44 protein-coding genes and 1 pseudogene (1 of these 45 running past the window's edge) are annotated in these 57,671 nt (G+C 53.0%); 24 read left to right on the top strand and 21 right to left on the bottom strand.

Features of this window, described 5'->3' with window-relative positions:
* On the bottom strand, window positions 1-993 hold the 5' portion of the coding sequence (locus tag KQX66_RS21295; protein WP_216794817.1) for an oxidoreductase. It extends 108 nt beyond the left edge of the window; 993 of the gene's 1,101 nt are visible here — the first part of the coding sequence; the start codon lies at window positions 991-993; its stop codon lies beyond the left edge, outside the window.
* Window positions 994-1,155: 162 nt separating this feature from the next.
* On the opposite strand from KQX66_RS21295, the gene KQX66_RS21290 reads away from it, so the two are divergent.
* Window positions 1,156-2,025 carry a LysR family transcriptional regulator gene (locus KQX66_RS21290; RefSeq protein WP_216794816.1) on the top strand — a complete coding sequence of 290 codons (870 nt, stop codon included), beginning with the start codon at window positions 1,156-1,158 and terminating at the stop codon, window positions 2,023-2,025.
* Between the two features lie 341 nt (window positions 2,026-2,366).
* Here the strand turns inward: KQX66_RS21290 and KQX66_RS21285 are convergent, their stop codons facing one another.
* The gene (locus tag KQX66_RS21285; protein ID WP_216794815.1) at window positions 2,367-2,951 is read right to left on the bottom strand and encodes an NAD(P)H oxidoreductase; all 585 of its coding nucleotides are present in this window, start codon (window positions 2,949-2,951) and stop codon (window positions 2,367-2,369) included.
* A gap of 171 nt (window positions 2,952-3,122) precedes the next feature.
* Here KQX66_RS21285 and KQX66_RS21280 point away from each other — a divergent pair, with 171 nt between their 5' ends.
* Both KQX66_RS21280 and KQX66_RS21275 read left to right on the top strand, forming a co-directional pair.
* A complete protein-coding gene (locus KQX66_RS21280) occupies window positions 3,123-3,494 on the top strand; it encodes a winged helix-turn-helix transcriptional regulator (RefSeq protein ID WP_216794814.1) in 372 nt (123 codons plus the stop codon).
* 50 nt (window positions 3,495-3,544) lie between these two features.
* Window positions 3,545-4,588: an ankyrin repeat domain-containing protein gene (locus KQX66_RS21275; RefSeq protein ID WP_216794813.1), complete on the top strand. Its 1,044-nt coding sequence runs from the start codon at window positions 3,545-3,547 to the stop codon at window positions 4,586-4,588.
* Window positions 4,589-4,655: 67 nt separating this feature from the next.
* Here the strand turns inward: KQX66_RS21275 and KQX66_RS21270 are convergent, their stop codons facing one another.
* The 3 genes from KQX66_RS21270 to KQX66_RS21260 form a co-directional block, all read right to left on the bottom strand.
* A complete protein-coding gene (locus KQX66_RS21270; protein ID WP_216794812.1) occupies window positions 4,656-5,729 on the bottom strand; it encodes a hypothetical protein in 1,074 nt (357 codons plus the stop codon).
* Window positions 5,730-5,997: 268 nt separating this feature from the next.
* Entirely contained in the window at window positions 5,998-6,816 is an 819-nt protein-coding gene (locus tag KQX66_RS21265; protein WP_216794811.1) for a CPBP family intramembrane glutamic endopeptidase, read from the bottom strand.
* Window positions 6,817-6,834: 18 nt separating this feature from the next.
* Window positions 6,835-8,724: a serine hydrolase domain-containing protein gene (locus tag KQX66_RS21260; RefSeq protein WP_284439829.1), complete on the bottom strand. Its 1,890-nt coding sequence runs from the start codon at window positions 8,722-8,724 to the stop codon at window positions 6,835-6,837.
* Between the two features lie 151 nt (window positions 8,725-8,875).
* On the opposite strand from KQX66_RS21260, the gene KQX66_RS21255 reads away from it, so the two are divergent.
* Window positions 8,876-10,729 carry a helix-turn-helix transcriptional regulator gene (locus KQX66_RS21255; RefSeq protein ID WP_253957329.1) on the top strand — a complete coding sequence of 618 codons (1,854 nt, stop codon included), beginning with the start codon at window positions 8,876-8,878 and terminating at the stop codon, window positions 10,727-10,729.
* Here KQX66_RS21255 and KQX66_RS21250 read toward each other — a convergent pair.
* Both KQX66_RS21250 and KQX66_RS21245 read right to left on the bottom strand, forming a co-directional pair.
* Entirely contained in the window at window positions 10,726-11,961 is a 1,236-nt protein-coding gene (locus KQX66_RS21250; RefSeq protein WP_216794809.1) for an MFS transporter, read from the bottom strand. The two genes, KQX66_RS21255 and KQX66_RS21250, sit on opposite strands and share 4 nt — an antisense overlap.
* Before the next feature lie 26 nt (window positions 11,962-11,987).
* A complete protein-coding gene (locus tag KQX66_RS21245; RefSeq protein ID WP_216794808.1) occupies window positions 11,988-12,443 on the bottom strand; it encodes a CBS domain-containing protein in 456 nt (151 codons plus the stop codon).
* A gap of 198 nt (window positions 12,444-12,641) precedes the next feature.
* Between KQX66_RS21245 and KQX66_RS21240 the strand changes: the two genes are divergently transcribed.
* Entirely contained in the window at window positions 12,642-13,106 is a 465-nt protein-coding gene (locus KQX66_RS21240; RefSeq protein ID WP_216794807.1) for a MarR family winged helix-turn-helix transcriptional regulator, read from the top strand.
* Between the two features lie 72 nt (window positions 13,107-13,178).
* Here KQX66_RS21240 and KQX66_RS21235 read toward each other — a convergent pair whose 3' ends face one another.
* Together KQX66_RS21235 and KQX66_RS21230 are read right to left on the bottom strand one after the other, a co-directional pair.
* Entirely contained in the window at window positions 13,179-14,141 is a 963-nt protein-coding gene (locus tag KQX66_RS21235; protein WP_216794806.1) for a DMT family transporter, read from the bottom strand.
* 6 nt (window positions 14,142-14,147) lie between these two features.
* A complete protein-coding gene (locus KQX66_RS21230) occupies window positions 14,148-14,813 on the bottom strand; it encodes a GntR family transcriptional regulator (protein WP_216794805.1) in 666 nt (221 codons plus the stop codon).
* 204 nt (window positions 14,814-15,017) lie between these two features.
* Between KQX66_RS21230 and KQX66_RS21225 the strand changes: the two genes are divergently transcribed.
* From KQX66_RS21225 to KQX66_RS21215, 3 genes are all read left to right on the top strand, one after another.
* Window positions 15,018-16,823 carry an assimilatory sulfite reductase (NADPH) flavoprotein subunit gene (locus KQX66_RS21225; protein ID WP_216794904.1) on the top strand — a complete coding sequence of 602 codons (1,806 nt, stop codon included), beginning with the start codon at window positions 15,018-15,020 and terminating at the stop codon, window positions 16,821-16,823.
* A 35-nt stretch (window positions 16,824-16,858) separates the two neighbouring features.
* Window positions 16,859-18,580, top strand: coding sequence for an assimilatory sulfite reductase (NADPH) hemoprotein subunit (gene cysI, locus KQX66_RS21220; RefSeq protein WP_216794804.1), 1,722 nt, complete (start codon window positions 16,859-16,861; stop codon window positions 18,578-18,580).
* A gap of 289 nt (window positions 18,581-18,869) precedes the next feature.
* Entirely contained in the window at window positions 18,870-19,895 is a 1,026-nt protein-coding gene (locus KQX66_RS21215) for an LLM class flavin-dependent oxidoreductase (protein WP_216794803.1), read from the top strand.
* 40 nt (window positions 19,896-19,935) lie between these two features.
* On the opposite strand, the gene KQX66_RS21210 is transcribed toward KQX66_RS21215, so the two are convergent.
* Complete coding sequence (locus KQX66_RS21210) at window positions 19,936-21,153, bottom strand: MDR family MFS transporter (RefSeq protein ID WP_216794802.1); 1,218 nt, start codon at window positions 21,151-21,153, stop codon at window positions 19,936-19,938.
* Window positions 21,154-21,275: 122 nt separating this feature from the next.
* Between KQX66_RS21210 and KQX66_RS21205 the strand changes: the two genes are divergently transcribed.
* Window positions 21,276-23,111, top strand: a complete 1,836-nt coding sequence (locus KQX66_RS21205; RefSeq protein ID WP_216794801.1) for an SgrR family transcriptional regulator — start codon at window positions 21,276-21,278, stop codon at window positions 23,109-23,111.
* Between the two features lie 65 nt (window positions 23,112-23,176).
* On the opposite strand, the gene KQX66_RS21200 is transcribed toward KQX66_RS21205, so the two are convergent.
* The 3 genes from KQX66_RS21200 to KQX66_RS21190 are packed head-to-tail and all read right to left on the bottom strand — an operon-like array spanning window position 23,177 to window position 28,076.
* Window positions 23,177-24,136, bottom strand: a complete 960-nt coding sequence (locus KQX66_RS21200; protein ID WP_216794800.1) for a YobF C-terminal domain-containing protein — start codon at window positions 24,134-24,136, stop codon at window positions 23,177-23,179.
* 35 nt (window positions 24,137-24,171) lie between these two features.
* On the bottom strand, window positions 24,172-24,984 hold the full coding sequence (locus KQX66_RS21195) for a MerR family transcriptional regulator (protein WP_216794799.1): 813 nt from the start codon (window positions 24,982-24,984) through the stop codon (window positions 24,172-24,174).
* A 35-nt stretch (window positions 24,985-25,019) separates the two neighbouring features.
* Entirely contained in the window at window positions 25,020-28,076 is a 3,057-nt protein-coding gene (locus KQX66_RS21190; protein ID WP_253957328.1) for a hybrid sensor histidine kinase/response regulator, read from the bottom strand.
* A 215-nt stretch (window positions 28,077-28,291) separates the two neighbouring features.
* Between KQX66_RS21190 and KQX66_RS21185 the strand changes: the two genes are divergently transcribed.
* Window positions 28,292-29,254: an NADP-dependent oxidoreductase gene (locus KQX66_RS21185; protein WP_216794798.1), complete on the top strand. Its 963-nt coding sequence runs from the start codon at window positions 28,292-28,294 to the stop codon at window positions 29,252-29,254.
* 71 nt (window positions 29,255-29,325) lie between these two features.
* Here KQX66_RS21185 and KQX66_RS21180 read toward each other — a convergent pair whose 3' ends face one another.
* Window positions 29,326-31,530 carry a serine hydrolase domain-containing protein gene (locus tag KQX66_RS21180; RefSeq protein WP_216794797.1) on the bottom strand — a complete coding sequence of 735 codons (2,205 nt, stop codon included), beginning with the start codon at window positions 31,528-31,530 and terminating at the stop codon, window positions 29,326-29,328.
* A gap of 302 nt (window positions 31,531-31,832) precedes the next feature.
* Between KQX66_RS21180 and KQX66_RS21175 the strand changes: the two genes are divergently transcribed.
* Complete coding sequence (locus KQX66_RS21175) at window positions 31,833-33,626, top strand: helix-turn-helix transcriptional regulator (protein ID WP_216794796.1); 1,794 nt, start codon at window positions 31,833-31,835, stop codon at window positions 33,624-33,626.
* A gap of 386 nt (window positions 33,627-34,012) precedes the next feature.
* On the opposite strand, the gene KQX66_RS21170 is transcribed toward KQX66_RS21175, so the two are convergent.
* Entirely contained in the window at window positions 34,013-35,656 is a 1,644-nt protein-coding gene (locus KQX66_RS21170) for a glycoside hydrolase family 19 protein (RefSeq protein WP_216794795.1), read from the bottom strand.
* A 352-nt stretch (window positions 35,657-36,008) separates the two neighbouring features.
* On the opposite strand from KQX66_RS21170, the gene KQX66_RS21165 reads away from it, so the two are divergent.
* From KQX66_RS21165 to KQX66_RS21150, 4 genes are all read left to right on the top strand, one after another.
* Window positions 36,009-36,440, top strand: coding sequence for a YciI family protein (locus KQX66_RS21165; RefSeq protein ID WP_216794794.1), 432 nt, complete (start codon window positions 36,009-36,011; stop codon window positions 36,438-36,440).
* Window positions 36,437-37,711 carry an RNA polymerase sigma factor gene (locus tag KQX66_RS21160; RefSeq protein ID WP_216794793.1) on the top strand — a complete coding sequence of 425 codons (1,275 nt, stop codon included), beginning with the start codon at window positions 36,437-36,439 and terminating at the stop codon, window positions 37,709-37,711. Before KQX66_RS21165 ends, KQX66_RS21160 begins: the two co-directional genes overlap by 4 nt.
* A gap of 138 nt (window positions 37,712-37,849) precedes the next feature.
* Window positions 37,850-38,251, top strand: a complete 402-nt coding sequence (locus tag KQX66_RS21155; RefSeq protein WP_216794792.1) for a VOC family protein — start codon at window positions 37,850-37,852, stop codon at window positions 38,249-38,251.
* Between the two features lie 14 nt (window positions 38,252-38,265).
* Window positions 38,266-38,607 (top strand): DUF1801 domain-containing protein, encoded by a 342-nt coding sequence (locus KQX66_RS21150; protein WP_216794791.1) that lies wholly within the window; start codon window positions 38,266-38,268, stop codon window positions 38,605-38,607.
* Between the two features lie 301 nt (window positions 38,608-38,908).
* On the opposite strand, the gene KQX66_RS21145 is transcribed toward KQX66_RS21150, so the two are convergent.
* Window positions 38,909-39,673 carry a phytanoyl-CoA dioxygenase family protein gene (locus KQX66_RS21145; RefSeq protein WP_216794790.1) on the bottom strand — a complete coding sequence of 255 codons (765 nt, stop codon included), beginning with the start codon at window positions 39,671-39,673 and terminating at the stop codon, window positions 38,909-38,911.
* 133 nt (window positions 39,674-39,806) lie between these two features.
* Here KQX66_RS21145 and KQX66_RS21140 point away from each other — a divergent pair, with 133 nt between their 5' ends.
* Window positions 39,807-40,700 (top strand): AraC family transcriptional regulator, encoded by an 894-nt coding sequence (locus KQX66_RS21140; RefSeq protein ID WP_216794789.1) that lies wholly within the window; start codon window positions 39,807-39,809, stop codon window positions 40,698-40,700.
* Window positions 40,701-40,730: 30 nt separating this feature from the next.
* Here KQX66_RS21140 and KQX66_RS21135 read toward each other — a convergent pair whose 3' ends face one another.
* The gene (locus KQX66_RS21135; protein ID WP_216794788.1) at window positions 40,731-41,480 is read right to left on the bottom strand and encodes an SDR family oxidoreductase; all 750 of its coding nucleotides are present in this window, start codon (window positions 41,478-41,480) and stop codon (window positions 40,731-40,733) included.
* 216 nt (window positions 41,481-41,696) lie between these two features.
* Between KQX66_RS21135 and KQX66_RS21130 the strand changes: the two genes are divergently transcribed.
* The 5 genes from KQX66_RS21130 to KQX66_RS21110 all read left to right on the top strand — a co-directional run bounded on the left by KQX66_RS21130 (window position 41,697) and on the right by KQX66_RS21110 (window position 47,632).
* The gene (locus KQX66_RS21130; protein WP_216794902.1) at window positions 41,697-42,533 is read left to right on the top strand and encodes a helix-turn-helix transcriptional regulator; all 837 of its coding nucleotides are present in this window, start codon (window positions 41,697-41,699) and stop codon (window positions 42,531-42,533) included.
* Between the two features lie 401 nt (window positions 42,534-42,934).
* On the top strand, window positions 42,935-43,876 hold the full coding sequence (locus KQX66_RS21125) for a phosphotransferase family protein (RefSeq protein ID WP_216794787.1): 942 nt from the start codon (window positions 42,935-42,937) through the stop codon (window positions 43,874-43,876).
* A 206-nt stretch (window positions 43,877-44,082) separates the two neighbouring features.
* Window positions 44,083-45,210, top strand: a complete 1,128-nt coding sequence (locus KQX66_RS21120; protein ID WP_216794786.1) for an acyl-CoA dehydrogenase family protein — start codon at window positions 44,083-44,085, stop codon at window positions 45,208-45,210.
* 95 nt (window positions 45,211-45,305) lie between these two features.
* Complete coding sequence (locus KQX66_RS21115; protein ID WP_216794785.1) at window positions 45,306-46,484, top strand: acetyl-CoA C-acetyltransferase; 1,179 nt, start codon at window positions 45,306-45,308, stop codon at window positions 46,482-46,484.
* Window positions 46,485-46,501: 17 nt separating this feature from the next.
* Window positions 46,502-47,632 carry an acyl-CoA dehydrogenase family protein gene (locus tag KQX66_RS21110; protein WP_216794784.1) on the top strand — a complete coding sequence of 377 codons (1,131 nt, stop codon included), beginning with the start codon at window positions 46,502-46,504 and terminating at the stop codon, window positions 47,630-47,632.
* 32 nt (window positions 47,633-47,664) lie between these two features.
* On the opposite strand, the pseudogene KQX66_RS21105 reads toward KQX66_RS21110, so the two are convergent.
* A pseudogene (locus KQX66_RS21105) lies at window positions 47,665-48,225 on the bottom strand (glutathione peroxidase).
* A 243-nt stretch (window positions 48,226-48,468) separates the two neighbouring features.
* Between KQX66_RS21105 and icmF the strand changes: the two are divergent.
* From icmF to KQX66_RS21090, 3 genes are all read left to right on the top strand, one after another.
* Window positions 48,469-51,711, top strand: coding sequence for a fused isobutyryl-CoA mutase/GTPase IcmF (gene icmF / locus KQX66_RS21100; RefSeq protein WP_216794901.1), 3,243 nt, complete (start codon window positions 48,469-48,471; stop codon window positions 51,709-51,711).
* A 201-nt stretch (window positions 51,712-51,912) separates the two neighbouring features.
* The gene (locus KQX66_RS21095; protein WP_216794783.1) at window positions 51,913-52,773 is read left to right on the top strand and encodes a 3-hydroxybutyryl-CoA dehydrogenase; all 861 of its coding nucleotides are present in this window, start codon (window positions 51,913-51,915) and stop codon (window positions 52,771-52,773) included.
* 74 nt (window positions 52,774-52,847) lie between these two features.
* Window positions 52,848-54,758, top strand: a complete 1,911-nt coding sequence (locus tag KQX66_RS21090; protein ID WP_216794782.1) for a beta-N-acetylhexosaminidase — start codon at window positions 52,848-52,850, stop codon at window positions 54,756-54,758.
* A 79-nt stretch (window positions 54,759-54,837) separates the two neighbouring features.
* On the opposite strand, the gene KQX66_RS37470 is transcribed toward KQX66_RS21090, so the two are convergent.
* The 3 genes from KQX66_RS37470 to KQX66_RS21080 form a co-directional block, all read right to left on the bottom strand.
* Window positions 54,838-55,134, bottom strand: coding sequence for a hypothetical protein (locus tag KQX66_RS37470; RefSeq protein ID WP_253957327.1), 297 nt, complete (start codon window positions 55,132-55,134; stop codon window positions 54,838-54,840).
* Between the two features lie 148 nt (window positions 55,135-55,282).
* Complete coding sequence (locus KQX66_RS21085; protein WP_253957326.1) at window positions 55,283-56,371, bottom strand: hypothetical protein; 1,089 nt, start codon at window positions 56,369-56,371, stop codon at window positions 55,283-55,285.
* Between the two features lie 52 nt (window positions 56,372-56,423).
* On the bottom strand, window positions 56,424-57,515 hold the full coding sequence (locus tag KQX66_RS21080; protein WP_216794781.1) for an alpha/beta fold hydrolase: 1,092 nt from the start codon (window positions 57,513-57,515) through the stop codon (window positions 56,424-56,426).
* Between the last annotated feature and the right edge of the window lie 156 nt (window positions 57,516-57,671).

The following is a 57,671-nucleotide window of genomic DNA, read 5'->3' as shown; positions in this document are numbered from 1 at the left end:
GTCCGGATTAACGAGAGCGCTCGTTCCGATTGCGACTAGATCGGCGTCGCCTTTCCTCAGCAGATCTTCTGCTTGTTTAGGTTCCCCCAGCTTGCCATTGGCGATGACTGGCAGGCCGCTGAATCGTTTGGCCAACTCGGCAAGGGTGGGTCCGCTTTCCGCAAATGCCGGTGCAAATGCTTTATATTCCGTAGTATGGATGTAGCTTGGGGATGCCGTTGCCAATTGTTCGAAAATAACCCTGGCATCCTCCATGCCATTGGCCCATTTGTGGTGAAAATCATTCACTTTCCCTTGCGAGATGCGAACGCCAACCAGATAATCGGGGCCAACGAGAGCACGGATAGCTTCCAATACTTCTACGAGGATGCGGACTCGCCGCTCCATAGAACCGCCGTAAGCATCTGTTCTTAGATTCGTATAGTCCGTGATAAATTGATCGAGAAGGTACCCGTTTGCAGCATGGACTTCAACGCCGTCAAATCCGACTTGTTTCGCACGAATAGCCGCTTGTGCGAAGCTTTCGACTGCACCGTGGATCTCTTTGAGGGTCATCGCCTTCGGGACAACAAATTCTCCGCTCCCACCGTGCTCTTGCAGCATGGCTCCAACAGGCTTCACCGCGGACGGAGCGATTGGCGTAAATGTGTTATTTTGAACAAGTGCCCCTGCATGCATCAACTGAGCGACAATTTTTCCCCCGGCTTGCTGCACTGCATGAACAACCGGTCTCCACGACTCCGCTTGCGCCTCATTGGCGATTCCAGGTTGGTTCTCATAAGCCTGGCTGTTCGTCGCATCGGGATAGATGCCTTCCGTGATGATAAGACCGAACCCGCCTTTCGCAAAACGGGAATAGTAACGGGCCATACGTTCATTCGCTTGTCCGGACGGGTCCGCACTTGTCCGGGTCATCGGCGATAGTACAGCACGATTCGGCAATGTCAAAGAACCTAATTCAAAAGCGGAAAACAGCTTAGGATAGCTGCCCATTTTGAACTCCTCCTTCAAGGTTACCAAGGCAGCACAGATAGTTGCCCAGGATATGGATTGCTTTCTTAAACTGATTGTAATTCACTAATCCCATATAGTAAAATGATTGATATAGATAATATCATCAAAAAAAATGATGGTTTAGAGGAAGAGGTAGTCGCGATGGAGTTAACCGATCTGCGAATGGTGCTGGCCATTATGAAGGAAGGCAGCATCACCGGGGCGGCTAAGAAGCTCGATTACGTGCAGTCAAACGTCACTGCAAGGATTCGTAAGTTGGAGGAGGAGCTTGGCACGCAGCTTTTTCACAGAAGTCTGAAAGGGGTAGTGCCAACCGAGAAAGGGCTCCTGTTCTGCCAATACGCTTCAGACATTTTAAATATGGTCGAGGAAGCGGCCGTGGCCGTCAAAGAGCCTGATCATCCGTGCGGACCGCTTAGGATCGGCGTAGTGGAGACCATCGCTTCGTCTGCTTTTTTTATTCATGCATTGTCCGAGTTTCAGCGTAAATATCCCGAAGTTTCTTTATCCCTGATCAACGGAACGTCGTCGCAAAATTACGAAATGGTGCTGGACCGCCGGCTGGACGGCGCCTTCCTCACAGGCCAGTATGATATTTCTCCACTGCAAGTTGCCTATGAGATTCAGGAAGAGGTTTTCTTGTTAGCGTCAGCTCTTAGAAAGGAAGGTTTCTCCCCTCTGGAAATAGCGAATGCGACCTGGGTCGTATTTCCGAAGGGATGTCCATTGCGGGCGGCTAATGAAGACTGGCTTCAAGACGAGGGGATATTGTCTAAGAACCTGATCGAGGTGAGCACGTTAGATACGATGCTGAATTGCGTGCGAGCTGGGATCGGATACACTTTTCTAACCGAAGCTGTCGTGGATACAGATGATGAACGGCTTCGTATCCATACGGTACCGGAACCATACCGGTTCCTGACAACGCGGTTGGTTTCTCGAAAAGAGCAGTTCCGCAGCAAAGCGTTTGCTGCTTTTGCTGACTGTGTCAGAGCAGCGGGAATGGGTTAGAGTAGCCCGAAATGAAACTATACAGCGCGGCAAACTATGGGATAACTGACGGCAAGTGACGGCGGAAAATTGGACGTGGGAAAGTGCTTTGGATTACAGATAGATCCTTCGAGCTTCCTCGTCGAAGATTCGACTATAGAAGATCGCCAACCACCTGGCCAGTTAACCGGGTAGGGCGATCTTTTGCTTTTCGTATGCTCGATATTGCAAAAATTAAGATAATTATTCAAACAAGCTCTTTAAAAACTTGGCAGCTTGAGGACACGCCCGTGAAACGGACTGTGTCCTTTTGTTTTCGAGCAAACCACAGATTTCGCTGCGCGTGCATGAAAAAACGCAAGTCACACCCCCGCATCGTTGTCATAATAGAGCCCCAGATGGTAAGCTCGCATCAGGAGATTCTCAAAAATTTCCGGCCTCGAATCCAAGGTGTCGTAAAAAATCTCAACCTTGCTATTAGAGATCCCGCAGTAATCGGCGATTCCGATGTTCAGATGTTGAGAGAGCATCTTATCGTATTGTCTCTTCTCAAAGAGTTCTTTCGGAGCCGCTGCCAGACCAAGCCACAGTACTTTTTTATGATGTAATTTATTGGAGCCGTACGCAAAGCCATTGTTCCACACCCGGTCGATATATCCCTTGAGCATTGCAGGCAGATTGAACCACCAGATCGGGAAAATATAGGCGAGAGCATCGTATTTCTTCATTCGTTCCATCTCGGCCTCAACCTCAGGCGAATAGATCTTGCGATCGGACGACCAATCCGGTTCATCTGCTTCCCACAACACGGGATTAAAGCCGCTGCGGTGCAGATCCAGCATCTCCGTTTCGTGGCCCGCCTCAGCAAGTCCCTGCAGAAACCTGTCTGCAACAGAAAAGGTTAAGGAATTCAACCTGGGGTGCGATACAACGGTCAAGATTTTCATCGAGTTCACCTTCCATCTCTCAACTTTTTACTTCGAATGAGGTACGATGAAATTATCTCTTATGCAGGAAAAAAAGGGAAGAACGCACTTTTATGTTCTATAAGCACCAAAAAGTAATATAGGTACCGAAAAGTAACTATACCTAAGAACCGACGAGAGGATGGTTATCCCATGGAAAGGCAGGCAACACGGACGTTTAACATCCCCGCAGAAGCGACATTGGAGGTTTTAGGGGGAAAATGGAAACTGCTGATTTTATGTCATTTAAACTGCGGCCCCGGGCCGAAGAGAACGAGCGAATTAAAAAAGGCCATTCCCGAGATTACGCAAAAAATGTTGACTCAGCAGCTTCGGGAGCTGGAGGAAGACGGCATCATCATTAGAACGGTATATAATGAAGTGCCGCCGAAAGTGGTCTATGAACTGAGCGAATTAGGATTTTCGTTGAAATCCATATTAGACCAGTTGGGCGAGTGGGGCGAGCAATATATCTATCAGCGTGAATGGAAGTTCTCCTGCTCGGAACACTCCCAAAATGCTTAAATTTGCGCGGGAGGTAGGGAAATCGTGAAAAGACATGGAGGCCTAAACAGATGAACAACCTTGCTGATTTAGTAGACGCGATTATCAATGAACCTATGCTAAGTGAAAAAACGTATATCTACTTAATTTTAGGCACGGAGAATTCGTTTACGAGCGGATATTTTCCCATTTTCGAAAACGAAGTTTCCTACGATGGTCACACCACTGTTGCTCTTTTTGATAAATATAGGAACGAAATTGTGGAACTCATGCTGGGAAAAGGCATTCTTTGTATCAAAGTCGACGCTGGCAAATTAGTTGAGCATGGCCTTGTGAACGATACGAATCCTGAGCTTTTTGATACGGATGCCTTTGAGTTAATCATTTACCAGAGGTATGGTTTGGAACCAGAGGAAGAGGAAAGAAAAGAAATCTTACAGCAATCGTTGAAGGCGGAGAAAATTAAGAATACATTGGTATTCGCGTGCTATATGAATGACATGGAGAAAATTAAAGAGCTGGTCACCCACGCGAGCAAATCCGATTTAGACAAAGTTCTTAAATATAGCGGCACTGCATTGCAGTTTTGCAGTAAACACAATAATTTGGAGGCATTTAGACTATTGGCCGAGAAGGGGGCAAACGTGGGAAAACGTTCTCTGACTCAAAGCCCTCTAGAAATTGCTTTTAAACACTCAAGCGATATTGTGAATTATATTCGTCTGGAATTTCCGGATGTTTATCAAAAAGAGGTCAATAAAAAGGGCTTCGGGATTGCTCTTCATTGTAGAGACGAAGCCCTGCTGGAAGATATTTTAAGATTGGGCTGTGAGGTGAACCAGGAAAAGAAGCCATTCCCTCCTCTACATAGCTTTGCGGATTTCAATAACATTGTGGGGATTAAATTCCTGCTCGATCACGGAGCTAATCTTGAATGTAGAAATGATTGTAAACAAACCGCCTTGCATCGAGCGATTAGGAGAGAAAATGTCGCCGCGATTGAAATGCTGTTAGAATATGGCGCGGACATTCATGCTACAGACCGAGACGGGAAGACAGCTGTGGATTTAGCTAGAGCATGTGTAAACAAAGCCATTCTTCATATGATGGGTTAACATGCTGTGAAGGAGCTGCCGTGGCAGGCTCCTTTCGCATTTTTCGCCGATAACCCCGTTAAACTGATTACAGATAGATCCTTCGGGCCTCCTCGTCGAAGAATTCGACTACATTCCCATACTCGGTAATATCTATACGGTTCTGCCTCATAATCTTCTGAATAAAGATGGCATCCGTAAAAATTTTATTGATAATTGTTTCGCACCATGACGGAGTGCTTTTAAAGTAATCCACCAAATTATTGATTTCATCAAACTTAAAATAAAGGATATAACAGACATAATTCTGAAGCAGCGTACGGAAACCATGCTCGCGATAAGGGTTAGAGCGATGGTCAGAGAGAAAGTCTCCCATCATCCGGAATACTGTTGTTTTATTTTCGGCGTAGCTATGGATCAAATCATCAACGTCATTGATCAGCCGTAATACATCTTCCAGTCCTTCTTCCGGAGGCATGGCCAGCTTGGGCGATTTTCCCTCGATTGCCCTTAACAGCTCCAGCGTGAGATGTTTGCAGGCGTTTATTTCATGGGGAGCGATGAATAATGTATCTCGATACTTGTCGAGATGCTCGCTGTAGTAATCGTGGTATACCGTAAAATAATGCTCCATATGGATATTGGTTTTCGTATGAACCAAATCTTGCCCGCGGAATGAAAAGGAGTAGAGGGTCTCCTCGTTCACCGGGTGAGTATAAAGGTAGAAAAAGAAGAAAAAGTCTCGTAATTGCTTTCTCTGTTCATCGTTCAAGCTGGCAGCATCCGACAATTGAGCTAACTGAAAAAAACAATAGTTTTTCATAAAATCATTCATGGCATTGTACGGATTGATTTTGACAATGGACATCGTCTTGTTGATCGTAAACAACAGATAATAGAGGATCAGTTCATCATAGACATCCAGATGTTCAAAAAAAGCCGAGAGCACAGGCTTCCAGTCCGGGTTTGCGATGTAATTCGGATCTTGCGGTTGCAATTCATCCGCCCACTCGATAAACGACTCATTCTTCCGACCGATAAAAAATAATTCCGCGCTATCGTCTTCACAAAGGCCGTATTCAAAGGAGTCCGTTTGAACGGACGGTAAGCCCCTGTTGAATTTTAGATTCAGATATTCGTTATATAGTAATTGAAGCTTCATTAGTCGTGTCCTCGGTTCCTATAGGATTCAACACGTGTTAACGTATGGGCGGGAAGATTTCTCACTCCCCACTTTGGAAATATTCTACATCTAACGGGGCATTCCTCCTCGACCATTGATCGACGAGCGTGTGAGATGAAATCGACCCGATCAGCTGAACCTTAACACAAATTGGAGAGCGGAACTCTATAAGCGCCGAAGAGGCCCGAGCACGTTCGAGTGTCTATTCGATCGTGCTCGGGCCTAAGAAGATATTCCTTAATTGAGATCAGGCAGCTCTGTTCGTGCCTTTCGTCACCGGGGGCCGCATTCTTTGGATCAAGCACATAAAGATGCCTCCCATAAGTAACATCACCGCGATAATCCAAGTATAGTACAGAGCCGAGCTTCCTTTATAATCGGTTAAGAGGAACGAGAAATCAAAGAGAATATTCGTTATTCCATGAGCCACAGCAGCAGGCCATACGGAGCCTGACTTCAGAGTCAGCCATGCGAACATGAACGACATGCCGATGCATGCTAGCGGCATCAAGACAAGTGCCCCTAGCAACGGCGCGCTTTTAAAGGTAGCTCCCGTAAGGGTAACCCCGAGATGCCAGTATCCCCATACGATCCCCAGAATCACAATCCCCTTCACGGAACCGAAAGAAGCGATCATCCGGCTTTGCGCATACCCTCTCCAGCCCAACTCTTCGCCAAGCGCGAACAGGCAAGATTTAGCTACGACCACGAGGATCGTGACGAGGAGATTCAGCGTGAAGCTGTCCGTTACAGCTATAAGCTTGTAATCCCCCCATCTGATGCTGCCCTCGAATAATAGAGCCGAGCCTGCGATGGTAATGACAAACGTTAGGGCGGGGATGGCAGCTGCCATAATCAAATCATAGGGATGGCAAAACCGTAAGCCAAGCATTCCGGACCGCGGCGCCTTGCCCAGCAAGGTGAATACCACGGCAGCCAAGCCTGGCACCCACATCATCAAGAGGATATTTGAGGGGGTGTAAGCCGCCCCGATCACCGCTTGCATAATGAAAGTAATCCCAAGCGTTATCCCCAGATAATAGACAATCGTTCGTTTAAGGGACATCGTTGTATCCTCCTAATCCTAAGAGTAATGTACGGAAAGAAAGTTCCAATAGAACAAGTAAGCCGTATAAAGGAGCGTAAGCAAGGCGATACCAACGTTTACGATCTTCCATCGGTCAAGCTCCTTGGCAATAAAGACTCGAATCAAGAAATAAACAGCTGCGGCCGACGAAATAAGAGGCATTGAAGCCACGATTACCTGATAGAACTGCGAGTATCCGTATAGAATCTCTCCATTCCCATAGATGAATTGGACAATGAAGAATATGCTCTGAAGGAGAGCGATGATTGGAATGACTACAGAGATGCTGTGCGATTGCTTGCGCCATTGCCGTATCGCGTACCTCACGATCCATAGGAGCGGAATAAGCGTGAACAAAATGCCGGGTACCACATAGAGAGCCAACAAGACAGATCCCGACTCAAACGAAGCCGTGCGCGGGATGGAGAAGTTCATCGGCCCTGTCAGCGTCCATCTCCCCTGTTCTTTATGAAAGTACAGCTGTTCCTCCCCGCCGACTTCTTGGAAGAACCTTTCACCTATTTGGGTAAACTCTTTCCTGATCATCTGTTGCCCGTCGTTCTGGAATAAGCCGGTCACCACTAAGGTTTGATCGTCTTTTGCTTCAACCGTATACGGTACGCTGCCCAGCAAGCGAAGTCCCTTGGCCCAGCCATGCTCCGCTGCCAAGTGCAGCTCGTATCGTCCTTCCAGTTCCTTGATCGCACTCCCTGAGCTTTCAAAGGGAGGAAGTGGCTTGCGGGCTACCTTCGAGTCGATCGTTTGGGATATAGCGTGAACGACTTTCCCGTGCATTTCCATTCCGCTATTTCCGGTGTTGGCGGTAATGAAGATACCGATCGAATGGGAAGGAATGAGCACCATTTTCGAATTAAATCCGTCAATTCCTCCATTCGCCCACAAGTAGGGAACTCCATTCACCGTCTCCGACCGAAAAAAACCATACCCAATCCCGTACATGCGTTCATGAGAAGAGAATTGCTTCGCATGCATCATCCGGACCGTCTCCGGTTTAAGCAAGGACTGGCCGTGGAAAGAGCCGTTGGACAAATGTGCGATCATGTAGGGGGCGAAGTCATTCGGCGTCATATTGACGGCTCCTCCTCCGGGAAAATGAATTCCGGAATAAGGAACCACTTGATAACCGTTGTCCGTATAAGCATAGCTCTTGGCCAACTTGGTCCGATCCTGCGGGAGATTCAAGCTCGCGCTGCTCATGCCGAGTGGCTGGAACAAGCGTTCCCGCAGGTAATCATTCAAGGGAAGTCCGGATACTTGTTCGACCACACTTCCCACAAGTCCTGACCCGGCATTGCTGTATAGGAATTTACTTCCCGGGGCAAACACCGGCGGCTGCCTCTCCAAATACGTCCGAACCGTATCCGTCGACCATTGCGGGATCAATCCTTGGCGATTATCTCTTTCATACATGGTTACATCCAGACCTGCCGTATGCGTGAGCAGGTGATGGAGTGTAATCGGTCCATACTTTCCATTAACCTGGTAATCCTTCAGGGCTGCATTGATATCGTCATGCAACGAGAGCTTTCCCTCCTCGACCAGTTGCATAGCAGCCGTAGCGGTGAAGGATTTGGTTAAGGAACCTAGCCGAAACACCGTGCTTGCCGGGTTAACGGGCACTTGTTGTTCCAGATCGGCGAAGCCATACCCTTTGCTATACATGATGCGTTCTCCTTGTGTAATGACAACCGCTGCGCCGGGAATATGAAGCTTGTTCATTTCCTCCTTCATGACAGGATCAATCAATTGTTCCAACACTTCTGCGGAGAACGGCGAAGCCTCGTTCGCATTCGCACGTGGCATGCACAATAGGAATAACAAACAAGAAGCGAGTAGAGCGGCCAACCATTTCCGTGTATCCGACATATTCATCATCTTCACCTTTCGTTTTTAAGCGATGGATATCGCCAGGCTGTAGCGATAAGGCTGAGTATGAGGTCGAACCTGTCATTTTGGGAAGTTGTACATTGTCATTCGTCTTCGTGATATCGCTTCGTGGAGGCGCATGCTATAATGGTTGACAGTTAAATCTGGAGATGAGGTGTTCATCCTGCTGACATTGGCCAACCGATGGGCATGGTTCGATTGGATCATTTTCACGATCCGCTTCTTGTGGTGGATCACGATTGTCATCGGGCTTGTTCGATATCATGACCGTTTGCCGTACCCTGTAATGGCGGTGCTATTCGTTTCGGTTCTTGCGTTTGTTATTCCTTATTGGTTTTTCCGGTATTCCACCAGCGCTTATTTGATTGCTGAGATTGCGCTGAGCGGGAGCCTTTACATTGCTGTAAACTACTATTTTGAAGCGACGCAGTGGCAGTTTGTGATCATCGCCTTTGTCGTGGGATTCCATAGCACGGAACGAACATACCGTTGGACGGGGCCTGCTACGATTCTTCTTGTCCCCTTTCTCGCATGGAATACCGCTCGTCTGGATTTCGATAGTATCGCTTTTCAAGCCATCTTGTACCATCTGGGAATGTATGGGTTCGGCTTCGGCTTTCAATTGTTGGTCCGTACGCATAAGCAGAGCCTGATCATTAAGGAACAGAACCAAATTTTGGAGCAATATGCGAGTCGAGTGGAGCAAATAACGCTGCTTGAGGAGAGAGACAAGATATCCAGAGAGCTGCACGACACGATCGGACACACGATGACATCGCTAATTATGGGCATGGAAACGCTTCGACCTCGCTTGCCCGATACCGAAGTGAATCGACTGGACACCCTGCTTCACATGGCGCGTCGCGGTTTGAATGAAACCAGGGGGATCGTTCACAATTGGGCGCAAACCACCGGGGAATCACTTACGACCTTGGAGTCCTCGTTCCGCGAATTGATCGAGCAATTTCAGCAGGCAACCGGGGTGATCGTCAAGCTGCGCATCTACGGCAAGGAGTATGAATTAAGTCGGTCCCGGAAACTGCCCCTGTATCGTTGCTTGCAGGAAGCGTTGACCAATGCCGTGCGCCACGGCGGTGCTTCACTTATACAAGTGGGATTGTACTTTGAAGAATCCCAAATCCGAATGCAGGTTGAAGATAACGGGAATGGGAACAAGGATATTGAATTCGGATTCGGGTTGCAATCGATGAAAGAGCGGCTTGAAGCCCTTGATGGACATTTATCTCTTCATTGTCTGGATGAAGGAGGCGTAGCGGTTATTTGCTGCCTGCCTCATCAGACGGTTCTGCCACAAGCAGCAAGCATTCGCATACTTCTTGTTGACGATCAGCCGATCATCAGAGAAAGCTTGCAGCTGATCTTACAACAACAGCAGGATATGCAAGTCGTTGGGCTCGCCGGAAACGGGCAGGAAGCGCTCGATATGATTCCAAACGTGAATCCCGATGTGGTGCTGCTGGACGTCCGAATGCCTGTATTGGACGGACCGAGTACGCTTCGAGCAATACGCGAACGATGGCCCGCCTTACGCGTTATTATGGTGACAACCATCGAAGAGGCTTCGCAGGCCACCGACACGCTCAAGAACGGCGCCAACGGTTACTTGTTGAAATCCGTTTCCCCTATCGAGTTAGTGGAGGCGATAAGGGTCGTCCACCAAGGGGAAACGCTGATTACCCAGTCCATCGCAGATGTCCTCTTCAAAGAGATGAAAGTGCAGCAGGAAGAACTGGATGGACTGCGTAAATTGCAAGGGCGCGTTTGCCCTTACGGGTTGACGGAGCGTGAGCGGGGAATTCTGGCATCCCTAGTGAAGGGGCTTCGCATAAAAGCGATTGCGGAAAAAATATTTCTTTCCGAAGGTACCGTTCGTAATTGCACTACGATGATTTATGCCAAGCTGGGCGTGAATAACCGGGAAGACGCGGTGAGGAAAGCGCAGGAGGAAGGACTTGTCGTTTAGTGCCCCGTTCCGGCGTCGTCAACATGCTTCACATGGCTGTGATTGAACGCGATAAACAATACGGACACGAGCACGAACGCCGCACCGACAAGAAAAGGCACATGCGGGTTATACCACTCCGCCAGTTTGCCTGCCAAGTACGGAGCCGCTGCGCCACCGATGAATCGCAGAAAGCTGTAGGCGGCGGAAGCCGTCGAGCGTTCCACCGGCGCGGCGTTCATTACCGCGGTCGTAATGAGCGTGTTGTTGTTCCCAAGCAAAGCGCCGGCGAAAATCACCGCGGCAATGACCACCCACTGCGTGGAGGTCCAGATGCCCATTGCCGCGAGCACCAGCGCAAATAAAACGAGCATGGCGCACATCGACTTTACGGTGCCGAACTTCATCTGAAGCTTGGGCGCCATGAAGACCGATGTCACGGCCAGCAATAAGCCCCAGCCCAAAAACACAAGCCCTAGCCCGTGCTCATCCAAATCCATCACAAATGGCGAGTAGGCGAGCAGCGTAAAAAATCCGAAGTTGTATAAACAGGCGGTCAGTCCGAAGACGACCAAAGAGCGGTGTTTCATCGCGCGGAACGGTTCGAGTAAAGATGTCTGCGCTTTTACGTTCCGCGGGCTGGTCGAAGCTGGCATCGATATCATAAGGCCGACAAAAGCGATCACCATGAGCGAGGCAACGCCGAAAAACGGAGCTCGCCACGACATGGCCCCTAACCAGCCGCCAAGCAGCGGCCCTACCGAAATACCGAGGCCGATCGCCGCTTCATATAAAATGATCGCTCGTGCCGTACCGCCCTTCGACAAAGTGACGATCGCGGTCAGCGCCGTTGCAACAAACAGCGCATTTCCGAGTCCCCAACCGCCCCGAAAGCCGACAAGCGCGCCGATATGGTTGGAAAAGCCTCCTAGTGCCGAGAACAAGGCAATGATGACGATACCGGCAAGCAGCGTCCGTTTCATTCCGAGCCGGGATGATATCGCACCCGTGATAAGCATGGCGACGGCCATCACGGCATTGTAGCTGGTGAACAGAAGAGTCACTTGGCTTTGCGACGCATTCATTTTTTTGGCGATCGCCGGCAGGATCGGATCGACCAATCCGAGTCCCATGAATGCGATGATACACGCGAAAAAAACAGCCCATACGGCACGGGACTGTTGGTGCAGACCGGCTTCCCCTTCTTCCCGGGAAGCAGCCTTGGAAGCTGCGGATTGCGACGCGGATGCCATGTACGGTTTCTCCTTTACCGTGAGATTTATAAAAGCGATTTAAAAGAATGCCTGATGATATCCCCGCGGCTAATCACGCCGACTAACATCCCGTTTCGCTCCACAGGCAATTTTTTGATTTGTTTTTTTTCCAGAACGGCGGCAATATCTTCGACTTCTTCGTCCCATGCGGCTGTAATCACTTTTTTCACCGCAATTTCCATCACATTCAAGTCGAGCAGCTTCCTCGTTCTTTCCTCGAAATCGTCTTCGTCGCCTTGGATCACCGCTACGAAATAGAGCGAATCGACGATCCAATCTTTATGTTTCCCGATGTAACGCATGATATCCCCGTCGCTGATATAAGCGACGATTTTATTCTGCTCGTTCACTACGGGGAGCCCGCTGATCCGATGGTGGATAAATTTTTCGATGACGGTGCGCACCGTATCGATTTCCTTTACTTTGTGTACCTGACTAATCATGATTTCATGAGCTTTCATCTAAAGACACCTCCAGACCGATTTAGCCAAACATCGCATATAGTTGTATGATGAAACTAATTGATTGATTGTATTATACAACTATATACGATGGCACGCAATATATTTTGCCGGCAGTGATGCCTTTAATTTCAAATGAGACCGTGCGTATGTTACCATAATCATAGAAAATAAGGCTGTACCTGAGGTGAACAAAGCATGAAGGAACCTTCGCTGGAAACGATCGAACTTGAGATGGCGATCTTGTTTCGCCGGATGACATCCATTACGAATAAAAAACGATTCGGAAATTTGGACCGCTCCGCTTATCTGCTGCTGCACCAAATCTCGTCCCATGGCTCCGCCGGGGTCAAAACATTGGCGGATGAATTCCATCTGGACATCTCTACCGTCAGCCGGCAGGCGGCGGCTCTTGAGGCTAAAGGCTACGTTTACCGAATCCCTGACCCGTCCGACGGAAGAGCTTATTCCCTGCAAATTACCGAACTTGGGGCCCGGGAGCTGCTCGAATACAAGGAGGCGCGCTTGGCGCGGTTTACGGAGCTGCTGAAGCATTGGTCTGAGGAAGAATGCAGCGCGTTCGGACAGCTGTTACAGAAGTTTAATCGTACATTTTTGGAACCGGAAGGCACTCCTAAACGGGATAATGGCGGGGGAAGTTAGAGAATGAACACAGCCGCTCGCGGCTATTTTCCCGTCTGGAGTGCGGGACCGCCGAGAGCGGCTGGTTAAGATTCAAGCTGCTTTTTGTACGGATTCCTCTTGTTTATTCGCCACGTAACTATGCAAAATCATGCCGAGAACAACGACAATCATCCCGCACCAGGATAAAAGCGAAGGCAGGGGAATCGACAAAAACAGCAGCTCCCCGGCTAAGGCGAACAGGACTTCCATCGACTGCGTAGCTTCAACCGAAGCCAACTTCCGCATATTTCCCCGCACCATATCCGTTGCTTTGAAGAAGAGGACGGTGGCCACGACGCCGGAAAAAAGGGCGACTAGCAACGCTTGAAAGCTCTGCTCCCTGCTCGGCAAGCCTACGGTAGACAAGCCATATAAGGAAAGGACCAGCCAGAAAGGCAGACTTGCCATCGTCATGCCCAATACCCTCTGAAACGTATCCAACCGTCCTTCGCAGAGCTCCATCATTTTCCGGTTGCCCAAAGGATAGGCAAACGACGCGATCAGCACAGGGATGACGCCGAGCAATAGGCTTTCCAAGGAAAGGCTTTTGGCATGCTCGATCTGCATGAGAATTATCCCTAGCAGGATGAGGAGCGACATGATTAGACCTTTAACGGGAATTTTCCCCCGGGCTTGCATGGGTCCCTTGTCAGTTGAGATCGTTTCCCAAAATAACGGCGCAAGCAAAGTGCCCGAGATAATCGTAACTTGCCATGTGCCGGCAATCAGCCAGCCTGGCGAATACGCGGCTGCGAAGCATAAGGGAGCATAGAATAACCCGAATCCTATTGTGCCCCACAATAGCCACGTTCCGGGTTGTTTTCTCATTTCCGCGAAGAGCGGACGCAGGTTTTTCCGAGACAATACGACTCCCAAGAGCAGCGGAACCATGAAGAGATAGCGCAGCGCGGCGCTCCAAATCCAACTCCCGCCGGCCAGCTCCATCGAGGCATTGAGAACAAAGGTAAAAGCAAAAAAGAAGGCCGAACCTATACCGATCATAATGGGCTTCAACGGGGCTCACCTCGGTTCCGTCGATTGGGTTAGCAGCTCGCCGAGACTTAGCCAGTTTTCTTCGACAAGACGGGCAGCCTGTTCACACTCCCCATTGCGGCAGGCGGCCATAATGTGATTGTGCTGCTCCACGGAATTTAACCCTTTCAGGGTATTGAATTGGGAAATCTCCAGTCGTTGAATTTTGGGAATGCTGCGTTCTAATGCCAGCACAATCTCAGGGTTCCCCGCCGCGTCCAGGAACACCTTGTGAAAATGCGTATCCGCCTCGATGGCCTGAATTACGTCGCCTTGTTCAATTGCAAGCTGTAAGGCGTTATTGCTTGCCTCTAGCGCCTGAAGATCCGTTTCCTTCAAAACAGGACATGCGAGTCTTGTAGCCAAAGCATGCAAGACTGCGACTACCGTAAACGCGTGTTTCGCCTCCGTTACATTTAATGGCGCGACGTAAGTGGACGATCCCGGGAGGGATGCGACCAGACCTTCATCTTCGAGCCTTTTAAACGCTTCCCTGACCGGCGTGCGGCTGATGCCGAATTTCCCCGCCAATTCTTTGTCGTTCAACCGTTCACCGGGATGCAGTTCCAAGGTGATAATCCACTTTTTTAACGTTTGATAGACTTCATCTCTAAACGACAGCCGTTGAATGGGTTGAATCTGATCTTTTTTCATAAAACCAATATATCGGATATTGGTTTATCGGGCAATATTTATTTGTGATCTGGTAAGGATCGGCGATTTATCAGCAAAACTAATAAAAGCTATAAAATCCTTTTAATTGATCCGTTTACCCGGCTGTGATAGGTTGGAGATAAGATAAAATTAATTATATAAGAATACTAGGAATTATTTTCATCCTATGCGAGGTGCATATTGTTGATATTACAGGTGATGAACAGCCCTTTTAATCAAGAGCAGGTGGAGCTTCTCAACCGCTTGCTGCCTACGCTGACGGAAGTGCAGAAGATTTGGCTGAGCGGTTATTTGACGGCTCTGCACAAAACCGAAGCTTCGGCGGCTGCCCCGGCCGTGAACCAACCGGTTCTCTCGAAGGAGGTCACGGTGCTGTTCGGGTCCCAGACCGGGAACAGCCAGAAGCTGGCCAAGAAGCTGAGCGAGAAGCTGAAGGAGCAAGGCCTCCAGCCAACGCTTTCCTCCATGAGCGACTTCAAACCGAATACGTTAAAAAAGGTTGAAAACCTGCTCATTCTGGTAAGCACGCACGGGGAAGGCGAGCCGCCGGATAATGCGCTGTCTTTCTATGAGTTTCTGCACAGCAAGCGAGCGCCGCAATTGGAAGGCTTGCGTTTTTCCGTATTGGCTTTGGGGGACACCTCGTATGAATTTTTCTGCCAGACGGGCAAGGACTTCGACAAGCGCCTGGAAGAGCTCGGGGGCAAAAGGCTTACCGCACGCGTTGACTGCGATGTCGATTTCGAGGATTCCGCAGCGGAGTGGATGGAGCGTGTCCTGGCTTCTCTGAACGAGGCTTCGGCGGCCCCATCCTCCGCAAGTGGCAGCAATGTAGCAGTCCGGAGCGAGACGCAGCAGACGGAATATTCGAGGTCGAATCCGTTTCAAGCCGCAGTGCTTGAAAATTTGAATCTGAACGGCCGCGGATCGGACCGGGAAACGCGTCACCTGGAAATTTCGCTGGAAGGGTCCAATCTCCAGTACGAGCCGGGCGACAGCTTGGGCGTATATCCGAAGAATCATCCCGGACTTGTCGACGAACTGATCCAGGCGTTGGATTGGAACCGGGAGGAGCTCGTTCCGGTCGACAAAAACGGCAACGAACGCCCGCTGCTTGAAGCTTTGACCGGCCATTATGAAATTACGGTTCTGACCAAGCCCCTGTTGGAGCAAGCGGCAGCTCTGTTCCCGGACAGCGGTCTGCAGGAGCTGCTTGCGCCGGGACGAGAGCAGGAGCTTCGAGCGTATATCAAAAACCGGGATTTGTTGGATCTGGTGCAGGATTACCAGCTGAAGGGAGTATCGGGCAAGGAGTTTGTATCGATTCTTCGCAAGCTGCCGCCGCGCCTGTATTCCATTTCCAGCAGTCCGAAGGCGTACCCGGACGAGGTGCATCTCACGGTTCGAAAGGTACAATACGAAGCGCACGGACGAGAGCGGTACGGCGTATGCTCGGCCTATATTGCCGACCATCTGGAGCTCGGCGATTCGCTGCCGGTATTTATCCAGCACAACCCGAACTTCAAGCTTCCGCAAAATCCGGATACGCCGGTCATCATGATCGGACCCGGCACTGGCGCTGCTCCGTTCCGGGCCTTCTTGGGCGAACGGGAAGAGAGCGGGGCACAGGGCAAGACGTGGCTGTTTTTTGGCGACCGCCATTTCTCCACGGATTTCCTCTATCAGGTCGAGTGGCAGCGCTGGCTGAAGGATGGCGTGCTGACCCGTATGGATGTCGCGTTCTCCCGCGATACGGACGAGAAGGTCTATGTGCAGCACCGCCTTCTTGAACATGGCAAGGCATTGTATCAATGGCTGGAAGAAGGCGCCGCTATCTACGTGTGCGGAGACGAAAAGCATATGGCGCATGACGTTCATGCCGCTCTCTTAACAATCATCGAGCGGGAGGGCGGACTTAGCTCGGAAGCCGCTGCGGAGTATTTGGCACGATTGCAACAGGACAAACGTTATCAGCGAGATGTCTACTGAGTTCAGGCTCAAAGATAACGAGAGGGGATAGGGACATGAGCGAAAATAATTTACTTTCACCGAACAGTGCGCCTCACAGCGATGTAGAGGAGATCAAGAAGCGAAGCGACTACCTGCGGGGATCTCTTGCGGACACGCTCACGGACAGAATCACGGGCTCCATTCCCGAGGACGATAACCGCCTGATGAAATTCCACGGAAGCTATATGCAGGACGACCGGGATCTTCGCAACGAGCGGAATAAACAGAAGCTGGAGCCGGCCTACCAGTTCATGGTGCGCGTGAGGGCTGCCGGAGGCGTCGTTACGCCGGAGCAATGGCTGATGATGGATCGGATCGCGCAGCAATATGCGAACGGAACGATTCGTCTCACGACCCGTCAGTCGTTCCAGCTTCACGGCGTGATCAAGTGGAACATGAAGCAGGTCATCAAGGAAGTTAACGAAGCGCTGTTAAGCACGCTTGCGGCCTGCGGGGACGTCAATCGTAACGTGATGAGCAATCCGAACCCGTACGTTTCCGAAATCCACGAGCAGGTGTACGAATGGGCCAAGAAGATCAGCCATCATCTTGATCCGCGAACCAGAGCCTATCACGAAATTTGGCTGGATGAAGAGAAGGTCATCGACAGCCGCGACGGCGAAGAGCAAGAACCGATATACGGACCGGTTTACTTGCCGCGCAAGTTCAAGATCGGCATTGCCGTGCCGCCTTCCAACGATGTCGACGTCTTTTCGCAGGATCTGGGCTTGATCGCGATTCATGAGCAAGGACGGCTGCTGGGCTTCAATGTGGCTGTCGGCGGAGGCATGGGGATGACGCACGGCGATCCGCAGACGTATCCGCAACTGGCGCGGGTGATCGGGTTTGTCACGCCGGAGCAAGTCGTCGACGTGGCCGAAAAAACGGTCACGATCCAAAGGGATTACGGAGACCGTTCGGTGCGAAAGCATGCCCGGTTCAAGTACACGATCGACGACCGTGGCTTGGAATGGTTTATCGATGAGCTTCATGAGCGCTTGGGATGGAAGCTGGAGGAAGCGCGCCCTTATCATTTCGACCACAATGGAGATCGTTACGGCTGGGTGAAGGGAAGCAACGGCAAATGGCATTTCACCCTCTTTATTCAGAACGGCCGGGTGAAGGACGAGGACAATTACCCGTTGATGTCGGGCCTACGGGAAATTGCCAAAGTGCACAACGGGGATTTCCGTCTGACGCCGAATCAGAACCTGATCATAGGTAATGTGTCGACCCAGAAGAAGAAAAAAATCGAGGAAATCATCAAGGCATACGGGCTGACCGACGGCATTCAATATTCTGCGCTGCGCAGAAACTCGATGGCCTGTGTTGCCTTGCCGACCTGTGGGTTGGCGATGGCCGAATCGGAGCGCTATTTGCCTACGCTGCTGGACAAGATCGAATCGATCTTGGATGAGGCGGGATTGCGCGAAGAGGAGATTGTCATTCGGATGACCGGCTGTCCGAACGGCTGCGCCCGTCCTGCGCTTGCGGAGCTTTCCTTTATCGGCAAGGCCCCGGGGAGATACAACATGTACTTGGGCGGCGGCTTCTCCGGCAACCGGCTCAATAAAATGTACCGCGAAAATATTGACGAAGCGCAAATTCTTGCGGAGCTTCGGCCCATCTTGAACCGCTATGCGAAGGAACGCGAGGAAGGCGAGCATTTCGGCGACTTCGTGATTCGCACCGGATACGTGAAGGAAGTTCGTTCGGGGCTTGATTTTCACGAGTAAGAGCAAACGGAATATTTTTATATAACAAATCGGATGAGCTGTCCTTGAAGTAGATTTCTACTGAGGGGACAGCTCTTCTTTATGGATCAGCCGTTGCATTGACATATCTGTATTTCTATATATAATGAAATAATAACCCCGCAAGCATGGCTAATTTCTATACGCTGGAGATTTTCCATGTATGCTGCTTTTGCTTTTACATCTAAAAAGATAGAAATCCAGATATATAAATGCATGACGTGAGAAGTCGGATGCAAGGCAAAATAACAAAAAGAATTGAGGAAGCAATATGTCTGCAAACCAAACGAACAAGCGGTTGAGCGATATCCCATTCTCCGTGCTCGATCTGTCTCCTATCGTCGCCGGGGGAACTCCTGCCGAATCTTTTCGCAACACGCTGGACCTTGCCCGGCATGTGGAGAAGTGGGGCTACAACCGCTACTGGCTGGCGGAGCACCATAATATGCCTTTTATCGCCAGCTCCGCTACTTCCGTTGTGATCGCTCATGTGGCGGCCGGAACATCAACGATCCGGGTGGGCTCGGGCGGGATCATGCTTCCCAACCATTCGCCTCTGGTGATCGCAGAGCATTTCGGGACGCTTGAATCCCTGTTCCCGGGACGCATTGATCTGGGTCTCGGGCGCGCGCCCGGCACGGATCAGCGAACCGCATACGCGCTGCGCCGCGACATTCGGAGCGGAGGCGAGGATTTCCCCGACCAATTGGACGAGCTGCGGGCTTATTTCGACCCTTCGTTGGCCTCAGGCCCGAGGCATGTGAGGGCGATCCCGGGAGAGGGCCTAACGATTCCGATCTGGCTGCTCGGCTCCAGCGGCTTCAGCGCTCAATTGGCCGGTCAGCTCGGTCTGCCGTTTGCTTACGCCAGTCACTTTTCGCCCGCCAACACCGTGCCGGCGATGGAATTATATCGTCGTTCGTTCCAGCCTTCGAAAGTGCTGGAGAAGCCGTATGCGATGGTTGGCGTCAACGTCATTGCCGCGGATACGGATGAAGAAGCGGAACGTCTGGGCACGACATTGCAGCAGCAATTCCTCAACCTGATCCGGGGCCATGAAGCGCCGCTGCAGCCGCCTGTGGACAGCATGGACGGCCTATGGAGCGAGCACGAAAAGCAAGCCTTGCAGCAGCAGCTTGGTTCCTCCATTTTCGGCAGTCGGGAAACGGTGAAAGAAAAGCTGCAAGCCTTCCTGGACGCTACCCAAGCGGACGAAATCATGGTCGTCGGCCACGTGTTTGATCATCAGGCGCGCCTGCGTTCTTACGAAATCGTCGCCGATCTTATGAAATCGTAACCCATTGTACAAACCTTAAAGGCTTCGCGAGATGATTTTATCATTCGCGAAGCCGCCGTTGTTCCCAAAGATGCTGTCCTCGATGGAAGAATGGAAAGGCGACAAATGCCAGAAGCATGAGGATCGCGAATAGGATAGGACCTTGCCCGAAGCCTAATACGCTCAATAAAATGCCGCCAATCCAAGCGCTAACACTCTGCCCGATAAATGCCAATCCGCTGGCGCCATAATAGGCCCCTCTCAAATGCTCCGGTGCAATTTCACCGATAAGCACATCTCCAATGACAAAACATAAAATTTCGCCCGTCGTAAAAACGACCATCGACAAGGCCAGCATCAAGATATTGTCAAAAACCCCAAACCCGAACAGACCCAATCCGAATAACAGGCATCCGACTTTCAGCGCCGTTAACGAAGAGAAGCGCTTCATCAGCTTGGCAAGCGGATATTGCAATACCAATACGGAGAGCGTATTGATCACGAAAAGAAACGAATACGCTTCGATCCGGTCATGACCAATAAATTGCGATAAGGTGGTATCCAAGTGGGAATAGGCACCTGCGACAAATACATTACCCAGAAGAAAATAGAGGAATATTTTATCGGTAAAAATAATTCGTGCCATTTGGTTCATCGTGACCGATGCTGATTTCTCATGAAGCTTTTGCTTGAACGTTACCATCAAAAACACCAAGACCATGGCATAAATAAAGAAAATCACAGCACTAGCGAAAAACGGCAATAGTGATGAAGAACTGCCTGCGCCAAGCTTCAAGCCTGCTAATGGCCCTATTGCTCCTCCCAGATTGATGGCAAAATATCTCGCATTAAAGGCGTCGGCACGTTGTTCGGAAGGAGTGACGTCGGCGAGCAGGGCTCTGGCAGTCGGTTCGAAAACACTGCGGCACAGACCGTTGATCGCACTCAATAAGAAGAACGCCCAAGTTTCGGCGGCAAAGGCGAAGCCTACCAATACAAGACTCCAGGCGGCCATCGAAGAAATCATAACCGGATATCTGCCCATACGGTCCGACAATGCTCCTCCGACAAAGCTGCTTAAGGTTCCGGCCAACAAGCTTACGGCTAAAATGGCCCCAACGGTTGCCGGATCGATTCCCTTGAATTTCCCTAAATAAATACCCAGAAATGGAAGTGTCATAAAAAATCCTGTGCGCGACAGGAAGGTTCCGATAATGACTCCCCATGCTACCGGATGAAATCGGGGCAGGTGTAACCGTTTTTTTAAGATCATGTTCATCCTCTTCTTCACCCTCTGCTGTTTCGTTTTCCTAAATTTCAGTATAGCTATCAAAAAAGGGATAAAAAGAGTATGATTTGATTAAATCACTTCACCTTTTTTAGTGAGAAATGAGGTTCCCTATGTTGACGGTCCCGCATTTTTTAGAGCTGCGCCAATATTTTAACAACCACGAAGTCGGTAAGCCCTTCCCGGTTACGGTCGACAAGCTTACCGGGATATGGTACTGTACGCCCCGATACGCTAAACTGATTGTCCGCAAGCTTTGCGAGCTGGGCTGGATTGAGTGGAAAGCCGGGCGGGGCCGCGGTCATACTTCCGTGCTGACCTTACTCACGGATTCGGGCGAAATTCTCCTTCGGGAAGTTAAGCTTAGGATGGAGCAGGGGAATGTAAAGGAAGCGATGGAACTGATGAACCGTTTCGGGGCGGCCGCGGTCAAAGAGCAGTTTATGGATTGGCTGTCGGAAGGAATGGGTTTTTCCACCCAAGCCGTTTCGAATAAGCTGCAGGATACGCTGCGTTTTCCTGTGTACCGTTCGATTTTAACGCTTGACCCCGGACTGATTTATTATGATTTTGATGCTCACATGGTAGGCCAGTTGTTCAATACGTTGGTTGAATATGATCAGGAAAGGCGAACCGTCACACCTTGTATCGCGCACTCCTGGGAAAGCAGCGTCGATGCCAGAGAATGGACGTTCCATTTGAAAAAAAACGTCATGTTCCATCATGGGCGGGAGCTGACTGCTCACGATGTCGTTTTTACACTGGACCGGCTTCGCTTGAACCCTGAACGATTCGAATCGAGCTGGATGTTTCAAGACATCGAGAAGATCGAGGCCATGGACCATAAAACGGTACGCATCCGTTTGAAAGAACCGAATTATTTGTTTCTGCGGTTTCTTTCTACCATTCCCGCTAGTATTGTTCCCGAAGAGATCGTCCGGGCAGGCGAAGCGGAATTTGGGAAAAAACCGGCAGGAACAGGCCCTTTTCGAATGGTTCGTCTCAATGAGGGCATCTGTATTTTGGAGGCATTTCCCGCACATTTTCAAGGCAGACCACACCTGGATCGCGTCGAGGTTCTCATCTTCCCTGAAATGGAAACTGGAAGCTTAAAGGAGCCTGACTGGACCTCGGTTATGATTTCGCACGGGGATGCCTCCAAAGCGCAGCGGGATGCCTTGTTAAAAGGGAACAGCGAGTGGCTTGCTATGGAAACGTTGTTCTGCTGCTGCAGTTTGCTTGTATTTAACCAGCGGAAGAGCGGCCCGCAAAACCATCCGAAATTCCGGCAAGCTCTTCATCATATCATCGATAGAGAACAGATGATTGCCGAGTTGGGGGGCGACCGGGTGTTTCCCGCGCAAGGATTCCGCCCATACCGTCCGGTCTCCGGTAAGATGGTGGAAGAAAGTTCCAGTGCAAGTCGCTCGGAAATTTTGGCTCTATTGAAGGCAAGCGGCTATCAGGGGGAAGCGTTCCGCTTGCTTACGACCGAATATCACGAGGAAGACGCCGTTTGGATTCGGGAGCGCTGCGAATCTTTTGGAGTCCATATGGAAATCGAAATTACTGATCCGTCCGAATTTGCGGTACACCCTTCTTTGCCGCAGCATGACTGTGTATTGTTTGGGAACATCTTTAGCGATGACGAGGTAGGCGAATTGGAGATGTATCTGCAAAAAAATTACTTCATGTCTGCGTTTGACGAGCCAACGACGGAGGCAGTAAAAAAAGCGGCCGTATCTGTTTTTCGCGAATCCGACGAGAACGAACGCCAGCGCAAACTGGCGGACGTGGAAAATCTGATATGGCAGACCTATTCCGTCCTGTACCTTGTCCAAAAGAAAAGCAATACTTCGTTTCATAAATCGGTTCGCGGAGTTACCATTAATGCCTCGGGCTGGCTTGATTTCCATAAGATTTGGTTTCATCCGCATGTTTCGTCTTGAGCAAGAATTAAGCAGGCCGATCCTCCACGCTGCAAGAGAGCGGAGGAATCGGCCTGCTTCTTTAGTTAGGCTTGCGCTCGGCTTCCGCTTTCCAACGCCGCCAGCAGCCGGGAGTACGTCGGCGCGAGCGCCCGCAGCAGGGCGGCCGCTGCCGCGTCGTCGCCGGTGACCAGCGGGTGCTGCATCGAACCGATGATCCGCGCCCGCTCGGCTGCGATCTGCGCCGCTTCGGCGTACCCGACGCGCGCCAGGCAGGTCGCGGCATCCGCGGCGCGGCGCGCGCCGACCCGGACCGCGAAGTAAATCAGGTGGCCGCGCAGCTCCCTGTCGCAGCCGCTCTCGATGAGTGCCGCGAGCCCTTCGGCGGCTTCGCCGTTGCCGAGCGTGTCTGCCGGCGTGCTGTGATCGCCTTCCATCGACAGCCAGCGGATCGCGGCGGGGATCGACGCCCTGATGGCATCCGCCTCGGACACTTCCGCGAGCCGGGTGAAGCCCGTGCGCATCGTGTACGGCTCGCCGTAGCTGAGCGTCTCGGCTCGCCAGGCCGTCATGAAGTCGCTCAGCGGCAGCGAAACGTACGGGTAACCCTGCGGGTCATGCATAAGCACGCGCTCGTCGTTCACCTCAAGGACGACGACGTAATGGTCGGCGCCGATCGGTCCGGCCATTTCCGGTTGATGCCGCAGATGCCCCATCTCCAGCGGACCGATCCACACCGGGCCGTCCGACAGGGACGATTTGAGACGGGCGAGGGCCTCGTCGGCGTCGCCGCCTTTGGTCACCGTGGACGTCCAGCCCAGGGCGGCCAGCGCGTCGTCGAAGCCTGCCTCGGGGTCCCAGCCGTACGGATCGAAGAACGGCAGCGTGCCGCCGATCAGCTGCATCCCGAACGGGCTGCCGGTAGCGAACTCGATCACGGCTGGGGAGGGCGAGCCCGCGCCGAACATCATCGCGAAGGAATTGGCGTAGCAGTACGGGCCGGAGCCCGTGTAGGTAACGTGCGCAAGCGCCTTTTGAGTAACCATCGTAAGATCCTTGCCTCCTTTGGATAGTTGCGACTTTAAGGCTTCACCGGGATGTACAAATCGATTTGGGTTTGTTCATCTTCCGGCCCGGTAAACCGTTCGTCGTATACTTCGAGGTCCATGCCTTGCGACGGCTCCAGACTGTGCAGGGGCAGCCACTTGCTGTAAATTAACTCCATTGTCTCTCCAAGACGGCTCAGACTGCCGGTGTGAGTAAACACGGCATAGGTCTGTTCCGGCACCGCGAATGTCATCATGCCGTTCGGAATGTGCTCGCCCGTCGTCTCATAGCCGGCAATATACGAGAAATCTCCGTTCGAACCGGGGATGCAGACGCCATATGAGATGTCCGGCTGCAATTTCCCCTGAATCTCATCCTCCCGCGGTACGAATCGGTCCCACAATTGGGGAATGCCACCTTCGCTGCTTCTGTTGTTCCACTCCATCCCGACAACGGTAAAAGTGGCTTTCTTCACCAGCTTCGGTTCCATGTTCGTTCCTCCCGTAATGGAAATATAGTCGACCATGCGCTGAACCGCAGCCAGAAGCTTTTGTTGTCGCTCAATTTCGTCACGAATGCCATCTGCGTGCCCCAAGAGGATCGGCTTCAGCTTTTCGGCATCCCCCAGTGTCCCGTTTCGTTTGAGCTCCCGTATGATCTCGATACTGAGCCCCATGGAGCGCAGAAACAAAATTCGGCGCAGCTCGGGCAGCTGCTCGGGCGAGTAGAAGCGATATTGATTTTCCTCGCCGACTTTGACGGGCGTGAACAAGCCGACGGCATCATAGTGCCTGAGCGTTTTGGCGGACACGTTAAAAATGCGCGCCAATTGCCCAACGGTAAGCATGGCGGATTCTCCTTTCGCATCGGTCTGATCCCATCCTACAAGATTGCCGCAGGGGCAAGGTCAAGACTTTTGTTCCTATTGTCCGGAATGACGAAGGACACGGTGGTTCCTTCGTTCAGCTTGCTGCGAATGGACAAGCCTTGGCAGTACAATTGGGTCAAGCGCCGGTTCGTATTGGAAAGTCCGATTCCGCGTCTGCCTTTTCCCGTCGGATTCAATAGCTGCTTGACCTTGTCCGGCTCCATACCCTTGCCGTCATCCGCGACTTCAATGTGGATGACCCCCTCCTGTCGGGCGATCCGGATACGGATCGTACCACCTTTAATTTGGCTGAGAAGCCCGTGCTTGACGGCATTTTCGACCAGCGGCTGGATCGAAAGCGGAGGGAGAAGCAAGTCGATCCCGGGGTCAACCTCCCACAAGACCGACAGTCTGCTGCCGAACCGCTCTTGTTCGACAAACAGATAGGCTTTTACAAGCTCCAGCTCGTGGGACAGCTCTACAAGCTTTCCCGTATTGAGAAAATCAAAGCTGATCCGCAAAAAGGACGCGAACGCATCGCCGAGCTGGCGCATTTTTTCCGTGTCGATCTCGCTCAGCGCCATAATGGAATTCAGCGTATTAAACAGAAAATGAGGATGAATTTGCGCCTGCAGATAAGCGGCTTCCATACGTAACCGTTCTTGAATGGACTGCTTCAGCGTGATCAGCGCCCTGATCCGGTATTGCAGCTCCAGCGCGTCGACCGGCTTGGTCACGTAATCGTTGGCTCCCGACTTGAAGCCGGTATAGATGTCGGCAGGCTGACTGCGTGCGGTCAGCAGCAGTACCGGAAGCTCGGATAAGGAATACTGCTCCCTTACCTTCTGCGTCAACTCGTAGCCGGACATCTGCGGCATCATGACATCGGCAATCAGCAGATCCCATTGCTGCGTACCCAGCAGCTCCAGCACCTCGCGGGCGGAATGAGCGGTCGTGATCCGGTACGGCTCCGATGAAAGGATGCCAACAAGCACATTCAAGTTGACGGGATCGTCATCCACGGCCAAAATATTCGCTTTCCCATCATCCTCAAGCGGCGGGACAAGGACGGAAGCAGCCAATTCGCCGATGGAGGCATCCGAAGCCATTACCGCGGCACGCACGTTTTCCGCTGCGTCCCAGATCAGTGGAGGCTGAAGCGGATTTTGCGGCGGCGACGGGAGATGCGACACGTTAGCTAACGGCAGGTCGAAGCTGAATACCGAGCCCTTCCCAAGCTCGGAGCGAACGGTCAGCGCACCGCCGTGCAATTCGACCAGCTGCTTGCATATGCTTAGCCCAAGTCCGATGCCACGCCCATCGTTAATGCCATAAGATCCTTGTTCATAAGGGAGAAATACCCTCGCTTGGGTCTCCTTGTCCATGCCGACCCCAGTGTCGGAGATATGGATCACGGCGTGCCCTTCCCGGGTCTCGGCGGACACGGAAATGGTTCCTTCCTCCGTGTATTTGAGCGCGTTTTGCACCAAGTTATATAAAATTTGCACGAGCCTTTTCTCATCGGCCATGACGGGCGGCATCGATTCCGCAATGTCCATATGCAGTCGGACAGGCTTGCCCTCAAGCATATATTGAAGCATGCCGATGACGCCGGGCACGACGGATTGAATGTGCAGAGGCTCTTGCTGCAGCACGATGCGGTGCTCCTGGAGCCGTGCGACATCGAGAAGATCGCCGAGCATATGCGACATGCGGCGGCTGATGATAATCAGCAGCTCCATGTCTTTCAGGCTGCGCTCGTTCAGCTTCGTTTTTTCTTTGGTCACGACACTCTGCGCGATATTGATAATGCCGTGCAGCGGCGTTCTCAGCTCGTGCGACGTATTGGCCAGAAACTGATCCTTCAGCTTGTCGGCTTTCCTTAACTGATCGTTGAGGGCGGCGTTTTCCCTGGCGTTGCGGAAATATTGTTTAAACCAGTAGGCGGAAAAACCGATAATCGCCGCAATAATATCGATCGGATAGTAAACGGGAGTATAGGTGCTCCGTAAGCTCCAGAGAAAGCTCGACATAATGCCGGCTGCGGACATCACCAAAAAGACGCCGTCCTTGACGGCATGCTTCCCGAAGATCATCGTTCCTGCCGTATAAGCAAACCAGACGAAGGGGAGCAAATAGAAGCAAGCAAATATCCCCAAGTCAACCGATCCATTCACCCATGCCGCATTGGCAGCGAACAGAAATCCCGTATAAGCAAGGAGCACCGCGCTGAGTACCCGCAAGCCGACGCTCTTCGGAGGAGCCGAAGAGAACCTTCGAAAGAGTAGAAGCATGAAATACGAATGCCACAGGAGGGCGATCAGTCGGATCTTCAGCGCCCATGTATAGTTGATTGGTAGCCATAGCAAAAGCAGGTTATCATGACCGGTCGTAATGGCAATTCCGGTTGCCAGCGTCAACAGAAAGACAATGACCAACGTCCGTTCATGCGGGTTAAACGTATAAAGAATAAAGGCATACATCCCGTGAAGCATCAGGACGATAAACGTAACCAGTTGAAACCCGATGGAATACCAGCGTGCGTAGTCGATCGCCGCTTGGGAGCCAAAGTAAACGGGGCGTAAGATCCCGCCGTTATAAGGGTCGTCGAAATTCGCCACCCGGATAAGCAATTCAAGCTCTGTGGCTCCCATTGCATCGTAGGAGGGCGTGTAGGAGACGTTTTCGGGCGTATACTCATTCGCATGTTCGGCAGGCTTTCCGATATCGGGTTTAACCTGCCCGTTGATTTCCACGCCGGATGAGGCTTGTATGCCCCGCAGCCAAAAAGCGACAGGCTGCTTCAGCGGATCGACCAAAATGCGCAGCCGATACGTTCCGTACCCATACGAGGAATCCGGGCCATTCGTCAGTTGGCTGCTCCAATCTCCCGGAACCTGAATCGGGCGAAGCTCGTCTTCCGCCAAAGCTGCGTCCCGGTGATATACTAATTTTCCAGGGTAGAACTGCCAATCGCCATCCAAGGAGATGGTAGGGGATTGATCTAAGTCCACACCGCGCAAATCGAGCACGCCATGGACGGGTCGGGGGTGCTCCAAGGTGGGGAACATTTCGGTCCAAGTCCAGCGCAGGCCGAGGAGAATGCCGAGAAATAATATAATAGTCGCTATATACTTAGGCGTGGTATTATTTTTCATTTGCATCATACGGAGAAGTTCGACGGAACTTGGCGTATTCCTTTTTAATACGGCCGGTGAAGTGGGCTCCTAGTATCAGGAAATGTATAATAAAGGAGAGAATGATACGATGAAGGGGGTTGTCTTGGATGAAGGGCATAGGAATCGAACAATATGGCGGTGTCGATGAATTGCGAACCATTGAATTGCCAGCAAAGCAGCTTGGACCCGACGATTTGTTGATTTCCGTTCAGGCGAGCGGTGTGAATCCGGTAGATTGGAAGGTGCGAGAGGGCAAGCTAAAGCAAGACTTCGCGTTTGAGCTTCCTCTGATTTTGGGATGGGATGCGGCAGGAACGGTCATGGCTGCAGGAGCCAACGTACAAGATTTCCGTGTCGGGGACGATGTGTTTTTTCGCCCGTTGTTTGATCGTTTTGGGACTTACGCAGATGAAATCACAGTTCCTGCCTCTATCGTATCGAAGATGCCCAAGGGAACATCATTTATTGAAGCCGCATCCCTCCCGTTGGCCGGTCTCACGGCTCTGCAGGCGATCGAGGAGGTTGGACAGGCCGGGCCGGAAACCCGTGTCCTGATTTTGGCGGGAAGCGGAGGCGTCGGCTCTCTTGCCATCCAAATAGCGAAAGCGCGGGGCGCATATGTAGCGGCAACGACCAGCACGCGAAATGCTAAGTTTGTACGTGAATTGGGAGCGGATGAAGTGTTGACCTATGACACGGAGAGCATCCATTCTTCGGTACAGTTTGACTTTTTGTTTGATACCATAGGCGGTTCCGCTTATGGAGATGCCCTGAAATGGATGAAGCCGGGCGGGGTCGTGGCTACGATTATCAGCAGCAGAGATGCCATACGTCCGGATTTTGCCGACGCTCTCGAACAAGACCTGCGCCTTCGGACGGAATTTGTGTTTACCCGGCCGGACGGGAAAGATATGAATCGACTTCGTGAGCTTGTGGAAGAAGGGAAAGTGAAGCCTCTCGTCTCGGAGGTCTATCCGATGAGCGTAGATGGAGTAAGGAAAGCCCAGCTTGCCAGCCAGACCGGACGAACGCGCGGCAAGATTGTGTTAAGTCGAGAATTTTCCCAGTGACGATTGTGTTGTATAGTCGCAAGAAACCGGCATCGCGTCCTCGAATCAAGGGCGCGATGCCGGTTTTAAACTTAACGGCCAAACTCCTTATTGAGTATTTTATCGTGAGCCGGATACACATCCGGGCCTACCGCGTTGATGCACGTTACCATAATATGCTTCCCGTCTAGAGTTCCGAAGGCTCTCGATTCAAATCCGTAAGTACCGCCAGAATGCCCCCAATAGGACTGCCCGTCCGGTGTTTTTAATTCAAAAATCCCTAGTCCAAATTTACCTAAAGGCGAATCTACTGTTGTGGTCATCTGCTTCATCATCTCTTCATTTAGAAGCTTTCCGCCCAACAACGCACTAAAGAAGGTGGTCAAGTCTTTGACTGATGAAACCATATCTCCGGCTGCATTTGCAAATGATTGATTGATTTCTGTTAAATCATACAAATGACCCGATCTGTCCATATTGTATCCTGTAGCATGGTTGCCCGGAATATCGTGACTACTTTCCATTACGAATGTCTCTGTCATCCCGAGCGGTTCGATGAACCGTTTCCGGATCTGCTCCGCGTACGTATCCCCGGTTGCCTTCTGAATAATTTGACCGGCCAGCACGGTATTGGTGTTGGAATAGTTCCAGCCCTCCCCTGGCGCAAATACAGGCGGCTTTGCAAGTCCCATGCCGATAAGCTCGTCGACGGTATAGTAACGGAATGGGTTTTGAGGAATGGTAATATCTCGAAAGTCAAGATCTGTATAGGACGCAATCCCGCTAGTATGGTTCAATAACTGACGAATCGTTATTTTGTTGCCGTCATACCCATTGCCCTTTACGACTCCCGGCAGCCATTTTTCGACCGTATCGTCCAGGTTCAATGTTTTTTCCTCAGCCAACTGCAATACAACGGCAGCGGTAAACGCCTTCGTGATGCTTCCAATACGGAATGAATAATCCGACTCCACCGGGTGTGGTACTTCGAAACTGGCTGTACCTGTAGCGTAGGACCAGCGTTCCCCGTCCTGCAGTCCGCCAGCGATGACACTTGGGACTTTTTTGGAGGTTACCACCTCATCCATGATGCGTTTGACATCTTCCAGATGCTTGCTTTTCTTTTTCTTCTCCGGGAGTTCTTTTTGGGGTTCTATTGCGAATTCCGTCGCTACAATATCGTTGACATGCTTCTCCGCATCGCTCAACACATTGATGTTTATCGAGATGACATGTTGACCGTCTTCCGTTCCGCCTCCAAAGTTGGTAAATCCGGGAATACCTCCGCCATGCCCCCATACGACGGTACCGTCAGGCAGCTTTGTTGCGAATATGCCAAGTCCGTACTTTCCCCATGGGGAGTCGACTGTGTTGGTCAGCATTTCCTTTTTCATCTCCGGCGTCAACAGCTTTCCGCCCAATAAGGCGCGGAAAAACGTCGTGATATCTTGTCCTGTCGAGATCATTTCCCCGGCAGCGTTAGCCCACGACGGGTTAAGCGCAGTAATATCTACTAATTTATCTCCGGTATCCAGGTAGCCGCGGGCATGTTTTTTCGGAAAATCCGGCGAACTGCCGGGGAGGATCGTTTCTTTAAGTTGAAGCGGTTCAATGATTCGTTTCTTAATCTGCTGGGCATAGGTTTCCCCGGTGACCTTCTGGATAATGAGCCCCATAATAACCGTATTCGCGTTCGAATATTGAAAACCCGTTACCGGCTTCTGCTTCAAAGCACGGGCAATTAACTGTTCGGCTGTATAAACTTCGCCCAGATTTGTGACTAAATTCGTCCTTAATTCCGGAGTCAAGTAGTCCGGGAGACCGCTTGTATGATTTAACAATTGACGAATCTTAATGTTATTGCCGTCGAATCCATTGCCCTGCACGAGTCCAGGCAGCCATTTCTCCACCGTATCGTCGAGACTTAGCTTCTTCTCGCCGGCAAGCATCAAGGCAACTGTAGCGACAAACGTCTTCGTTGTACTTCCGATCCGGAAAGAGGCGTCGGCGTCCACCTTATGGTTCCTTTCGATATTCGCTTCGCCGGAAGCATAGGACCAGCTCTCATCCCCATTCTTCACGTTAACGATAACACCTGGAATATTTTTGGTATTGGCGGCTTTATCGATAGCTTGTTGGGTTGGCGTTTTAGCTTGTTGGATTGGCTTTTTAACCGCTGCTTGTACCTCTGCTTGTACCTCGTTTGCCGCGTGTAGAGTGCCATAAGCAGGGAAGACCAGCATACCCGCCAATATGGCTGTTAATGTAAGTGCAGCCCCTTTTTGAATGATTTTCATAACGCATCGCTCCTATTGGTTTGGAATGTTGTATTGTTGTTTCACCCCCTAACTTTATCTCTGAGGTTGTTAAATTGGACAGTGACGAAACCGCCAAGCTTCTAAATGACATCGTACTTGGCCTGTCACATTTGCCGTATGACAAACTGTCAACTGTCTTATGTGACGTGCTTGCTACGGTCAAATTCTAAATGTTCCCTCCCTTCTGTGGCTTGACGAATCGGGAAGATATGGTGCATGATAGGTCTGAATATCCGGAACTGTTCTTACTTATAAAAAAGGCAAGCAGGTGTACATGATCCGTGTTATCCATACTAAAAAAATGGTTTTTGTATGATTGGGTGGTTCTTGCTATACGGACCACTTGGCTCGCCATTATCCTCATCTCCGGTTTCATCAACCCGTCACTGATCATAACGCCGTTATGGATTGTAGGGATGCTTGCTCTCTTGGTTTATGTCATTCCGCCAATCGTTCAATATCGGAAAAGAAGCTGGTATCTGGCAGTCGAAGTTTTATTTTCCGGATTCTTCCACTTGTATTTGGCGTATGCAGCGCCGGGGTTGCTATGGTCTTTCGTTTTATTCGCGGTAATTATAGGCTTGGCCAGCAGTTGGCGAACGTACGTGTGGACGGGTATCCCTTGCGGCCTCGTTTTTCCGGCATTGAACGGGTGGCTCGCCGATCGGCTCCCCTACGAGTTTATGTTTAGCTGCAGCTTTGGTTTCGCCATCGGCTTCGCGTTTAGTATATTAATTCAGTCCCATAAGCAAGCCCAAATCATTCAAGAGCAGAAGCAATTGCTGGAACGGCACATTACACAAATCGAGGAGCTTACGCTGATGGAGGAGCGCCATCGGCTGTCACATGAGCTGCATGACACGATTGGACATGCGCTAACCTCGTTGATCGTCGGCGTTGAATCACTCCGCTCATCCGTACCCGCTGTACAGATCGAACGGATCGATTCCCTTGTCGGCATTGCACAGCGCAGTCTGAATGATATCCGAAACCATCTGCACCAGCTCTCTCATGGCCCGTTGAACCATTCGTTGAGCGAATCGCTGCTGCAATTAACCGAAGAATTCAGGAAGTCTACAGGGGTAACGGTCAACTTCCGCGTGATCGGCAGCGAGGCTCTTGTGCTGCAGAAAATGAACCTTTGTTTATATCGCTGTCTGCAAGAATCGCTCACCAACGCGGTTCGTCATGGCCAAGCGAGTGCGGTATCGGTTCAACTGCATTTCGATAGTCACCAACTTCGGTTACAAATCGAAGACAACGGCATCGGCACGGATTCCATCCGGTTCGGATTCGGTCTAAATGGGATAAAGGAGCGGCTTGAGCAGCTTCACGGCACGCTGTCCGTTCATTCACAATCGGGGCAAGGAACCGTCGTCATATGTAATATTCCTTTGCAGGCAGCGCCTGTGCATGGTCATATCCGCCTGCTGATTGTTGACGATCAGTCGATCATTGCCGACAGCTTGCAGCATATTTTAGAGCAGCATGCTGATTTTATCATCGTCGGTACGGCCGGGGACGGGCACGAGGCATTGGAACATTGCGAGCGATCCCGGCCGGATATCGTGCTCATGGATATTCGGATGCAAGGGATGAACGGACTTGAAGCCTTGCTTGAGATGAAGCAACGCTGGCCTGACATGAAGGTTGTGCTCATGACGACGTTTGAGGATTCCATACAGGCGGCAACCGCACTGGAGCACGGGGCGGAAGGCTATATGCTGAAGTCGCTTCATCCGCGAGAATTGACCGAAGCCTTGAAGCTCATCTATAGCGGGGGAACGTGGATCGATCAGTCAATCGCCACGCGTGTATTCGAAGAGATGAAGCGCCAGCGTGAGCAGTTGGAGAAGTACAGCCCGCAGCAAGAAAACTATCCGTACGGGCTTACGAAGCGGGAGATAGAGATTTTACAGCATCTGTCGGACGGACTGCGCTACAAGTCCATCGCCGCCAAGATGTTTTTATCGGAGGGAACGGTACGCAATTATTGCTCGACGCTCTACTCGAAGCTCGGTGTCAGTAACCGTGAAGAAGCCATTGAATTAGCGCGAGTGGAGAATATCGTATAAACAGTCGTTCTTGGCAATGGAGGGAAATCATAGATGCCGTCCTCCTGGGTTAACTACCGGGATAAAGAGCGGAAGCCGTCGCAATAGCGACGGCTCTCAGAGTGTTGAGAAAGTGGTCAAATGGGATAATAGAGGTTACGAGGAGGTGGGGTATCCACTTCCGACCGCTGTTGTCATCGGGAAATTATTATTGAAGCCGCTTAACAGCGGATATTTCCCGAAGACAAAGGCGGCCGCTATCGCTTCTCCAGTGGATACCCCACCGCCGTATGCATCTCTATTTTTGTTTAAGTGCACTTTCTCAACAAGCTCGTAGCCGTCGCAATAGCGACGGCTCTTTTATTAGTACACCCGGGTATGGCCAGCCTCTTGTGCAGGGGAGCGCGTTAGAACGGATTCATGCCGAGTGTGTTCAATTTCTCGCCCGTGATATCGACGCCCATTTTCGTCGTAATGTCGCGATAATGACCGACCCGGCGGCCGATCCGGTTGTCGGTTTCGTCTTTATTGCCCTCCAGATTGCCGTTGATGATCATGATCGTAATCCCGAAGCCCGGCGGGGTAAGCCCTTTGGCAATGTCCTCCGCCGAAGGCGTCCAATTGCCAACCATGACGTCGTGGGCCGACGGCTTCGGCGGCTGTGGGGTCATCCAGAACAGGATGGCGGTCATAAAGCCTAACTTACCGTCGCTTGTGATAAGCTCCGGCTGCTGGAGCAGCGTGTTTTTATTGCCGTATATAATGCCGCTGAACAAGCCGTAGTTGTAGTTCCAGCTCAGCTGGATCGGCCCGCGTCCATGATACGATTTGCCCGCGACCGGCGGGTAATCGGCATGCGTCTGCACATAACCGATGTTGGTGCTGTTGATGTACGCCACTTCCTCGTTCCAGAACAAGCCCCAACGAAGCTCGCCGCCGGGCGCCGTCGCCCAGCCTCCGCCCGTTTCATGCGCAATATTGGCGAGGAAGGCCGCCAACTCGCGCTTGCGGTTCGCGGCAGTGCCTTCTTTGAGGAACGAACCGAAATCGACGGTTTTGGAGACGATCGGCACCGTCAAGTTCCAGGAAGCGTTGAAATCGGCATTTTGATAGATGAGCGTTTCCGTCTTCGCCGCCTTGTCCAGTCGGAATATACGATGGTTCCAAGTCGCTCCCTGCCGGTATTCGAGCTTGTACTTGATATTCGCCACCTCGGATACGGCGGCAATCAGGTTGTTGTACGAATAATAGTCTCCTTGCCCCGGCTTGTAATACGGCTTGGAAGCAGCGAAGGTGTGCCACTCCGGCGAGCCGATGCGGATCGGGAACAGCGCTTCGTACTCAGCCTGCGGCAGTGCGTTCTGCACGGCGGCAACCGCATTGGCCGGCGAATATTGCGGATCGATGCCGCCCCAGATCGAGGCAATTTGCGAATCGGTCAGGACGCGGCTTTGACCGACGTTCAGACCGCCCAGCGACGTCTTTACTTTGATGCTGGAGCTTGCCGTCGTGTTGTTGGCGCCATCTCTCGCGGCAACGTAATACGTATATTCGGTATCCTGCTGCAGCCCTGTGTCGGTGTAGGTCAGCGTGGAAGCGTTGGCCGAGGAGCCGACCTTCGTCCCGTTGCGGTAAATATCGTAGCCGGCCACAGCGATGTTGTCCGTAGCCGCAGTCCAAGTTAGCGTGATCGTGTCTGCGGTCTGCCCCGTCGATGCAAGATTCGTCGGAGCCGTCGGCGGAGTAGCATCGTTGCCGCCGCCCGTGTCCGGACCAACCAGCTGCCAAGGCGAGCTTGACGGGTCGCCGGTGCCCGGCGTGTCGCCCTGCGTCCACCATTTGGCCCGGTAGATCTTCCCGTTATAGCTGACCTCATTGCCGGATACGTACACTTGAGTGGCGATCCAAGGCGAGGCGGCTAAGGCGGCTTGCTGTCCGGCATCGGCCGAAGCAATGGCTGTAACCGGTTCCAAAGGTGCGAGCGCCAACAGAGCGGACAGCGCGGCGACGCTTGCTTGAACCGCCTTCTTGCTAGTGAACTTAGGTTTCATAATTAACCTCCTATGACGATTGGATTAATTTCAATTTCTAGTATATGGAATCCATAATCTATTATATATAGATATAATTTACTATTTGTTTCAAAAATCCCCTTAAGTATAGGAGCTTTGTTGACAAGCGCGACCGCCCTTCACACTTCAAGTGATGATTTGATAGAATCAACATGTAGTTTGCTTTAGTAAATCTTACATAGGGAGTCGTGGATGAACATTCGACCTTCTTTGAAAATATTTTTTTGGGGATGTGTCGATTGGGCCGAGATTCGTTCGTCGTGTAAATAGAAACTAAATTCGGGAGGCCTAATTCAGGTCTCTGAACCAAAAAAAAGGAGGAGAACTACCCATGAGATTCATGATGATTGTAAAGGCTACGAAAGACTCCGAAGCAGGCGTTATGCCCAGCCAGGAGCTCGTTGACGCGATGATGAAGTATAACGAGGAATTGGTGAAGGCCGGCGTGCTGTTAGCCGCCGAAGGACTTCATGCCAGCTCGAGCGGGATTCGCATTTCCTACCCGGAGCCCGGCGGCAAGCCCAAGGTCGTCGACGGCCCGTTCACCGAGTCGAAGGAACTGATCGCCGGATTTACGCTCATCGAGGTGAAATCGAGGGAAGAGGCGATTGAGTGGGCGATGCGTATGCCGGACCCGCACGGCAACGGCGAGGGCGTCATTGAACTGCGTCAGGTGATCGAGACGACGGAGTTGACCGAAGACCCGGATAACCTGGCTTTACACGCCATGATCCGCGAGCAAGGGAAGCCGGAGAGATCGTGAAGCCGTCCTCGACCCATCGCACGATCGATGCCATTTGGAGAATCGAATCGGCCAAAATCATCGCGAGTCTCGCACGAATGGTGCGGGATGTCGGGGTGGCCGAGGATCTCGCGCAGGATGCGCTCGTCGTCGCGCTTGAGAAGTGGCCGGAGACGGGAATACCGGACAACCCGGGGGCTTGGCTCATGACGACCGCGAAGCGCCGGGCGTTGGATTGGCTGCGCAGGAACCAATTGCTCGGGCGCAAGTACGAAGAACTGGGCCGCGAGATGGAGTCCCGGCACGAAGACGACTTCGATGCGGTGATGGACGGCGATGTCAGCGACGATCTATTGCGTTTGATTTTCACGACTTGCCATCCGGTGCTTTCATCCGAGGCGCGCGTGGCACTCACCCTGCGGCTGCTGGGAGGACTGACCACCGTAGAAATTGCGCACGCGTTCTTCGTTCCGGAGCCAACCGTCGCCCAGCGGATCGTCCGGGCCAAGCGGACTCTTGCGGCCGCGCGGGTACCCTTCGAGGTGCCTCAGGGGACCGAGCTTAAGGCCCGGCTCCAGTCGGTGTACGAGGTCATTTATCTTATGTTCAATGAGGGCTATTCCGCCACTTCCGGGGAGAACTGGATTCGCCCGGTGCTCTGTGAGGAGGCGCTGCGTCTCGGACGGATTCTCGCGGAAATCGTCCCTGGAGAGTCGGAGGTTCACGGTCTGGTCGCCCTTATGGAGATTCAGTCTTCGCGGTTTAAGACGCGGGTAAGCCCGACAGGAGAGCCGATCCTCCTCATGGATCAAAACCGGGCGCTATGGGATCACCTCCTGATCCGCCGCGGTCTGACCGCCTTGCAGCGCGCCGAACGGATCGGCGGAATGCTTGGCCCGTACGCGCTGCAGGCCTCGATTGCGGCGTGCCATGCGCGGGCCCGCACGCCCGAGGAGACCGATTGGGTGCGTATTTCAGCGCTGTATGAAGCGCTGTGTCAGGTAGCGCCATCCCCCGTCGTCGAGCTGAACCGCGCCGTTGCGCTCGCGATGGCGTTTGGTCCGGAGGTAGGGCTGGAGATTGTCGATGCGCTGGCATCGGAGCCGTCGTTGCAAGGCTACCATCTACTGCCGAGCGTTCGCGGCGATTTCTTGTTCAAGCTGGGCCGATTAAAAGAGGCCTGCGAGGAGTTCAAGCGCGCCGCATCGTTGACCCATAACGCGTGCGAACGGGCGCTGCTTCTGGAGCGCGCCTCCGATTGCATTGCGGGTACGGAAGATGACCGTCTTTAGAGATGAGCGATCCTTTTTTTAAAAATATTTTGCGATCGTGTCGATTTCGTCGAATCCCGATCGTCGTATGAATAAAGGCCGGTTTTCAACATTTCATTTTGAATCCGGTACAAACCAATCACTGGAAGGATGCTGCATATGAAAGCCAACCTAACCCCATTCATTTCTTCGGAGAATGCCAGAGCGCAAGCTGAATTTTATTCGCAGGCGCTTGGCGGGGAGATTCAATCCACGATCACGTTCGGCGAAATCCCCGGCACGCCGGAGGAGCATAAAGATAAAGTAATGTACATGGCGATGACGGTGGCCGGAGGGAATGTTTTGTTCATGTCGGACTCCTTTGGCCCGGTAAGCAAGAACGGCGGAATCGCGATGTCGCTGTCGTTCGGCGATGAAGCCGAAGCGCGGGAAGCCTACGCCAATTTAGGAAAGGGCGGCACGGACAAATATCCGTTCGCTTTGCAGCCTTGGGGCGCATATTACGGCGAGGTCGTTGACAAGTTCGGAGTCAATTGGCAGATTGTAAAGCAGGGACAATAAAGGAGGAAAACAGGATGAGTCAAGAAGTTATCGAATTCATAAATGCAATCAAAGAACCGTGGCAGGCGGAGATGTCTACGCGTCTTCGCGAGATGGTCCTTCAAACGATACCGGACGTTCAAGAGCGTATCCAATACAAGAAGCCTCACTTCTTGAAAAACGGCAAGTACGCGGCCGTGATCTCGACATCGAAGGATGCGGTCAGCTTTACGATTTTCAATCCTGACGGAATTGAATTCCCCGAAGCCCAGTTCGACGGCCCTCCCGAGAGAAAAACGATCAAGCTCCGCAGCGGTCAAGCGGTGGATTACGATCAATTAGCGTCGCTGTTAGGTCAAGCTTCGGCTTCCCTGTGAAGGCGTCGAGCAAAGAGGCTGTCCAGATGGGGCAGTCCTAGAGTGTTGAGAAAGTGGTCAACTGAAGTAATAGAGGTGTACGAGGGGGTGGGATATCTACTTCCGGTCGCTCTTGTCTGCAGGAAATTTTTATTGAAATCCGCTTAGCAGCGGGTATTTCCCGCAGACAAAGGCGAACGCTATCGCTCCTCCAGTAGATACCCCACCTCCGTATGTTTCTCTATTTTTGGAAAAGCCACTTTCTAAACACCCTGAGGCTGTCTAGATGGACAGCCTCTTGGCTTAGCTTGCAAAAGCTAACCTAATGAGCCCCTTTATATTCCTTGAATATCGGATTATGGCCGCAAACCATAAGTCCTTGCCCCCAGTTCACATGAACTTCTTCCGTCGGCAAATCCTCGGGATCACGGTATTGGACCAGCACGTTCCTTCTCGGCCGTGGGCTTCGATTGACGTCGGAGCCGTGAATCGTCAAGTAATTGAAGAACAGAACATCTCCCGCGCTTGCCGGACAAGGCGTCCCCAACGAGATCGGGTACTCTTTATGATCGAGATAATGGGCTCCTACATGCGGCATCGGGCCATTTTTGTGCGTCCCGGGAATGACACACAGACAGCCGTTTTCCATGTCGGAATCGTCCAAGTGGATACTTGCCGCGATCATCGAATGATTCGCATGCGGGAAATACGGGTAATCCTGATGCATCGGGAACGCTGCGCCTTTTTCCGGGGGCTTGACCAGCATTTTCGAGTGGTGGACTTGCACATTTGGGCCAATCAATCGGGATAGGACGGCCGCCATGTTAGGATGGCACAGCGCCCGGGTAAATACCGCGTCATGATAATGCACATCGTGGAAGCCCTTTAATACGAGCTTCTTCAACTGCTCCGGCGGCAAGTAATCGCCTTGCCACGTGTCGCTTCGATCGAACTTCGATTTGGCCGCGCGGTCGATAATCGCATCCGTTGCGGTTCGCATTGCTTCTACTTCCTCACTATTGAATAAACCTTTAACCAATAAATATCCGTTTTCATGATAAAAATCAACTTGCTCTTGGGTAATCATCCAGTCAGCCTCCCCAAAATTGATGGATCGCTATCCATGATGTTATTGTAGAGAGAAACCGGCTGGTTGTATTTGATCAAATCAGTCAAGTCCTTGCACTTTTCGGACATCCATGCCAAGGGGGAGCCGGATCATGTTCGATCATCCGCATAAAATTCAAGCCTATTTAAACGAAATCGTCCCGCGTCTCCAGAACCCATCGGCCTCCTTCACCATCCATTATTGGGGAATCGATCCCGCTCATTTCGACAATCCCGTGCATCAGCATTCCTTTTTTGAAATCTGCTATGTCCGGGAAGGAGAGGGAATGTACATGGACGGTGACGATCTCTTTCCCTTGCGCAAGGAGACGTTATTTTTATCGCGGCCTGGCGTGCGCCACCAAATTCGCAGTAAGAAAGGAATGTTTCTCCTGTACGTCGCTTTCGAAGTCGACGAAGAGAACACGGACCCTGCCATTGTCCGGCACTTTCGGCAGCTTGCGGTGGCCGATCGCATTTTGATCACCGATGCATTCGCGAATCCCGCGACGTTAATCTGGACCGCGCTTCTTAAGCATTTGCAAGAACCGGTCCCCATCACGGAGCACTACGTGAAGAGCACTGCCCTGTCGCTATTATTCTCTTTTTGCTCCGCCTTTCAAGCTGAAGCTCCATCTGGGGGTCTTGGCATTTCCGGTTATAAGCCAGCCGCCTACGCGTTGAATCGGGCGATCCGGTTCGTGAAAGACAACCTTTCGCATTCGATGACGTTGGCGGAAGTGGCCGCTTATCTTCATCTTTCCAGCCGCCATTTGTCCCGGTTGTTTCAACAGGAGCTCGGAATGAGCTATATCCACTTCGTTCAACAAGAAAAAATTCGCCGAGCCGTATATTTATTGAAGCACACCGATTTATCTTTGATCGAAATTGCCGAGAAATCCGGATTTTCCAGCATTCATTACTTCACAAGGTCATTTTCCCGCAAAATGGGAATGCCCCCCGGCAAATACCGGGAGGCTATGCATGAAAAGAAAGCTTCAGAATGATGGTACGGGGCCGTTGGCATTCCAGATTCTTTACACCAAAGTTGCCCCGCCGTCCACGACGATAGTTTGTCCGGTGGAATACTTTTCGCGCATTAAATACAGGAACGCCTCCGCCGCGTCCTCCGGTTCACCCACCCGGCCAACGGGGAGAAATTTTTCGGCCGCTTTATACATGGCATTGCGGTCCCCTTCGGGAATGCCGCTCCACATCTCGGTGCGCATCAGCCCGAAGCGAACGGCGTTGACCCGAAGCGGGCTGAGCTCGACGGCGAGCGCTTTGGTCAGCGCCTCGACTGCGCCACAGACGCTGCCTGCGACCGTGCAGCCCTTCTGCGGCCGGACGCCGGCCGTACCGGAAGCGAGCGTGATCGAGCCGCCCGACCGGATGTTCACGCTGCCGTATTTTGCGGCCATGAGTGCGCCCCAGTAACGCAGGTTGAACATTTGACGCGCTGCGTCCATGTCCACTTCGCCAAGAGTGGCGAGCTGCAGCGGATCGCCGGCCGTGAACACCAGGTGATCGAATTCGCCGATGCGGCCGAAAAAGTCGCGTACCTGCGTCTCGTTCGCCAGGTCGACCGCATGCCCTTCGGCACCTTGGGGCAGACGCGAGACCGCCGCGTCCACTTTCTCTTGACGGCTGGATACGACGACGACGGACGCCCCTTCGTCCGCTGCGGCTTCGGCTGTCGCAAAGCCCATTCCGGACGTTCCTCCGAGGACGATGACGCGTTTTCCTCTTAATGTGCTTCGACGTTCGTTTTGTTCCGGTTTTATCATAGGTTTAGATCTCCTTTGTTTTGGATTAGGGTAATAGCATTGCCCGGGGCTTGATGAATGCTGCTTGGACGCTTCTCCTCCTTCACTGCGGGCGATGAGTCGATTATAATTAGTTTTATCACTGGCAAACAGGTCTGCATTTGTAGTACTATTCGGAGTACTAGTCGTACGGATACTGCTATAAATTCTATCAGGATATGGAGTGGTATCATCGTGATGAACAACGAAAGAAGACGGAAAGAGCTGGCGGATTTCCTCCGGACTCGCCGCTTGCGTTTATCTCCGCAGGAATTGGGGCTGCAGGTGGACACCTCGCGCCGCCGCACGCCGGGGCTGAGACGGGAAGAAGTGGCGAGCTTATCCGGCATTTCCTTGCCATGGTACACTGCGCTGGAGCAGGGGCGGGATATTCAAGTGTCGGAGCAAGTGCTGGAAAGCTTGGTGCGGACGCTGCGGCTGAGCAAGGACGAGCGCAACCATCTTCGCGTCTTGGCGAACCATTTCACCGTATCCAGAGGGACGGAGAATGAAACCTTGTCTCCTTCCCTTCAACAAATACTCGACAGGCTGGGAACTTACCCGGCGTATATCATCGACAAGCACTGGAACTTGCTCGCTTGGAACAAAATTACCAGTTCGCTTTGCGGCGACTTTAACCGGATGGCAGAGATCGAGCGCAATATTCTTTGGCGCGTCTTCACGATGGACCATGAAAAGAAACGCATTGTCAACTGGGAAAACGTCGCCACCTCGATGGTGGCCCATTTCAGAAGCCGCTACGCCATGTATATGAACGATTCGTGGTATCAGGAATTGGTCGGCAGGTTATGGGACCGAAGCGAGGAGTTCAGGTTGTTGTGGGGACGCCACGAGGTTTCCGGAAGTCTGGAAGGGGACAAAGTGGTTCGGCACCCCAAAGCAGGCTTGCTGACATTTCGTTACAATACGTTTCCCCTCTCGGAAAACAGCGACTTTCTGATGCGGGTGTACACGCCGGTCGAACCCGTCGGAACGGATCGGCAGCTGCAAGAGCTGCTGCAAGATTCCTGTTGAAGCATCAGCCCGGAGCTTCATTTCGGCCTTGCTTCCTTCCGAATCGTTATTTTATAATAAAATCAAATCTTGGAAATGGTGGGATACGTGCAGTGATGATGATGATGGCTGTGTTCCTGACAGAAGTTAACGGTTAACTCTTAACCGAATAACCATAAGCGTGACCGGGGCACTCTGCCGGATGGGGCAGGTGTGCTTTGCCGTGCGTCCGCTTGTGTACTCCTGTTATGAACCCGATCATCACCGTCTATGCATGAATCGATGAGACAAGGCCGCTTTGGCGTGTCTTGTTTCCATATTCTTACGCATAGGAAGCCGTGGATGGACAATGTTCATCTGCGGCTTTTTTTGGTTTTCGTGCTATACAATCCAATAACTTAAGCGAGAAAGGCGGAATGACAATGCGTTCATTCAAACCGGAAATGAATATCGAAGAGGCTCTCGGCTATTTGCGGCAAATCGAAGGGGAGGGCGTTTCCGATGTGACCCCGATTGATATGGGGGAGCTGAGCAAGGTGTACAGCTATACGAAGAATGGCAGGGACTTGGTCATTCATTTTAAGAACGACCCGGAGACGCTGAAGAAGGTCAAGTTTATTTCGGACCAATACGCCTCTTGCGGGGTACCGATGCCCCGAATCTTTGAAGTCGGAACGTGCGGCGGCGCCCATTATTCGATTGCGGAAAAAGTGGAGGGGACCCCGATCCTCTCCCAGGCCGGACCGGATATCCGCGGCGTTTTGCCCGATCTGGTCCGCCAGTTTACCCGGATGAACCAAATTCGGGTGGAGCCATGTTCAGGCTTCGGATGGATCACGCCTACGGGAGAGGGTTCGGCCAAGACGTGGACCGAATTTCTGGCGTCGACTTTCGAGGAAGAACAGGAAGGGTTTTATCATGGCTGGACTTCTCTTTTTGAAAGCAGCTTTCTGGAGAAAGACGTGTTCGATCGGATCTATGCCGCGATGATGGAACGAATCGATTATGCGCCTGAGGAGCGTTACCTGGTACACGGGGATTTTCACTTCGGGAATATGTTATCGCAGAATCATGCCGTAACCGGGATTGTCGATTGGGAGATGGCGATGTACGGGGATTTTATGTTCGACTTGGCCGTCCTGCATTTGTGGGCACCGATAGCGCAATTTCCGCAGAGAGTCCGCGAGTCATGGGCGGAAGAAGGGCGCTCGATCCCCTACTTCGAAGAGAGATTGCTCGGGTACCAGCTCTTCAAAGGCCTAGACGGCTTGCGGTTTTACGCGAAGAAGGGAGATAAGCCTGCCTACGATTTTATGAAAAATCATCTCTTCGCTTTGCTGGAACAAGCCGACAAGCCCCAGTGATTCCGGGGCCCGTAGTTTCCAAGAAAGAAATTATGCAGGCAGACGCCTCGCATAATTTCTTTTTTTGTATGCGTCGCTTCAGTGTGCTTGTCTCAATGCAACGTTTTATTTCCATTATGACATCATATTTATCCTAAATATTTCATAACATGGGGGTAGAATGACGTTTCATCGTAAGTCTCTTTGTTGTTCAAAGGAGAGATTTTATGAGGTTCGAGTTGACGGAAGAGCAGGAAATGATCTGTGACGTGGTGCGCGATTTTGTCGCCAGGGAAGTGGAAACGAAGGTTGAGCAGTTGGACGAAGCGGAAGCGTTTGACCGCGAGCTGTTCGACCGGATGGCGGCGCTGGGCTTTGCCGGCTTGCCTTGGCCCGAATCGGACGGCGGGGCCGGGGGAGGCTTCGCAAGCTACGTCCTGCTGCTGGAGCAGCTGTCCGGAGGCTGCGCTTCGCTAGGTGCGGCGCTGTGGACGCATGTTCAGCTTGTGACGTGGCCGGTATACAGGTTTGGGCAAAATGGGGGAACGAAGCATTTGCGGGCGCTGATCGAGGGCCGGAAGCTGGGGGCTGGGGCGCTTCCTCCGCGGCCCGGAGGGATTCCTCCGCTTGCCTTTACGCTGACGGCGAAGCCGGATGGGGACGGGTACGTTCTCGACGGGACGCTGGAGTTCGTTTTCAATGGCAAAGAAGCCGACTTATTCTTGGTTTATGCGAATGTGGAAGGCAAAGGCGAAGGCGAGGGGGAACCCGAACGAACCGCCGTATTTCTCGTTGAGCGGGGGATGACCGGTTTACAGGTACGCCCCGTCACCCAAGCTCTTGGACTTCGCTCCTCCGGTATGGCTCATCTGACCTTTGATCGCTGCCGCATTTCCGGGGGACAGCTGATCGGCAGTGTCGGACAAGGGGCCGCCATCGCCGGGGAGACGTGGGCCAGCGCCCGCTACGGCTTGGCTGCGCTGGCGGCCGGGATTGCGCAGGGCGCTTTGAAGGCGTCGCTGGCTTACGCCAAGGAGCGGACGCAGTTCGGCAAGCCGATTGCACGGCATCAGGCGGTGGCGTTCATGCTGGCCGAGATGAGTGCGGCTGCCGAGGCTTCAAGTCTGCTTGCCCGCCAGGCCGCGTGGAATGAGGACAAGGGGCTGGCCTATGCCGAGCCGTCCGCCCGGGCGCTCGCTTATGCGGCCGATGCCGCCATGGGTTCGACGACGAATGCGGTGCAGATCCTCGGGGGCTACGGCTATATGAAGGAGTACCGCGTCGAACGGTACATGCGCGATGCCAAAGCGGTGCACATGGTCAAAGGCATGGACGTATGGGCCGGAAGCGGATGACCGTCGAAGCTGGAAGGCGGGAAGAGTGGAGCTAACAAGCGGCAATTTTTTGATGATCAGGCGGCTTTCTTGCGGAAAGCCCGGAAGGAGAAGCGATGAGAGAATCTGTGATTGTCGGGGGAGCCCGCACGGCATTCGGGAAATTCGGCGGCGCCTTGAAAAGCAAGCAAGCCGTCGAGCTTGGGGGCATCGCCATCGAAGGGGCTTTGGACAAAGCGAAGGTGGCTCCCTCCGAAGTCGATGAGGTCATTATGGGTATGGTGCTGCAGGGCGGCGCCGGACAAATCCCGTCGCGTCAGGCGGCGCGGCTGGCCGGATTGGACTGGCGCGTGCAGACGGAGACGATCAACAAAGTATGCGCCTCCGGCATGCGCAGCATTACGTTGGCCGATCAAATCATCCGGGCCGGCGATGCCGAAACGATCGTAGCCGGCGGGATGGAAAGCATGAGCAACGCGCCGTACGCGGGGGCGGATGCACGCTGGGGCTGCCGTCTTGGGGACAAGAAGATGACGGACCTGATGTTGCGAGACGGGCTGCACTGTGCTTTTCAGCATGTCCATATGGGAGAGTATGCCGAAAGAATCGTTGCTGAGAAAGGCATCAGCCGCCAGCTTCAGGACGAATGGGCGCTGCGGAGCCATAAACGTGCCATGGAGGCGATACGGCAAGGGCTATTCAAGGACGAGATCGTGCCCGTCGCTTGCGGGGCGGGCTCTTACGCGGATGTCGATACGGATGAAGCCCCGCGCGCCGATACGAGTGCGGAGAAGCTCGCCAAGCTGCCGTCTGCCTTTGTGCAGGGAGGTACCGTGACCGCAGGCAATGCTTCGGGCATTAGCGACGGCGCCGCCGCGCTGGTGGTCATGTCCGAGGAAAAAGCGGTCCGCGAGCGTTACTCGCCGCTTGCGTCCATTATCGGGCATACGGCCGTTGCCGCCGAAGCGCCTTACTATACGATAACGCCAGGACTTGTCATTCAGAAGCTGCTGCAAAAAACCGGAAAAACCTTGCAGGAAATTGACTTGTTCGAGGTCAACGAAGCGTTCGCAGCGGTCATTCTTGCCAGCGGAAGTCTCGTCGGCTGGGACGAGGAGAAGGTCAACGTTAACGGCGGGGCGATCGCGCTTGGGCATCCGATCGGGGCCAGTGGGGCAAGGATCGTTCTGACCTTGATCCATGCGCTGAGACGCCGCGGGGGCGGGCTCGGTATCGCGGCCATTTGCAGCGGAGGCGGACAAGGAGATGCGATTTTGCTTCGGGTGGACGAATAAGGGGGAGTTGACGCCTGATGGAGCTGTGCTTCACGGACGAACAGGAGCGCTTCCGGAGCAAGGTGCGCGAATACGCCGTTAGCCGGATCGCTCCGTCCGTCCCGGACATGGAGGAGTCCGATGCTTTTCCGCGTGCGCTCGTCAGCGAAATGGGCGGCTTCGGTCTTCTGGGGCTGCTCGTTCCCAAGGAATGGGGCGGAAGCGGCGCGGATATGATTTCATATATGATCGCCATCGAGGAAATATCCAAAGCGAGCGCCACCGTTGGCGTTATTCTGTCCGTCCACACTTCGGTAGCGACCTTGCCTATTTTGTATTACGGGACGGAGGAGCAAAAAGCGAAATACCTTCCAAGATTGGCGTCGGGGGAATGGCTCGGGGCGTTCGCCCTGACGGAGTCGCATGCCGGCTCTGATGCGGCCAGGATCAGGACGTCCGCCGTTTGGGACGGGACAGACTATATCCTGAACGGATCGAAGGTATTTATTACGAACGCGGGCGAAGCGGACGTGTATATCGTTTTTGCCGCGACCGGTCCGGGACAGGGGGCCTCCGGGGTCAGCGCCTTTATTGTCGAGAAGGCTGCGCCCGGCTTCCGCGTAGAGAAGAAGGAAAAGAAGATGGGGCTGCGCGGCTCCAATACGTGCGAGCTGACCTTTGACCAGGTCCGTCTTCCCGCCGCACAGCGGCTGGGGCAGGAAGGACAGGGGTTCGTCATGGCCAAGTCGATTCTGGACGGGGGGAGGATCGGCATCGGCGCACAGGCGCTGGGCATTGCCAGAGCCGCCTTGGAGCATACCGAGCTTCTGGTGAAAACACGGTATGCGAAAGAGCGACAGCGTGCGATGGAGCCCGTTCTGACAGAACTGGCGGCCCGGGTCGAAGCTTCAAGCCTGCTCGTGTACCGGGCTGCCTGGCTGCGGCAGAACGGCAAGCCTTGTACGAAGGAAGCTTCCATGGCCAAAATGTTCGCCAGCGATACCGCCATGTCGGTCACAACGGAAGCGCTGCAGCTGTTCGGCGGCAGCGGATGGACGAACGAGCATCCGTTGGAGCGATTGTTCCGCGATGCGAAAGTGACGCAAATTTACGAGGGGACCAACCAGATTCACCGGATCGTCATTTCCAACGAGCTGTTGAAGCCGTGAGCGGCGGAAGTTGTCTGGTAAAAATAAAGTTCCTAGACCGGCTCTGCCGAAAGCAGGGATTGAACAACGGATTCGATTTCGGACGGTTCCGTCGTCGTTTCGTATCTGGCGTAGATATGACCGTTACGGTCGATCAGAAACTTCGAGAAATTCCACTTGATGCCGTCGCCGGCGTAGATTTCCGGATACTTTTGCTGCACAAAATCCTGCATCCACTGGCCGTTCGGGGTATGGATATCGAAGCCTTGAAAAGGGGCTTGCTGCGTCAGATATTCAAATAAAGGATGCGCGGACGGCCCTCTGACTTCTATTTTTTCAAACAAAGGAAACGTCACTCCAAAGCTGCTTTCGCAGTATTCTTTTATTTCCGAGCTGCTGCCGGGCTCTTTGTCGTTGAATTGGTTTCAAGGAAATCCGAGAATTTCGAACCCTTCTTGATGGTAGCTTTCGTAAAGTTCTTGAAGACCCGCGAATTGCCGGGAATAACTGCACTTGCTCGCCGTGTTGACAATAAGGAGAACTTTTCCACGGTAAATAGACAAATCAACTGGCTTGCCATCCATTGAGTTTACCTTGAAATCATAAACAGACATTGGATCGTTCCTCCTTTAATTACGGTATTTAGGATGAATTCATGATATAGCAATTAATTCTATTGGTCTAATATATAATGAAAATAATTTTTATAGGTAAAAACAATCAGAGAGTTTTGATCGTTCTGGAGCGGAAGGGGCGCATGCTGCCTACATCTTGGTTATGTATGCATCCGGATTCGTTTTCCACTTGTATGCTTCGATTTTTCGCTATGAGGAGAGATTTGTTTGGAAACTGCACGAATGTATCGAACAAAGCACAAGGCCAGGTTTGTTACCGCTTCCGCTTTGTTTGACGGTCATGACGTCTCAATCAACGTGATGCGCCGGATATTGCAGGCCAGCGGAGCGGAGGTCATTCATCTGGGCCACAACCGGTCCGTGAACGAGGTTGTGCAAGCGGCGATTCAGGAGGACGTGCAGGGCATCGCCATTTCCTCCTACCAAGGCGGGCACGTCGAATATTTTCAATACGTGATCGATCTGTTGAAGGAGAGAGGCGCAAGCCATATCCGCGTATATGGAGGCGGGGGCGGCGTCATCATTCCTTCGGAAATGAAGCGGCTGCACGACTATGGCGTGGCCCGCATTTTCTCGCCGGAGGACGGAAGAAAGCTGGGGCTGCAAGGCATGATCAATGTCATGCTGGAGGAATGCGATTTTTCGACGGTTACGGGCTATGTGCCCGATCTGGAGGAACTGAAGCGGGGGAATCACCGCGCGATCGCGCAAAGCATCACGGCCGCCGAGAGCTTGAACGGCGAGTCCTGTTCTTCCAGCCCGGAGCTGTATGCCGCGTTCGAGCAAATGAAGGAATGGCCGTCCGACGCTCCTGTCGTCGGCATCACCGGTACGGGCGGCGCGGGAAAAAGCTCGCTCACGGACGAACTGGTCCGCCGTTTCCTGCGGCATTATCCCGACAAGAGCGTCGCCATCCTGTCCATCGACCCGACCAAGCAGCGGACAGGCGGCGCATTGTTGGGCGACCGCATCCGCATGAATGCGGTGCATTCGGACCGGGTCTATATGCGGAGCCTGGCGACGCGCAATTCGGGCAAGGAGCTGTCGCAGGCGATTCGCGAGGCGTTGGCGGTGGTCAAGGCGGCGGGCTTTGACTGGATTCTGGTCGAAACAAGCGGGATCGGGCAGGGGGATCACCAAATTACGGAAATCTCCGATGTGACGCTGTATGTCATGACCAGCGAATTCGGCGCGCCCTCGCAGCTGGAGAAAATCGAGATGCTCGACTACGCCGATTTGATCGCGATCAACAAGTTTGAACGAAGGGGCTCGGAGGACGCGCTGCGCGAGGTGAAAAAGCAGGTGCAGCGAAGCCGCGGATGGTTCGAGCAGCCTTACGACGCGATGCCGGTGTACGGGACGATCGCGAGCCAGTTTAACGATGCCGGGGCCAACAGGCTGTTTACGGCGCTGATCTCCGAGATGAACCGCAAATGCGGCGGTGGCTGGCCGGCTCCGGATTTCTCGACGGAGAAAAGCTTCAAGAAGCAGGTCATCATTCCCGGAGACCGGATCCGGTACTTGGGAGAGATCGTGCAGACCGTCCGCAGCTACAAGGCTTTCGTCGACAAGGAAGCGGAATTTGCGCGCGCCTGCTACCAAATCGAAGGCACGATGCAAGCGCTGAAGCGGGAGCATGCGCCGGAGGACAGCGTCGTCATGCTGCAGGAGCTGAAAGAGAAGTACGAGCAGCGCCTGCATCCGGAGACCCGGACTCTCCTGGCCCGCTGGCCGGAGATGCGCTCTCGCTATGCCGGGACGCAACTGGTCACCAAGGTCCGGGACAAAGAGATCGTCACCGAGCTGGCGACCACCAGCTTGTCCGGGCTGAAGATTCCCAAGGTATGCCTGCCCGGCTTCCATGACTGGGGCGATCTGGTAAGCTGGCTGTACCGCGAGAATGTGCCGGGAACGTTCCCTTATACGGCCGGCGTGTTTCCTTTTAAACGGACGGAGGAGGACCCCAAGCGTCAATTCGCAGGCGAGGGAACCCCGGAGCGGACGAATCTGCGGTTTCATTATTTGTCGAAGAACGATCCGGCCAAACGGCTTAGCACCGCCTTCGATTCGGTCACGCTGTACGGCGAAGACCCCGATTACCGGCCCGATATCTATGGCAAAATCGGGGAGAGCGGCGTCAGCATCTGCACCTTGGACGATATGAAAAAGCTGTACGCCGGCTTCGATTTGTGTCATCCGCTGACCTCGGTCTCGATGACGATCAACGGTCCTGCGGCCATCATTCTGGCGATGTTCATGAATACGGCGATCGACGGACGGGTGGACAAATTCCGCCAGGAGCAAGGGAGAGAGCCCTCCGACGAGGAAAGATCGCAGCTCGCCAAGGAAGCGCTGAAGCAGGTTCGCGGAACCGTGCAGGCGGACATTTTGAAGGAGGACCAGGGGCAGAATACGTGCATCTTTTCCACCGAATTTGCGCTGCGGATGATGGGCGATATCCAGCAATATTTTATCGATCACGAAGTGCGGAACTACTACTCCGTGTCGATCTCCGGCTACCATATTGCGGAGGCCGGGGCGAATCCGATCTCGCAGCTCGCCTTCACCTTGGCGAACGGCTTCACGTATGTCGAATACTACTTGTCCCGGGGCATGCACATCGACGATTTTGCGCCGAACCTGTCGTTCTTTTTCAGCAACGGGCTCGATCCCGAATATACCGTGATCGGCCGGGTGGCCAGGCGGATCTGGGCCACGGCGATGCGGGAGAAATACAAGGCGAACGAGCGCAGCCAGAAGCTGAAGTATCACGTCCAAACCTCGGGCCGGTCGCTGCATGCGCAGGAAATCGATTTTAACGATATCCGCACGACCCTGCAGGCGCTGCTCGCGATCATGGACAACTGCAATTCGCTGCATACGAACTCCTACGACGAGGCGATCACGACGCCGACGGAGGATTCGGTGCGCCGGGCCATGGCTATTCAGTTGATCATCACGAAAGAGCTCGGACTCGCCAAAAGCGAAAATATGCTCCAAGGCTCCTTCGTGATCGAAGAGCTGACGGACCTGGTGGAGGAAGCCGTCCTGCTTGAGCTGGAGCGAATCAGCGATCGTGGCGGCGTGCTCGGGGCGATGGAATCGCAGTACCAGCGCGGGAAAATCCAGGATGAGTCGCTTCTGTACGAGACGAAAAAGCACAACGGCGAGCTCCCGATCATCGGCGTGAACACCTTCCAGAACCCGAACCCGCCGACGGAAGATCTGCCGATTCCGATGGCCCGCGCCACGACGGAGGAGAAGGAGCAGCAGATCGCCAATCTGCGAGCGTTTCAAGCGAAGCATCGAGAAGAGGCTCCGGCCGCCTTGGCGAGGCTTCAGCAGACAGCTTTGGACGGGGGCAACATTTTTGCCGAGCTGATGGAAACCGTCAAGGCTGCCAGCTTGGGCCAAATTACGCATGCGCTTTATCAAGTCGGCGGGCAGTACCGCCGGAATATGTGATCGCCTCGGGCGGAGGTACGGGCCGTAACCCGCGAGGCGAAGCGGTGACAAGCTACGCGTTCAACCAAAGATAATCGATTCGCCCCAGCACAACGAAGGGACTGACGCGATCGGTTCGGAAAGTCTGATTTATTGAATGACATAAATCATATATAATGGAAATATATTACTCTTCAAATAGAAGGATCGGAGGTGGGTAACATGGCTATCCAGACGGTTATGGTTATTGGCGCAGGACAGATGGGCAGCGGCATTGCCCAGGTTGCTGCAGCGTCGGGCTTGAACGTTCTGCTGCACGATATTGCCGAAGTGTCCCTTCATCAGGGCATCGCCCGGCTGACGAAAAGTCTTGGCCGGAGCGTAGAGAAAGGAAAGCTTGCCGAGGAAGAGAAAATAAGCATTATGGCGCGGATTCTTCCTTGTGCCCAGCTGGACCGAGCGGCTGAGGCCGACCTGGTCATTGAAGCGATTATTGAAAGCATGGAGCACAAAACGACGCTCTTCAAGCGATTGGACGACCTGTGCCGGCCGCATACGATCCTTGCTACCAATACGTCCTCGCTCCCGATCACGGAGATCGCCGCCGTAACGGGACGGCCTTCGCAGGTGATCGGCATGCATTTCATGAATCCGGTTCCGGTGATGCCGCTGGTTGAGATCATCCGGGGTCTGGAGACCTCCGACGAGGTATTCGGGCACATCCGCGATTTGGCGGAGCGCATGGGGAAGACGCCCGTTGAGGTGAACGATTTTCCCGGCTTCGTATCAAACCGCGTCCTGATGCCGATGATCAACGAGGCGATTTATACCGTCTACGAAGGCGTTGCGGCTCCGGAGGCGGTGGACAAGGTGATGAAGCTGGGAATGAACCATCCGATGGGACCGTTGGAGCTGGCCGATTTTATCGGGCTGGACACGTGCCTGTCCATTATGGAGATCCTTCACGACGGCTTCGGAGACGGCAAATACCGTCCATGCCCCTTGCTGCGCAAATACGTCAAAGCCGGCCGGCTCGGCCGCAAAACGGGCAAAGGCTTTTATACCTACGATTCATCCTTGTAACGCATTCCCTAAACCGCAGCTTTCTCTTATAATAGAGGCAGATAGAATACTTGACCAAGGAGAGGAAGCAGGAGATGAAGCTGCGGTTTGAAGGGAATTTAAACGTTTTATTGCCGGGAATTCGCGAACTGTCGCAGGAGCTTCGGATCACCGAGGCGGAAGACGGCATCGTCGTCCGGGTCGAGCCGTCGTCCGGTGAACTGGAAGTCGGCATGGAGCAGGGTAAAGCCTATATTCGCTACGGTCAAAAGCATCAGTTCTTTCGCGGGCTTGGGCTTCTTGTGCAGTACGGTCTCCATGGAGAGCCGTTTCATCTTCGGGAGCAGCAGCAGTTCGACACGATCGGGCCGATGTTCGATTTGTCCCGCAATGCGGTATTGACGCTCGAGAGCTTCAAATTCATGCTTCGCAAGATGGCTTTAATGGGATTAAACAGCGTCATGCTGTATTTGGAGGATACATACGAAATTGGCGATGAGCCTTATTTCGGCTATATGCGCGGCCGGTACACACAAGCGGAGCTGAAGGAAATTGACGACTACGCCGACCAATTCGGCATCGAGGCGTTCCCGAGCATCCAGACCTTGGCGCATCTGGAAGAGTTCTTGAAGTGGGAGCCGGTGAAGCACTACAAGGATACGAAAGGCGCGCTGCTGGTCGGGGACGAGCGGACGGACCGTTTGGTCGAAAATATGATCGAGGCCGCCAGCGCTCCGTTCCGCAGCCGCAAAATCCACATCGGCATGGACGAGGCGGAAGAGCTCGGCCGCGGCAAATATTTGGACCGCAACGGCTACACGAGCCGGTTCGAGATTATGATGGCGCATCTCGACAAAGTGCTGGACATGACGCGCCGACGCGGCTTGAAGGCGATGATGTGGAGCGATATGTTCCTGAAGCTCGCTTCGCAGAACGGCAGCGATTACTATGACAAGGATACGCAAATTCCGGAGGAAATGGCGCGCCGCATTCCAAAAGATGTGGACATGGTCTATTGGGATTATAACCACATGGAGCAGGAGGACTATGAGAACCTCATCGCCAAGCACCGCCCGCTCGGCTGCAATCTGGTATTTGCCGGCGCCGTCTGGGTGTTTAACACGTTCGGGGTCAACTACGGCCTGTCGCTGAACGCCTCCGACGCCGCTCTGCAAGTGTGCAAAAGAGAAGGCATCCGCGAGGTATACGCGACCATGTGGGGCGACGACGGCATGGAGAGCAATCCTTTTGCGGCGCTGCTCGGCCTGCAGCTCTACGCGGAGCACGCATATTCGGAAGCGAAGCCGGATCAGGCGAAGCTGGCGGAGCGGGTCAAGTTCTGCACCGGCATCGAGGCCGACGCCTTCCTGACGTTCAAGGATTTGGACGAGGTGCCTGGCTCCGAGCCGAACAACCGGATGCAGAGCAATCCTTCGAAGTTTTTGCTGTACCAGGACGTGCTGCTCGGATTGTTCGACAAGCAGATCGAAGGACTGGAACTGTCCGCGCATTATGCGAAGGTGGAGCAGGACATCCGCAGCCGGCGTGTCAAGGAAGCCGAGCTGGATTACTTGTTCGAGGTGCCGGAGAAGCTGTGCGGCGTGCTGAAGCGGAAGAGCGAGATCGGCATCGAGCTCAAGCGGGCGTACGACGCCAAGGATACGGGGACGCTGCGGCGCATTGCGACGGAAGTGCTGCCGGAGATTGCGGAAGCGGTACGGGAGCTGCGGGCCACCCATCGCGCCCAGTGGCTGCGGATGTTCAAGCCGTTCGGCTGGGAAGTCATCGATATCCGCTACGGCGGAGTCGCCAATCGGCTGGACACGGCTTCGCTAAGGCTGCTCGATTATGTGGAAGGCCGGATCTGGCAGATCGAAGAACTGGAGCAGGAGCGGCTCGTATACAGCTCGTCCAACCGGTTCAACAACCGTGGCGTGGGCTGGTGCAGCTATTATTACCGGATGGCGTCGCCGAATGTCTTTTTCCACGTGATGAATCCTTTTTAAACGGAATGAAGCAAGGGAAGCGCTCGCTGCTGTAGCGGGGCTTCCCTTTTTTGGGTTATTGCGTTTAAGTTTAACGACATTAAAAATCGCGCAGCTTATCGAAGGTATCAAACAGCTTATCCACGTCCACTTCGACGCCAGCAGCAGACAATTGCTCCTGTGCCCCGACGAGCAGGTCCTCCAGCACCGTATAAATTTCCTCGCGCTCCACCGTTTCGATAAAACCGCTGCGGCGGTCCATTTTGTTGAACGCTTCGGTGTAACCGGACACCAGAGTGTCCAGCGCGGACTCCGCCTCGGCTGGCGTCATGCCGCCGCCCTGGACTTGTTCCGGTAAAGCCGATATGGCCGCCAGTGTCTTTTTGTACAGATTCATCGCTTTCTTGGCTTGGGCGGCTGTGATGTGCTCTCGTCCGTCCCAGTCGCGGTAAGGATTATTGAGATTTTCGGCCAGCCATTCGGGCTTGCGCGGCTTGGTGATCGACAGGTCCAGACCTTTGGAGACTTCTTTTTTGTATTTGTCTTTAATCGCATTTGGCCGCGTCGGCGGGCAGGCTGGTCATCCATAGCCAAGTAAGGTTCGGCAGCCGGTCCGGACCGGGAAATGCTTCGCCGGAGAAGCCGAACATATCGTAGGTGCTGAATACGCTAAGGTTCGTTAATTGTTCGAGTTGTTGAAGATTAACGATGTTGCCGGGTTTGCCCCATAAACGCAGCTCCTTCAGCCCAGGGTAGCTCCGGACGACCGGTCCAAGATCCAGATCCTTCGCCCGTGTCACGTGCAGCCCCGCCAAACGTTCCAGACCGAATACCGGCGGCACGTTATCCGTAAATGCGGCCGTCAGCCATTGTCCGCCGTCTTCGGCGTGGATTTTCAGCTTGGGCGAAGGTGTGCCCGTTAACGATAGAAAGGTCAGCCCTTTATTTAAAAACAGCTCCTCCACTCCGTCTGCCTGAAGGATCAGGCGCTCTAATCTGCTACCTCGGAGGTCGATGGACGTATATCCGTGGTTCTCCAACTGCAGCTCGTAGATAAACGGATTTTTGTTAACATACGGCAGCAGTGACTCATAAGGGCGGTCGGCAGCGATGCGCGTCAGGCAGGGCAGCTGTTCCAGCATGGACAAGTCGGAGAACTCCCGGAGTGCGACGGAATTGACTGCACTGGCCGAGCGAGCCAGTTGCACGCTCCCCACGACAACCGGCGTGTTGTCCTTTGCCGCTTCCTTGAACGAACGGCGCCGATCTTCGGGAATACTCCGCCACTTCAATTGGTTGACCGTACTTCTGCCTATATGCCAACTGGCGCTATAGCTGTTTGTTTTTTCGGTGACGAGCGGAGGCCGGTTTCCCGTTAAAATGTATTTTTTTGGGACCTGTGCCGTGACATAGGAATGATCAAGCTGATTGTTCCAGAAGTAATAATCACAGTACAGCGGCTTCATCTTGTCGAGCTCTTCCTCCGTGGGCAGCTTGTCCCCAGTCCAGTCAAGCTCCAGTACGGCGGCCAGCGGCCTAGCCTTTTCCTCTTCGATTCGAGTAATCTGGCAGGCGACGTAGCGCTGCAGCCGTTCGACGTATACGCAATATATATCTCCGACATTCGGCTTCAATCCTATCATCCTTTCCATTCGAAGAGCTGTAGGTTAGACGAGAAATGCATCATTAGGGGGAGGGTTTCCAAGTTTCTTCTTTTATATCGGCCATCAGCCGGGAAAATTTATCGGCTTCTTCAAAGTGAGGGAAATGTGCGGAATCCTCGAACCAGACGAACTGCTTTTTCGGAGCAAGGAGCTTTTCGTAATACCGGTAAGCCACCTCCGAGGGCGTCATATAGTCGTATCTCCCCATAGCCAGATAGACCGGCACCTTTAGTTCCGGGACCGTTTCGAATAAATTTGTATTTTCCGTTTGAGGCCGGATGGCGCGAAGCGACAACGCGTTTCCCCGGGCCAACCGAATTCCGTCCATGAGGGTATATTCCGGCGAGAACAAGATGCCTTTAATCAGATCGGCATTTGAGTCGATTTGTCGCTCGGAGCCGCCGAAGGCGGTCACCCACTTCCGTTCCAGCGTCGTATCTTTGCGGGGATTTGCATAGGGAGGGGAGCCGATGGATCGCAGGGCTTGGATCGCTTCTTCGTTACTGCGGGCCTCTGCCTCGCGAAGGGCGAATTCATAAGAAAGCCTCTCGCCTTCCGGGGAATTGGCCACTTGCCCGATCCCGATGTATGCATAATAATCGTCCGGGTATTTTTGAACCGTCCATATCCCGAGCAGGCTCCCCCACGAATGCCCGACAAGGAAAATTTTCGGTTGGTTGAATGTTTTACGCAAATAGTTGGTTAATTCGTGCGTGTCTTCGACGAGCTTATCGACCTGCAAATCGTCCTCGGTCATTCCCCACCGATACGATTTCCCCGAGCCGCGTTGATCCCAGTTAACTACCGTAAATTGATTTTCCAGCTCCTGTTGATATTTCCGCGCATATGCAATTTGCGGATAGCCCGGTCCGCCGTGCAAGAACAGTAGAATCGGATTCCGCTTGTCGCGGCCGCGAACAAGGATGGATTGCTCCATTCCACCCAGCGTCACTTGTTCAAGAACGGCCACACTGCTTGGAACAACGTCGTCATGATGGTCCCGGATCAAGGGAGTCCGTGCCGGCACTAGGGACGCGATCACGAGGAGAGCGAGAAGGCCTAGTCCCAGTTGAAGCTTTCTACGCTTGCCAATGACTTGCAGGATGGAAATCACCTCCTGAACCTTTTTTATCGAGAGTATGTATGAGGCCATTCAAGCGACACAAGCAAAACGCCAGCCTTTTGAGGCTGGCGTCAGCCTGTTGAGAAACCCTCAGCAGGCTATTTCTTTGTTTCCGTTTTTTATCCATTCACCGCGTTAATATGGTAT

Source organism: Paenibacillus oleatilyticus (genome assembly GCF_018998565.1).
GTDB classification, from domain to species: domain Bacteria; phylum Bacillota; class Bacilli; order Paenibacillales; family NBRC-103111; genus Paenibacillus_G; species Paenibacillus_G oleatilyticus.
Note: the sequence above shows the minus strand (reverse complement) of the source record. Positions and strands in the feature narration are given on the sequence as shown.

What these genes read in the sequence shown, in the direction of transcription:
- KQX66_RS21170 (WP_216794795.1), bottom strand. Translation starts at nt 35,656, where the DNA reads ATGAAACCTAAGTTCACTAGCAAGAAGGCGGTTCAAGCAAGCGTCGCC.
- KQX66_RS21260 (WP_284439829.1), bottom strand. Translation starts at nt 8,724, where the DNA reads ATGTCGGATACACGGAAATGGTTGGCCGCTCTACTCGCTTCTTGTTTG.
- KQX66_RS21145 (WP_216794790.1), bottom strand. Translation starts at nt 39,673, where the DNA reads ATGATTACCCAAGAGCAAGTTGATTTTTATCATGAAAACGGATATTTA.
- KQX66_RS21270 (WP_216794812.1), bottom strand. Translation starts at nt 5,729, where the DNA reads ATGAAGCTTCAATTACTATATAACGAATATCTGAATCTAAAATTCAAC.
- KQX66_RS21150 (WP_216794791.1), top strand. Translation starts at nt 38,266, where the DNA reads ATGAGTCAAGAAGTTATCGAATTCATAAATGCAATCAAAGAACCGTGG.
- KQX66_RS37470 (WP_253957327.1), bottom strand. Translation starts at nt 55,134, where the DNA reads ATGAATCTGTACAAAAAGACACTGGCGGCCATATCGGCTTTACCGGAA.
- KQX66_RS21180 (WP_216794797.1), bottom strand. Translation starts at nt 31,530, where the DNA reads ATGAAAATCATTCAAAAAGGGGCTGCACTTACATTAACAGCCATATTG.
- KQX66_RS21190 (WP_253957328.1), bottom strand. Translation starts at nt 28,076, where the DNA reads ATGTTCCCCACCTTGGAGCACCCCCGACCCGTCCATGGCGTGCTCGAT.
- KQX66_RS21245 (WP_216794808.1), bottom strand. Translation starts at nt 12,443, where the DNA reads ATGAAAGCTCATGAAATCATGATTAGTCAGGTACACAAAGTAAAGGAA.
- KQX66_RS21240 (WP_216794807.1), top strand. Translation starts at nt 12,642, where the DNA reads ATGAAGGAACCTTCGCTGGAAACGATCGAACTTGAGATGGCGATCTTG.
- KQX66_RS21290 (WP_216794816.1), top strand. Translation starts at nt 1,156, where the DNA reads ATGGAGTTAACCGATCTGCGAATGGTGCTGGCCATTATGAAGGAAGGC.
- KQX66_RS21185 (WP_216794798.1), top strand. Translation starts at nt 28,292, where the DNA reads ATGAAGGGCATAGGAATCGAACAATATGGCGGTGTCGATGAATTGCGA.
- KQX66_RS21125 (WP_216794787.1), top strand. Translation starts at nt 42,935, where the DNA reads ATGCGTTCATTCAAACCGGAAATGAATATCGAAGAGGCTCTCGGCTAT.
- KQX66_RS21265 (WP_216794811.1), bottom strand. Translation starts at nt 6,816, where the DNA reads ATGTCCCTTAAACGAACGATTGTCTATTATCTGGGGATAACGCTTGGG.
- KQX66_RS21110 (WP_216794784.1), top strand. Translation starts at nt 46,502, where the DNA reads ATGGAGCTGTGCTTCACGGACGAACAGGAGCGCTTCCGGAGCAAGGTG.
- KQX66_RS21135 (WP_216794788.1), bottom strand. Translation starts at nt 41,480, where the DNA reads ATGATAAAACCGGAACAAAACGAACGTCGAAGCACATTAAGAGGAAAA.
- KQX66_RS21165 (WP_216794794.1), top strand. Translation starts at nt 36,009, where the DNA reads ATGAGATTCATGATGATTGTAAAGGCTACGAAAGACTCCGAAGCAGGC.
- KQX66_RS21090 (WP_216794782.1), top strand. Translation starts at nt 52,848, where the DNA reads ATGAAGCTGCGGTTTGAAGGGAATTTAAACGTTTTATTGCCGGGAATT.
- KQX66_RS21275 (WP_216794813.1), top strand. Translation starts at nt 3,545, where the DNA reads ATGAACAACCTTGCTGATTTAGTAGACGCGATTATCAATGAACCTATG.
- KQX66_RS21250 (WP_216794809.1), bottom strand. Translation starts at nt 11,961, where the DNA reads ATGGCATCCGCGTCGCAATCCGCAGCTTCCAAGGCTGCTTCCCGGGAA.
- KQX66_RS21205 (WP_216794801.1), top strand. Translation starts at nt 21,276, where the DNA reads ATGTTGACGGTCCCGCATTTTTTAGAGCTGCGCCAATATTTTAACAAC.
- KQX66_RS21120 (WP_216794786.1), top strand. Translation starts at nt 44,083, where the DNA reads ATGAGGTTCGAGTTGACGGAAGAGCAGGAAATGATCTGTGACGTGGTG.
- KQX66_RS21215 (WP_216794803.1), top strand. Translation starts at nt 18,870, where the DNA reads ATGTCTGCAAACCAAACGAACAAGCGGTTGAGCGATATCCCATTCTCC.
- KQX66_RS21115 (WP_216794785.1), top strand. Translation starts at nt 45,306, where the DNA reads ATGAGAGAATCTGTGATTGTCGGGGGAGCCCGCACGGCATTCGGGAAA.
- KQX66_RS21210 (WP_216794802.1), bottom strand. Translation starts at nt 21,153, where the DNA reads ATGAACATGATCTTAAAAAAACGGTTACACCTGCCCCGATTTCATCCG.
- KQX66_RS21230 (WP_216794805.1), bottom strand. Translation starts at nt 14,813, where the DNA reads ATGAAAAAAGATCAGATTCAACCCATTCAACGGCTGTCGTTTAGAGAT.
- KQX66_RS21095 (WP_216794783.1), top strand. Translation starts at nt 51,913, where the DNA reads ATGGCTATCCAGACGGTTATGGTTATTGGCGCAGGACAGATGGGCAGC.
- KQX66_RS21130 (WP_216794902.1), top strand. Translation starts at nt 41,697, where the DNA reads ATGAACAACGAAAGAAGACGGAAAGAGCTGGCGGATTTCCTCCGGACT.
- KQX66_RS21285 (WP_216794815.1), bottom strand. Translation starts at nt 2,951, where the DNA reads ATGAAAATCTTGACCGTTGTATCGCACCCCAGGTTGAATTCCTTAACC.
- cysI (WP_216794804.1), top strand. Translation starts at nt 16,859, where the DNA reads ATGAGCGAAAATAATTTACTTTCACCGAACAGTGCGCCTCACAGCGAT.
- KQX66_RS21155 (WP_216794792.1), top strand. Translation starts at nt 37,850, where the DNA reads ATGAAAGCCAACCTAACCCCATTCATTTCTTCGGAGAATGCCAGAGCG.
- KQX66_RS21195 (WP_216794799.1), bottom strand. Translation starts at nt 24,984, where the DNA reads ATGCTTACCGTTGGGCAATTGGCGCGCATTTTTAACGTGTCCGCCAAA.
- KQX66_RS21280 (WP_216794814.1), top strand. Translation starts at nt 3,123, where the DNA reads ATGGAAAGGCAGGCAACACGGACGTTTAACATCCCCGCAGAAGCGACA.
- KQX66_RS21200 (WP_216794800.1), bottom strand. Translation starts at nt 24,136, where the DNA reads ATGGTTACTCAAAAGGCGCTTGCGCACGTTACCTACACGGGCTCCGGC.
- icmF (WP_216794901.1), top strand. Translation starts at nt 48,469, where the DNA reads ATGTATCGAACAAAGCACAAGGCCAGGTTTGTTACCGCTTCCGCTTTG.
- KQX66_RS21140 (WP_216794789.1), top strand. Translation starts at nt 39,807, where the DNA reads ATGTTCGATCATCCGCATAAAATTCAAGCCTATTTAAACGAAATCGTC.